Here is a 56,963-nt window from a genome sequence, read left to right on the forward strand (position 1 = left end):
GCGAATCCAGAGAAACGGTCATGATTTTGTCCTCGGGTCAAAGAATTGATACAGCATGTCGGAGAGCAGGTTGAGCATCACGAAGATCACGCCCACCAGCAGCACGCAGCCCATCACCGCATTCATATCGCCCAGCAGCAGGCTACCGGTAAGGTAGGAGCCGAAACCCGGCCATGAGAAGACGGTTTCAATCAGCACCGCGCCTTCCAGCAGCGCGCCGTAGGCCAGCGCCACTACCGTCAGCAGCTGCACGAGGATGTTACGAAACGCATGGTTCCAGATAACCTGACGCTCGGTCAGCCCTTTCACCCGCGCGGTAATAATGAACTCCTGCGACAGCTGGGCCAGCATAAAGCTGCGGGTCATACGGCTGATATAAGCCAGCGAGTGAAAACCCAGCAGCGAGGCGGGAAGAATCAGATGATTAATAGCGTTCCAGAACACCTGGCCGTTGCCTGCCAGCAGCGCATCAACGGTCATCAGGCCGGTGCGGCGCGGCACCACACCATCCAGCCCGAGATCTACCCTCCCGGCGCCACCTACCCAGCCAAGCCAGGCATAGAACACCAGCAGTCCCATCATTCCGACCCAGAAGATCGGCGTCGAGTAGCCCGCCAGGCTGATAATGCGTACCACATAATCGGAGACGCTATTGCGCCGCGCCGCCGCCAACACGCCCAGCGGAATACCAAGACCCGCGCCGACAATAATCGCCATCGTTGCCAGCTCCATGGTGGCCGGGAAGACGCGGATAATATCGTCCACCACCGGTTTCCCGGTCAGCAGCGCGTTGCCCAGATCGCCGTGCAACAGGTTGACGAAATAGATGCCAAACTGGGTGGTCAGCGATTTATCAAACCCCAGCTGCTGGTAAACCTGCTGATAGGTACTCTGGTCAGCATCCGGGCCGACAATCGCCAGCACCGGGTCGATGGGCATGACGCGGCCAATGGTAAAGGTCAGCAGCAGCAGGCCGAACAGCGTAATCACCACCTGCAGCAGCCGTTTGGATAAGCGCCGGCCGCGTGAGCCGGGCGCAAGGATTGCGGTACTCATCCTTTATCTCCTTCGCGGACTTTATAGACGTCACGCAGAAAAGTGGTGGCGGAGGGGTGCGGCTGATACTCCCGTACCTCGTTGCGCACGACGACCGAATCAACCATCTGCGAAAGCGGAATTAAAGCCGGAACCAGCTGGTCGTAGCGTGTCTGGATGGCCTGGTAGTCAGCCACCTGTTTTTGCGGATCGCGTTCCAGCAGGGCCTGGTCAATCATCGTATTAAGCTGCGGGTCGTAAAAACCGGTACGCCAGCCCTGGAAGTTGGTCAGGCGCGCCTTATCGCTGTTATCCGGGTTATAGACCAGCGCGCGCAGGCTGGAGTGCGGATGCGGCTCCATCCCGCTGCCGCCGCGACCTACCAGCAGGTCAAATTTACGCTCGCGCATCGCGCCGTAGATCTGGTTACCGGTGCCGGTGATGATTTTGGCGTTAATCCCCGCCTGCATCAGCGTCGACTGCACGGCGATAGCGATGTTAAGAAATGGCTGATCGGAGAGTACCCGCAGCGTGGTATCAAAGCCGTTGGGATATCCCGCTTCCGCCAGCAGCTTTTTCGCCCGCGCCACGTCCAGCTTATAGCCAGGGTCGGGCAGCGTGGATGGCATGCCCGCCTTAATCGGCCGCTGGTGCAGCACGCCGTAGCCCGGCATCAGCGCTTTATTGATACCTTGATAATCAATCAGATAGCGCACCGCCTCGCGCACTTTCGGATTGGCGAAGTGCGCCTCTTTCATGCTCATCGCCACGTAGTACATGGTGCCGCGCTGCACCGCATCGACGGTCAGCTGCGGGTCGCTGCGCAGGGCGTTGATATCGGAAACCGCCATGTTGTTGGCAATATCGAGGTCGCCTTTTTCGATCATCAGGCGCAGAGTTTGCGACTCCTGGAAATGGCGCAGCACCACGCGGCTCATTTTCGCCTCGCCGCGCCAGTAGTCAGGATTGCGCTTCATGCGCAGCACCTCTTTTGCCTGCCAGGTTTCCAGCGTAAACGGCCCGGAACCGGCTTCATGGGTGGTTAGCCAGCGGTTGCCCCAATCGTTATCCTGCTGGTGGCTTTGTACCGTTTTACTGTCCAGCACCCCGAGGTTGCCCAGCGCCGCCAGCGAGTAAATCACCAGCTGCGGATCGTTATCTTTGGGTAATACGATTTGCACCGTGAAGCGGTCCGGCGCGCTGACCTGGCTGTCGATATTTTTCTTACTGAAGCCATAGGATTTCCATACCGAGGCCTGGGCCAGGTTGAGGTGCAGGATGCGCCGCATCGACCACACGACGTCGGCGGCGGTCAGCAGGTTACCGGAGTGAAACTTGACGTCGTCGCGCAGATGAAAGGTCAGGGTTTTGCCGTCGGGGCTGATATCCCAGGATTTCGCCAGCGCGGGCTTAACGGTGGTGAGCTGCTCAGGGTCCAGCTCCACCAGCGAGTCGTAGAGGTTGACCACGATCCCCACCACTTCGTTACCGGTCATCGCCGCCGGGTCAAGGGTGAGCAGGTTATTCATATTCATCCCGATGATCAGCTGGTCGGGCGGGGTTTTCGCCACCGCCTCTCCGCTCCCCATCGACATGGCGAGCGCGAGAGTACACGCTGCCAGTAAGGAGGTTTTTTTCATATCTCTGTTTGCCTGTACTGTAGGGTACATGTTGCCGGATGGCGGCATTTTCGCCTTATCCGGCCTACCGGGCCGCAGACCCGATAAGCGCAGCGCCATCGGGCATTTATTTTTTTAAATCAGTCGTGGCTAACGGTATTGGCTTCGATATACGCAAAATTAATGTCTTCGCCGAGACCCGGACGTTGTGACAAATGCACAAATCCCTGATCATCCATCGGGTCGACAATGCTGTTGAGATAGGCCGCCGGTTCATCGTAGTCGAGGAACGGATGCAGCAGGCCGCGCTCATACCAACGGCAGTTACGGATCGCGCCGACCACCGCCAGGCTTGCCGCGCCGTTGCCGTGGACTTCGCAATCCATGCCGAAAGATTCCGCCAGCGCCGCCACCTTCATGGTCGGGGTAATGCCCCCCACGCCGTTAGCGCCGGCGCGCAGAATGTCGCAGGCTCCGGCTTTCACCCATTCGGCGCGCATGTGGTGCTTGCCGCCGAAGCTCTCCGGCCCGACGATGGGAATCGACAAGTTTTCCGCCAGCCACGCGTAGGAGGACATCGAATCCTCCTCCATCGGCTCTTCAAACCAGGCGAAATTGAGTTTTTCCAGCGCTTTGCCGATCCACAGCGCCTCGGCGCGGCTGTACCAGTGATAGCCATCAATCATCAGGTCAATATCCGGCCCTACCGCTTCGCGCACCGCCGCGCAGGCTTTAATATCCATTTTGGGATTGGGCGCAAAAGAGATTGGCGGCATCCAGGTGTGCAGTTTGATGGCCTTGTAGCCGCGGGCGACCAGCTTTTCGGCAAAGGCGGCATACTCTTCCGGGGTCGACAGGCCGCCCGGTAGATCGTCGCCGCACATGGTGCTACCGTAAGCCGGGACGGTGTCGCGATAGCCGCCAAGCAGCTTGTAGACCGGCATCCTGAGGCTGCGGCCAATCAGGTCCCACAGCGCCTGTTCAACAAACGACAGCGCGCGCTCCGTTAGCTGATGTGCGCTGCCGCGCTGCCAGTGGTTAAGATCCTGCCAGATACGCTCGCGGTTAAAAGGGTCCTGCCCCACCAGCACTTTGCGAAAAAAAGTATTCACCACGAACGGGCGCACGACTTCCGGAGGCGCAAACGAAAAACCCTGCGCCCCATCATCAGCGGTGATGGTCAGCATCGCCATTTTGGCCATGCTTTCAGCCCCCGGATGGGAGTGCCCGGCGCTGTCGGAAACCCGACGAGTGGGATACTGGAAAACGGTGACATTCACAGATTCAATTTTCATGCTCAATCCTTATCACGGCCAAATCCGATCGACAGAAGTAAATCGGCAAAGCGGTTTCACATTATTGAAAATACGTTTCAATATATAATCTAAGCACAATTACGTAGCAGTGCCTCGGACAAACACCGCTAAGCAAAGCCATAAATTTGGGCATTGGCACAACAAGACGTGACTGTTTTCACAAAAGATGAGCGAAATGTGAGGCGGATCGGCATGGAGAAAAAAGGGCGTGAGCGCAGAAAAGAGAGTGACCGACCGTGTACATCCCGGGATTTTCTGCGCTCACGAAAGCGTAAGTTATGCGACCGCCGCTGGCTCGGCGTTAAGCGCTTCCAGCAGTTCAGGTAAAGTTTGATAGCGGCCGACAGCGGCCTGATAGCGCCCCTGTCGGCTATCTTCGGCAACCACCGCCGTGGGAATACCGGCGGCCTGAGCCGCGCAAAAACCGTTGTAACTGTCTTCAATCACCAGGCACTGGCTGGCGTTGAGATTGAGCTTGCGCAGCGTCGTCAGGTACACCGCCGGGTGCGGTTTGCCGCGTGGTTCATCATCCGCGCTGGAAACCACGTCGAAAAAGTGCCAGAGCGAGAGCTTGTTCAGCACAGCGGCAATAACCTGGCGGGATGATGACGTGGCGAGCGCAATCTGATAGCCCGCCTCGCGAAAATAGCGTAACGCCTCATGCACGCCGTGCATCGGCTCGCCTTCGGTGGCGATCAGGCCGGTAATACGCTGCAATATCGCGGCTTCAAGCCGCTGCGGGTCAAGATCAAGCTGAAAATAGCGGCACCAGGTGCCAGCGATTTCGTCGAGGCGTTTGCCTTTGGTGAGGGTTTCACACTCATCCACGCTCGCCGTTGCGCCCCACTGCGCGAGGGCGTCAATCTGCGCCTGGCGCCACAGCGCCTCGGAATCAATAATCACGCCATCCATGTCAAAAATAACCGCCTGCATACTCATTCGTTCACCTCATTAAGGCTGGCATGCGCTTCATGCCAGCCGCATCACCTAAGAGAATTCAACCTGCTCGCGGGCGGTTGCTTCCTTGTGGGAGAACCCCGGCTGCTCCACGCGGATAAAGGCGCAGAGGAAAAAGGCCACCACGTACAATGCGGTGTAGGCGATCACCACCCCGATGGTGCTGAAGAACGGCAGCAACACCACGGCAATCGCCGGCGCGAGAAAGTTCGACATCCCCGCCGACAGGTTATAGACCGAAATCGCCGCGCCTTTGTGCTTCGGCTCCAGCGCCGGGAACACGGCGGCCAGCGGCACGAAGGCGGCGACAAAGATCCCGAGGGCGATGGCGGGGATCAGCGCCATCGCAAAGCTATGGCCAAAGTGCTGAGGGATGTAGTAAAACGCCAGGCTGGAGAGCGCCATCCCGATGCAGCCGAACCAGCGCACCACCTTCATCCAGCCCAGTTTTTCCCCCAGGATCCCCCACAGCACGTTAGAGAAAATGGTGGTGAAGAAGAAGACTGCCCATACCTGGAGCCATTCTGAAGTGGTGAAGCCCAGCTCATCGACAAACATCATCGGCATAATGACCGCAAAACCGAACAGCGAGAGGGTATTGATAATCCTGACCATGCTCGACAGCAGAATATTGCGGTTGGTATAGAGCAGCGTCGCGGCGCGTCCCAGCTCGGAAAATTTCTGGCGAGTGGTGAGATTCTGCATATGCTGCGGCGTTTGAATATGGCGCAGGGAAGCCAGGGCAATCACGCCCCCGGTGACGCAGAAGGCCAGCGCCAGCCATAAAGTCCCCAGTTCGCCAATGTGCGGAATGGTGAAGCTCGGAATATAACTGCCGAACACGCCGATGCCGATGGAATAGACCGCCCAGAACCAACCGATGGCCGAGCTGGCATTGTCGCTTTTGACGTTATGGACAATCGCCACGATAAACGAGTAGAGGAACAGCGGATAGGCGAAGCCGCGGATGCCGTAGAAAATCAGGATCAGCGCATAGTTGGCGTGACCGAGGCCGAAAACGAGGAACAGCACGTGGAACACGCACCACAGCACGAAGCCAATCATCATCGTTTTCAGCGGGGTGATAATTTCCGCCACCACGCCGGAAATCCACGCCGACAGCGCGGCGGCCAGGCCGTAGAGGGTAAAGGCAAAGGAGGCCTCCGCCGGAGAGAAGCCGAGCGCTTTGATATAGTGCGACAGAAAGGCTAATTCAAAACCGTCGCCGGTCATAAATACGGCAATGGCGATGTATCCCCAGAGCAGGTTCAGGGGTAAACCGAGCCACTGTTTATTATTGATAGACATAATGACCTCGTTTTCAGGGTACAGGGTGGCCGCTCCGCGATGTGCAACGAAGCGGCTGTTATGATGAAAATCAGTGCTGCCGATAATTCAGGTCGTTTAAATACAGGTCTTTAAACTGCGCGTAGCGTTGCATCAGGGTGTGGTGGCGAACGGGATCCGCACGCCAGGTCTGCCAGACTTCCGGTTTTTCACACACCGCGGCAATCGGTTTGCCCGCCGCCAGGCAGGCCAGCCGCGCCGCGCCCAGCGCGCCGCCGGTCTCTCCCCCTTTATGGGTCACCACCGGCATAGCGAGAATGTCGGCCAGCAGCTGGGCCCAGAAAGGACTGCGGGCGCCGCCGCCCACCAGCGAGCACTGCGCGATGGGCGTACCGCTCTCTTTCAACGCCTGCAGGCCGTCGTTGATACCGAAGCTCACCCCTTCCAGCACCGCGTAGCCAAGCTGGGCGCGCAGGCTGGCGTGGGTCATGCCCCAGAACATGCCACGCGCGTCAGGATCGTTATGCGGGGTACGTTCGCCGGAGAGATAGGGCAGGAAGAACGGGGCGTGGGCTTTCTCCTCCTCGCTGAGCTCGGCAATTTCCGCCAGCAGCGCCACCTCCGTGGTGCCGGTCAGGCGGCAGAACCACTGCAAACAGCTGGCGGCGCTCAGCATGACGCTCATCTGGTGCCACAGGTTCGGCAGCACGTGACAAAACGCATGTACCGCCGACTGCGGCGCCGGACGATAGGCGTCGGTCACCACAAACAGCACCCCGGAGGTGCCGAGCGAAATAAACGCATCCCCCGGCGAGACCGCGCCGACGCCAATGGCGCTAACCGCGTTATCCCCCCCGCCCCCGGCCACCACCACCGAGGCGTTCAGCCCCCAGCGCGCCGCCACCTGCGGATCAAGGGTGGCGGAAACCTCGCAGCCTTCGACCAGTGCCGGCATTTGGCTGCGCGACAGGCCGCACTTGTCCAGCAGAGCGTCGGACCAGTCGCGCTTCGCCACGTCCAGCCACAGCGTCCCGGCGGCGTCCGACATGTCGGAGACTTTCTTCCCGGTCATCCGATAGCGCAGATAATCCTTCGGCAGCAGCACCGTGGCGGTGCGCTGAAAGTGTTGCGGCTCATGACGGCGCACCCACAGCAGCTTCGGCGCGGTAAAGCCCGGCATCGCCAGGTTGCCCGCCACCTGATGCAGCTCCGGCGCCATCGCCTCCAGCTCGGCGCACTCTGCGGCGCAGCGGGTGTCGTTCCACAGAATGGCCGGACGGATCGTCTCCCCCTCTTCATCCAGCAACACCGCGCCGTGCATCTGTCCGGAGAGACCAATCGCCTTGATGGCCGGCCAGTGCTGCGCGCATTTTTCCCGTAGCGTGCTCATCAGGTACTCCGTCGCCTCCCACCATAGCTCCGGCGCTTGTTCTGACCAGTGCGGATGGGGCCGCTGAATGCTCAGCGGCGCGCTATGGCTGGCGATAACCTCATAGTTCTCATCAATGACCAGCGCTTTGACTTCCGATGTGCCGAGATCGATACCCAGATACATAGCCACCTCTTTATTTAATCAGCGTGTAAACGGCGGCGACTTTCTCGCGCATCAGCGCCAGGAAATCCGCGTTGTTGGCGAGGTCACCAAACAGGGCTTTATCGCGGGCGTAGACAGCCACCGGATCCTGAGCCTCATACATCTCATGCACCGCCTGCGCATCCAGGATGCCGTCCTGGTACTGATAGGGCAGCGTTCCCTTATGCCACTGCTCCATAAAGACGAAGAACAGCGCCGGCAGCATGGCGGTCGCCTCAGGGCGGACGCCGCGCTGATAGCACTCCTGCAGCGTGGGGGCGATCATCGCCGGAATTTTCGAGAAGCCGTCGGCGGCGACGCGCTGGTTGGTGTCCTGGATATAGGGGTTGGTAAAGCGTTTGAGCACCACATCCCGGTAGGTGGGCAGATCAATGCCGTTATCGCCGAGGCAGGGAATGACATCCTCCGTGACGTAGCGGTCGGCAATGGCGTAGATAACATCGGTCAGCGTGCTTTCATGAATATACTGCTGGCCAATTAAGGTTCCCGCCCAGGCAATGCAGCTGTGCGACGCGTTCAGAATGCGGATTTTCGCCTCTTCATACGGGATGACCGACTCGACCATCTCCACGCCGACCGCTTCCAGGTTCGGGCGGGCATCACGGAAGTGGTTCTCCACCACCCACTGGATAAAGGTCTCCCCCATCACCGGCGCTTTGTCATCAATTCCGGTTTGCGCTTTGATACGGGCCGGCAGATCGGCCGCTGGACGCGGGGTGATGCGGTCCACCATGGTGTTCGGACAGGTGGTATTGGCCGCCATCCAGTCAATCACCGCCTGTTTGCCGGTGAGCTGCAGGAACTCGACCATGCCGTCGTGGAAACGCTCGCCGTTGTGGCGCACGTTGTCGCAGTTGAGCAGGGTCAGCGGCCCGGCGTCGTCGGCCATGCGCTTCTCCAGGATCCGCGCGAGGGTGCCATAAATGGTTTTGCACTCGCCTTGCAGGTCGGCCTGCAGATCGGGGTTACTGGTTTCCAGCTGATGGCGGGTGTTCAGGTAGTACCCCCCTTCCGTCACAGTAAAGGCGATAACTTTGGTCTGCGGGTTCGCCCCTTCGTTAATCAGCGGCTGCAGCCCGGCCTGCCACGGCAGCAATTTCTGGATAGAAGTAATTTCTTCATATTCGCGCTCCCCTTCCGGGCTGACGGTCTCCAGGACGTAACGTCCTCCCTGCGCCGCCAGCGCCTGCACCACCTGCTCGGCGTCGTTACGAATATTTCCTGCCGCGATGTGCCAGCGCTTATCCCCGGACGCTATCAGACGATGCAGATACCACGCCTGATGCGCGCGATGAAAAGAACCCAGACCGATATGAAGCCATGTGAATTGATTGTTCATGTTCTGTTCTCCTTGAGTTGATGGCGCCACTGTAATTGATCATTTGACCAAAATAAGAGCCACGGATCACAAAAGAACAATTACCCAATTAAATTACAAATGACCAATAAAGAGCAAAAGCTTGCCAGTTATGCCAACCACGGCGAGAATGCGGGTATTCGCCGGGCCAATTGCGAGCCCTGGTCAGCAACTTAGGGCGGGAAACCATGAGTAAAGAAGACGATATCCGGTTGGATCAGAAGGTGCGTGCCGCATGGATGTACTACATCGCCGGTCAGAATCAGAGCGAGATCGCCAGCCAGCTGGGCACCTCCAGACCGGTGGTGCAACGGCTGATCGCCGCGGCGAAAGAAGAAGGGATAGTGTCGATTAATTTGCACCATCCGGTAGCAAACTGCCTCGATTATGCGCAGTTGCTGCAGGAAAAGTACCGGCTTCTCGAGTGCAATGTGGTCCCCGCCTTTAGCGAAGAAAGCACCCTCGACAGCGTGTCGTTTGGCTGCTATCAGCTGATGGCTCGCTATCTGCAGGATGATAAGGAGAAAATCATCGGCCTGGGCTCGGGCCTGACCCTGAAAAAAGCGCTGCAGCGCATCGATTTTGACAGCCTGAATACCCGCTGCGTGGCGCTGATCAGCGCCATGAACGCCGACGGGCAGTGCAATTATTACGATGACGTGCCCCTGCTGCTGACCCGCAAAATTAAGGCCAAGTACTATCAGTGGCCGGCGCCGCGCTACGCCCAGAGCGCGGAGGAGCATGAGATGTGGTGCACCAACCGCTTATTCCGCAGCGTCTCCGGCGTCGCCCAAGAGGCGGACGTGATTTTTGTCGGCATTGGTCCCCTGGGCACGCAAAGTCCGATCTTTAAAGACGGGTTTATCAATCAGGCGCAAATGGATGAGCTGACCGCGCGCGGCGGCATCGGAGAGATCCTCGGACGGTTTATCGATGCGGAAGGCCACGTGGTAGACAGCGAGATCAACCGCATGATCACCAGCTATGATATCCGTCAGAACCACTGCCCGCGTATTGCCGCGGCCTGTGGAGAATACAAACGACCGGCGATCCTGGCGGCCCTTAAAGGCGGCTGGATCAATGGTCTGGTGACCGATGAACATACCGCCCGCTGGCTGCTGACGCGGTAACGGCGCGGCCTGAAGGCGCATAAAGAACGGTAACCCCGGTGCGCGTCGCGCCACCGGGGATCCCAACGATACTCGTGCTTATCAGGCGATAGTCACTTTCCCGTCAAGGTAGACGTCCTGCACGGCATTGATCAGCTTCACGCCGTCAGCCATCGATTTCTTAAACGCTTTGCGACCAAGGATCAGCCCCATACCGCCGGCGCGTTTATTGATCACCGCTGTGCGCACCGCGTCGGCAAGGTCGGTCTCCCCGCCCGCCGCGCCGCCGGAGTTAATCAGCCCGGCGCGGCCCATATAGCAGTTGGCCAGCTGGTAACGCACCAGATCGATGGGGTTATCGCTGGTCAGTTTGCTGTACACCCGATCGTCGGTATAGCCGAAGTTAACCGCTTTGTAGCCGCCGTTATTCTCCGCCATTTTTTGCTTAACGATATCGGCGCCGATGGTGGCCGCCAGGTGGTTGGCCTGACCGGTCAGGTCCGCGGAGACATGATAGTCGACGCCATCTTTCTTGAACGCCGAATTGCGCAGATAGGCCCACAGCACGGTGACCAGGCCCAGCTCATGGGCCCGCTCAAAGGCGGCGGAAATCTCTTCTATCTGACGACGCGATTGTTCCGAGCCGAAATAGATCGTCGCTCCCACGGCCACCGCCCCCATATTGAACGCCTGCTCAACGCTGGCGTAGAGGGTCTGGTCGTATTCGGTGGGGTAGCTCAGCGTTTCGTTATGGTTGAGCTTCACCAGGAAAGGGATGCGATGCGCGTAGCGGCGCGACACCGAGGCCAGCACGCCGTAGGTCGACGCCACGCAGTTACAGCCGGCTTCGATCGCCAGCTCGACGATATTTTTCGGATCAAAGTACAGCGGGTTGGCGGCGAAGGAGGCGCCCGCCGAGTGCTCCACGCCCTGGTCAACCGGCAGAATGGAAAGGTAGCCGGTTCCCCCCAGGCGTCCGGTATTGTACAGGGTCTGCATATTGCGTAGCACCGCCGGTGGTCGGTTATTATCCACCATCACCCGATCAACATAATCTGCCCCAGGCAGATACAGCTGGTCGGCCGGAATGGTTATACAACGGTGCTGCAACAGGCTCTCGGCATCTTTGCCCAGCAACTGCGTAATATCAGTCATAGCAATCTCCCGTAAGGCCGGCCGAAGCCGGCATGCATTATCCCAACCCAATTTTTTTGGGTAGGTTAAGCCTGGTACCGACTTAGCCTATTTTCCAGCCGGGGGGCCATTTTTTCAGGAGATTCTGCTGTCCCGTTGCGCTGCCATTTACCACCAGGCGTGGAAATGGTGCACCGGCCCGATGCCGTGGCCCACTTCCAGAGAGTCGGCCTGCGCCAGGGCCGCCGACAGCCAGGCCTTCGCCTCGGCGACGGTGGCCGCCCAGTCCGCATGACGGGGGCGCAGCGCCGCCAGCGCGGCGGAGAGCGTGCAGCCGGTGCCGTGGGTATTTTTGGTCTGCACGCGAGGCGTGGTAAACCGCTGTTCCCCTTCGCGGGTGAAGAGCCAGTCCGGGCTTTCGGCGTCGTCGAGATGGCCGCCCTTCATTAATACCGCGCCGCAGCCCAGCGCCAGCAACGCCCGCCCCTGCTCCAGCATCTCGCGCTCGGTGCGCGCATGGGGGGCATCGAGTAGCGCGGCCGCTTCCGGCAGGTTCGGGGTGATCAATGACACCTGCGGCAACAATCGTTGACGCAGGGTCTCCACCGCCGAGGCCGACAGCAGCGGATCGCCGCTTTTCGCCAGCATGACGGTATCCAGCACCACGTTGGCCACCCGGTAGCGCGCCAGCCGCTCGGCCACGGCTTCCACAATATCGGTCTCCGCCAGCATGCCGATTTTGGTGGTATCGATACGCACATCGCTGAACACCGAGTCGAGCTGCGCGGCCACAAAATCCGGTTCGATGCGATAGACCGACTGCACGCCGCGGGTATTCTGCGCCACCAGGGCGGTGATCACCGAGCAGCCATAGGCCCCCAGCGCGGAGAAGGTTTTCAGATCGGCCTGGATACCGGCCCCACCGCTGGGATCGGTGCCGGCGATGGTCAGGGCGTTGATGCGTTTCATCCCTGCACCTCCTGATACAGCGCGTCGAGAAACGCCGGAATAAAGCTGCCAGGGCCTCCCTGACGGGCGGCGATCTCCCCGGCCTGCTTCATCAGCCCGCAGGCGGCGGCCACGTTTTCCAGCCGGGCCCCCGGCAGCGCCGCGCTCGCCGCCACCACCGCCGACAGCGCGCAGCCGGTGCCCACCACCCGGGTCATCAGCGGATTACCCCCCGCCACGCTGAGCACCCGCTCGCCGTCGGTGACGTAGTCCACCTCGCCAGTGACCGCCACCACGGTAGCCAGCCGACGAGCCAGCGCCTGGGCCGCCGGCAGCGCCGCGGCGGCCGTATCGGTGGTATCCACCCCGCGCCCGCCGGCGCTCATCCCGGCCAGCGCCAGAATTTCAGAGGCATTGCCGCGAATGGCCGCCGGCTGGAGGGCCAGCAGCTCATGACAAAAGGCCGTGCGCACGGTCAGGGCGCCGACCGCCACCGGATCCAGCGTCCAGGGCCTGCCGGCCTGACGGGCGTGCTCCACCGCGGCGCGCATCGCCACGGCGCGATCTTCGGTCAGGGTACCGACGTTAATTAACAGCGCATCGGCGATAGCGGCAAACTGCGCCGCTTCGCGGGGATCGATCACCATCGCCGGCGAGGCGCCGACGGCCAGCAGAACATTGGCGGTAAAGGTCTGCACCACGTCATTGGTCATGCAGTGCACAAGGGGGGAATGGGCGCGCAGCAGATGGCGCAGGTGCGCGACAGGCGCGGGATTCAGCAGCTCAGGCATGGTTTGCTCCCGCCAGACGAGGTAGAAGCAATGACCCTGCGGTCTCTGACTTCCCTACGCTGGCATTATCCAGATCAGGTGGTACGGGTATTTCTCAGCCTTCAACGAAGAAGGGCACCCCGAGTCAAAATAGTGAAATTGTTAAGCGTTGTGGAATTTACCGCAACTCACCGGTTCATACAACAAGCCTTTAGCCCTGCAACGACACCCGCGCGGCCATCATGCTCATCAAGCGACCGGGCGGGATTGCATTCCGCTGCTGGCGGGCGGAAAATGATGACATCATGCGCTATTTAGCCTACCGAGGATATACGCCATGGCCGTTTATCACCATGCGCTGGTACTGATTAACAGCAGTCAGGACGGCGTCCCGCTGCTCGAGCATGCCGCCAGAATGGCAGAAGAGAACGGCATGCGCATCACCATCGCCCACATCAGCACCGACTATCGGGCGCTGAACTATGTTTCCGACAGCCTGCGCGACGATCAGGTTTCACAGGAGGTGATCCAGGCCAAGGCCCTGCTCAACGAGCTGGCCTGCACTGTCTCCCTGCCGGTTGAAACCCTCTCGCTGGTGACCACCCGCCGGTTTGAAGACGTGGAAACCTGCGTTCGGCAGCGGCAGATCGATTTAATTATTGCCGGGCACCATAACCGGCTGCTGGGCGTCCTCTCCTCACATTCGCTGGAGTACATCAATCACATAACCGCAGACGTGCTGATCAAGCACCTGCCCTAGCGCAATTCTCCCTGCAGCAGGGAAAAACAGGCTTCGATAAGCGGCGGCAGCGCCTGCGGGCCGCGCATCAGGGCCACCGTACGGGTCAGCGCCGGCTGCTGCAACTGGGCGACCTGGAGCGCCGGGTCCTGCAGATGGGTGGTGTACAGCGCCGGCAGAATGGCCACCGCTAAGCGCGAGCGCACCAGGCCATACAGGGTTTCGATATAGTCCACCTGGTAGCGGGTGGTCAGCGTCAGGCGATGGCTCTCCACTAATGCCGCCACCAGCCGTTGAATATTGCCCTTCGAGAAGACGGCAATATCCCGCCCCACCAGCTGCTTCCACGGCAAGTGCGCCTGCGCGGCCAGCGGATCGTCGCGGTGCAGCACCGCCACAAAGGGATCTTCGCGCAGCGGATAGACCAGCAGTTCAGCAGGCACTGAGCTGTCGATCGCCCCGATACCGAAATCAATCTCGCCGCGCAGCAGCGCCTGGATAAGCGCATCGTTGGTCTGATCGTGAAATTCAATGCGCAGACGCGGAAAGGCCTGGGCCAGGGTCTGCGGCAGCAATGGGAACAGCAGCGAACTGACCGACGGCACCAGACCGATGCGCACAGTCCCGTCGCCGCCCGCCTCGACGATCTGCTGCATATCGAAAAAGGCCGCCTGCGCTACGCTGAGGATCCGCTGGGCGTGGGGTAAAATCGCCGCCCCCAGTTCAGTCAGGGTGACCGCCGAAGCGGTACGGTTGACCAGCTTGCCGCCGAGCACTGTTTCAATTTGCCGCAGCGCGCTGCTCAGCGCCGGCTGGCTAATCGCCAGCCGACTGGCGGTATCGGTAAAATGGCGCAGCTGGGCCAGAGTGACGAAATACTGAAGCTGTTTAAGAGAGAGCGCGGGCAGACGCTGCCAGGGTTCGTTCATTATCGGGTTCGCTACGGTGGTCCTGCACAATAACCCGAGCTTATCGGGTGATAAATTTATTCATCTGGGCAAACGTTTGCTGTGCCCATAGAGTATCCGCATTATCCTTGTGCCGGAGTGGTTATGTCCAGCAATGCTCAAGTCCGTCGTCGCGCCGTGCAGGCCGCGCGCGGCGAATTCCCGTTTGATCTGCTGCTGGTCGAGGCGCAGATCGTCGATATGGCCACGGGCGAAATTCGCCCCGCTGACGTCGGTATCGTCGGCGAAATGATCGCCAGCGTCCACCCGCGCGGCAGCCGCACCGACGCCCATGAAGTACGTTCCCTGGCCGGTGGCTACCTGTCCCCCGGCCTGATGGACACCCACGTACACCTCGAAAGCTCGCACCTGCCGCCGGAGCGCTACGCGGAAATCGTCCTCACCCAGGGCACCACCGCGGTGTTCTGGGATCCGCATGAGCTGGCCAACGTCCTCGGCGTCGAGGGCGTGCGCTACGCGGTTGACGCCAGCCGCCATCTGCCGCTGCAGGTGATGGTCGCCGCGCCGTCCAGCGTCCCCTCCACGCCAGGTCTCGAAATGTCCGGCGCCGATTTCGCCGGCGCGGAGATGGAGACCATGCTCGGCTGGCCGGAAGTGCGCGGTGTGGCGGAAGTGATGGATATGCACGGCGTGTTGCACGGTAGCGAGCGGATGCAGGAGATTGTCCAGGCCGGTCTCAACAGCGGCAAACTGATTGAAGGCCACGCCCGCGGCCTGAGCGGCGCTGACCTGCAGGCCTACCTCGCCGCCGGCGTCACCTCCGATCATGAACTGACCTCGGCGGACGACGCGCTGGAAAAACTGCGCGCCGGTCTGACGATCGAGATCCGCGGCTCGCACCCCTATCTGCTGCCGGATATCGTCGCGGCGTTAAAAACGCTGCCGCACCTCTCCTCGCAAATCACCGTCTGCACCGATGACGTGCCGCCGGATATGCTGCTGGAGAAAGGCGGGATCATCGCCCTGCTTAACCTGCTGATCGAGCACGGTTTACCGGCGGTCGATGCGCTGCGATTCGCCACCCTCAACGCCGCTATTCGCCTGCAGCGCCACGATCTCGGGCTGATTGCCGCCGGGCGGCGCGCGGATTTGGTGGTGTTTGATTCCCTGGAGAAACTGGTGGCCCGTGAAGTCTACGTTGGGGGGGAACGGCTGGCCCATGCTGGCCGCCTGCTGAAGCCGATCGCCCCCGCGCCGGGCGTGACGCCGCCGCGCGATACTTTGCCGATCGCCCCCCTCCGCGCCGATGACTTTGTTCTGCGCGTCCAGGGCATTCGTCACGGCGTCGCCCGCCTGCGTCATATCCGCGGCGCGCGCTTCACCCAGTGGGGCGAAGTGGAAGTGCAGGTTCGTGACGGGAAAGTCCAGTTGCCCGCCGGTTTCAGTCTGATCTGGGTTAAGCACCGCCACGGCCGCCACCAGGCGACACCGCAAATCGCCCTGCTCGAAGGCTGGGGTGAGCTGCGCGGCGCCATCGCCACCAGCTACTCCCACGACTCGCACAATCTGGTGGTGCTCGGGCGCGACGCTAATGATATGGCGCTGGCGGCCAACCAGCTTATCGCCTCCGGCGGCGGGATGGCGCTGGCGCAACAGGGCGAGATCCTTGCCCATGTGGCAATGCCGATTGCCGGCATGCTGTCGGATCTCCCGGCCGCCGAGCTGGCGCGTCAGTTCCGCGAGCTGCGCGACCTGAGCAGCCAAGTCGCCGACTGGGAGCCACCGTACCGGGTGTTCAAGGCCATTGAAGGAACCTGCCTTGCCTGTAACGCCGGGCCGCATTTAACCGATTTGGGTCTGACCGACGGCGGCAGCCGTCAGATAGTCGACCCGTTGATAGCCTGCCGGGAGACCCCGGAGCCAACCGATCACAACAATAATCCTCAGGGAGCCTGAGCATGGCCGATAACACACTTCACTCATCCGACCGCGCTAACTGGCTGGAGCGCCGCTTTGCGCTGCGCTCGCGCGGCGGTACGCTACGCATCGAATGCCTGGCCGGGATCACCGGCTTTCTCGCCGCCGCCTATTTACTGGTGGTCATCCCGGGGCTGCTGGCGATCGGCGGGATGGACAAAGGCGCCGCCACCACCGGCACCATTCTGGTCTTCGTCGTCGGCTCTCTGCTGATGGCGTTTTATGCCAACCTGCCGTTTATCGTTGGCCCGGGGATTGGCGGCTCGGTGCTGGTGGGAGTGACGCTGGCCGGTAGCGAAGGGATTGGCTGGCAGACTGGCCTCGGGATTGCCTGCTGGTCGGGGATCCTCTTCTTCCTGCTGACCCGCTTTGGCCTGCGCGAAGTGGTCACCCGCTCGGTACCGCAGTCGATCAAGCTGGGGCTCACCGCCTCCATCGGCCTGTTTGTCGCCGTCCTCGGCTTTCGCAATGCCGGGCTGGTGCTGGCCAATGCGAAAACCAACGCGCTGATGCTCGGCGACTTTCTCGCCCCCGGCGCGCTGGTGGCGCTGTGCGGCCTGTTCCTGGCGATAGCCCTGCAGGCGCGTAAGGTTCCGGGCGCGATTTTGTGGGCCATTCTGTGCGCCACGCTGGTGGGTATCCCCTTCGGCGTCACCCATCTGCCGACAAGTTTTATCGACGTTCCCCATTCGCTAACCCCGGTGCTGGGGCAGGTTGATCTGCTGGGGGCGTTAAACATCGCCTTCCTGCCGTTCCTGTTCGTCTTTTTCGCCTCTGAGTTTTTCTCCACCATGGGGACGACGCTGGCGGTGGGCGGCGAGGCGGGGCTGCTGGATGAAGAAGGCAACATGCCGCAGATTAATCGCCCGTTTATGGTCGATTCGATTGCCGCCGCGCTCGGCCCATGGGTGGGCATCCCGGCGGCGACGGCGCTGATTGAGTCTTCGGCGGCAGCGGAAGCCGGCGGCAAAACCGGCCTCACCGCCCTGTCGGCGGCGGTAATGTTCCTGCTGATGCTGCTGTTCACGCCGGTGGCGTTGATGATCCCGAAAGAAGCCACCGCCCCGGCGCTGATCCTGATTGGCCTCAACATGTTCAGCGGCCTGCGCAAAGTGGATCTTGGCAACTTCACCGACGGGCTGCCGGTGCTGATGATGGTGATGATCACCCTTATCGCCAACAGCTTCGGCACCGGGATTGCCGGCGGGCTGCTGTTTTACATTGTGATCAAGGCTATCGCCGGCAAGTGGCGGGAAATCCCGATTGGCCTGTGGGTGCTGGCTGTCCCGCTGGTGTATTACTTCGCGACCTTAGTCAGGCATTAAGCCCTTCACAATGTGATTTCACCTCTTCATATAACAAACGCACCGCGGCAGAGAGCTGTTTGCGGTGCGGGCAAATCAGATTCAACGGCACCACATCCCCCTGATAACGCGGCAGCAGGCGCCGCAGGCGCCCCGCCCGCAGATCGTCGCTGACGTCGAGCATCGATTTATAGGCAATGCCCTCCCCGGCCACCGCCAGCCGACGGATCACCTCGGCGTCGTCGCTCATCACCGTACCGGAGACCTTCTGCTGCTGAACCACGCCGTCGAGGCTCAGCGACCAGCGGTCGAACGGACGGCCGCGCAAAATGTAGATCAACGCATTGTGCTGGCTGAGCTCCTCGAGGGTCTGCGGCTCGCCGTGGCGGGCGATCCACTCAGGCGAGGCCACCAGCACCCGACGATTTTCCGGCGCCACCGGCAGCGAGATAAACGAGGCATCGTCGTTATTGCCATAGCGAAACGCGACATCCACCGGATCTTTAAACACGTCGGTCAGCTGGTCGGAAAAGAGCAACCGCAAACGCAGCGCCGGGTGGCGTTGGCGGAAATCACGGAACAGGGTCAGGAGCAGGTTACGCCCGAGGTCCGACGGCACGGCAATCTGCAACATGCCGCGAACTTCATCGTCCGGGGTCTGGATCTTCTGCAGACCGGCTTCAAGGGTATCGAGCATCTGGGTGGCGTAGGGCAGCCAGGTCTCCCCCTCCGGCGTCAGGCGCAGGCTGCGGGTCGAACGGGCAAACAGGCGAATATTGAGGATCGTCTCCAGACGCTTAATCGCCGCGCTGACCTGCGCCGGCTGCTGTCCGGCCTCGCGCGCCGCGTCGCTAAAACTGCCCAGTGCCGCGGCGCGGACAAATAAGGTCAGATCTTCCAGCCTGAACATGCCGATTCTCCCCTGCTTCAGATTGCTCCCAAAATACGCATCACCGTCGCTGCAACGCAAGCGGCGCAAGACTTGTGCCGTGTTTTGCTTACACTTTTTAAAAATCCAGTGCTTGCCATTTCAGCAACGCATCAGGAATGATACGAGGCTGCTAATTTGAGTCCAGGTAATATTGAGGAAATTATGCGTAAAACAAAAATGATGCTTCTGGGCGTACTTCTTGCCACCGCTGGCGCCAGCTGGACGGCTACTGCCGCGGGGATCGATCAGTATGCGCTGAAAGAGTTCACTGCCGATTTCACCCAGTTTCACATCGGCGACACCGTTCCGGCGATGTACCTCACCCCGGAATACAACATCAAACAGTGGCAGCAGCGTAACCTGCCTGCACCGGACGCCGGCAGCCACTGGACCTACATGGGCGGTAACTACGTGCTGATTACCGATACCGAAGGCAAAATCCTCAAAGTGTACGATGGCGAGATCTTCTATCATCGCTGATCCGCGCAACCTCCACGTCCGCCCCGGCGAGCCAGCGGACTCTCCGGCGCTGCGCCAGATCTTCCTGCGGGCGCGCAGTTTATCGTGGACCTGGCTTCCCGCCGCGGCGTGGCGGCTGGAGGATTTCGATGCCGCCACCGCGGATGAACAACTGTGGGTCGCGGAATGCGACGGCCTGCCGGTGGGCTTTGCCGCCGTATGGACCGCCGATAATTTCCTTCACCATCTGTTTGTCGACCCCGACTGGCAGGGCAAACATATCGGCAGCGCGCTGCTGGCGCAGGTCGAACGGAGCTTTACCGCCAGCGGAACGCTGAAATGCCTGATGGAAAATAAAAACGCCCTGCGCTTCTACCAGCGTCATGGCTGGACCATCGAAGCACAGGGCGCGTCGCCCGAGGGCAGATACTGGCTGATGCGCTCGCCGCGGCCTTAAACGGCGCGGAAGGCAATCTCACCCGGGATCACTTCTCCCTGCCAGTACATCTGGGCCGCCACCCGGCCCGCCAGCTGGCGGTAGATGTCGGTAAATTCGCTGTCCGGACGCGCCACCACCGTCGGCGTGCCGTTATCCAGATCTTCCCGCAGCGTAATATGCAGCGGCAGCTGGCCCAGCAGCTGGGTGTGGTATTTCTCGGCCAGTTTTTGCGCGCCGCCGGTGCCGAAGATAGGCTCGTGGTGCCCGCAGTTGCTGCAGATATGCATGCTCATGTTTTCCACGATCCCCAGCACCGGCACTTCCACTTTCTCGAACATCACGATGCCTTTCTTGGCGTCGATCAGCGCGATGTCCTGCGGCGTGGTGACCACCACCGCACCGGTCACCGGAATGTTCTGCGCCAGGGTCAGCTGGATGTCGCCGGTGCCCGGCGGCATATCCAGCACCAGGTAATCAAGATCCGGCCACAGGGTCTCCTGCAGCATCTGCATCAGCGCCTTGCTGGCCATCGGACCGCGCCAGACCATGGCGTTGTCGTCAGTCACCAGGTAGCCGATAGAGTTGGTGGCCAGGCCATACTTGATGATCGGCGCCATATGGGTGCCGTCCGGTGAGGTCGGGCGACTGTCTTCGGCGCCCAGCATGGTCGGAATCGACGGACCGTAGATATCGGCATCCAGAATGCCCACCTTCGCCCCTTCCGCCGCCAGGGCCAGCGCCAGGTTTACGGCAGTAGAAGATTTACCGACGCCGCCTTTGCCGGAGCTGATGGCGATAATGTTCTTCACGCCGTTGACTCCGGGCTGGTTTTTCACGCGCTTGAGGGTCGCGATGCTGTGGGTCAGCTTCCAGTCGATGGCCTTCGCGCCGGTGATGCGCAGCAGCTCGGCGCTGCACTGCTCTTTCAGCACTTCGAAGGCGCTGCTCCAGACGAACGGCATCTGCAGCTCAATATGAACGGTATCGTCCAGCCAGGCGACATGGTGCAGCGCCTTGAGGGCGGTGAGATTATGCTTCAGGGTTGGGTGCTGGAAATTGGCCAGCGTCCCGGCGACCATCGCACGTAGGCGCTCAGGGGATTTGGCCTGGGATTGCGAATTCATCCCGACTCCTTTGTTGTTTTGAGATGCTTTCAGTAATCACAGAGTTTATCACAGCTAACGATTATCCATATATGGGCAGCCATTTATGGCGCACCCACAGCCCTTTTGGTAATATCGGAAGCCCTTTTTACAACAGAAGATGTAATGCTCACTATGACTCAAGTCGCGAAGAAAATTCTGGTAACGTGCGCCCTGCCGTACGCCAACGGCTCCATCCACCTCGGCCACATGCTGGAGCACATCCAGGCTGATGTCTGGGTCCGTTACCAGCGAATGCGCGGCCACGAGGTCAACTTCATCTGCGCCGACGACGCCCACGGCACGCCGATCATGCTCAAAGCGCAGCAGCTCGGTATCACACCGGAGCAGATGATTGGCGAGATGAGTCAGGAGCATCAGACCGATTTTGCCGGCTTCGACATCAGCTATGATAACTATCACTCGACGCACAGCGACGAGAACCGCGAGCTGTCGGAGCTTATCTACACCCGTCTGAAAGAGAACGGTTTTATTAAAAACCGCACCATCTCTCAGCTCTACGATCCGGAAAAAGGCATGTTCCTGCCGGACCGTTTTGTGAAAGGCACCTGTCCGAAGTGCAAATCTCCGGACCAGTATGGCGATAACTGCGAAGTGTGCGGCGCGACCTACAGCCCCACCGAACTTATCGACCCGAAATCGGTGGTCTCCGGCGCTACGCCGGTGATGCGTGACTCCGAGCACTTCTTCTTCGACCTGCCGTCGTTCAGCGAAATGCTGCAGGCGTGGACCCGCAGCGGCGCGCTGCAGGAGCAGGTAGCGAACAAAATGCAGGAGTGGTTCGAATCCGGCCTGCAGCAGTGGGACATCTCCCGCGATGCGCCGTACTTCGGCTTCGAAATTCCCAACGCGCCGGGCAAATATTTCTACGTCTGGCTGGACGCGCCGATCGGCTACATGGGCTCCTTCAAGAACCTGTGCGACAAGCGCGGCGACACCACCAGCTTCGACGAATACTGGAAGAAAGACTCCACGGCCGAGCTGTATCACTTTATCGGCAAGGACATTGTCTACTTCCACAGCCTGTTCTGGCCGGCGATGCTGGAAGGCAGCAACTTCCGTAAGCCGACCAACCTGTTCGTGCACGGCTACGTAACGGTTAACGGCGCGAAGATGTCCAAGTCGCGCGGGACTTTTATCAAGGCCAGCACCTGGTTAAATCATTTCGACGCTGACAGCCTGCGCTACTACTACACCGCCAAGCTCTCTTCGCGCATCGATGACATCGACCTGAACCTGGAAGATTTCGTGCAGCGCGTGAACGCCGACATCGTCAACAAGGTGGTTAACCTCGCCTCGCGCAACGCCGGCTTTATCAGCAAGCGTTTCGACGGCGTGCTGGCCGCTGAGCTGGCCGACCCGGCGCTGTATAAAACCTTCACCGACGCGGCGGAAAGCATCGGCGAAGCATGGGACAGCCGCGAGTTCGGTAAGGCAATCCGCGAAATCATGGCCCTCGCCGACGTGGCTAACCGCTACGTCGATGAGCAGGCGCCGTGGGTGGTGGCGAAACAGGAAGGCCGCGACGCCGACCTGCAGGCCATCTGCACCATGGGTCTGAACATGTTCCGCGTGCTGATGACCTGGCTGAAGCCGGTGCTGCCGCAGCTGGCGGCGCGTGCGGAAGCGTTCCTCAACAGCGAACTCAGCTGGGATGCCATTCAGCAGCCGCTGCTGGCGCATAAGGTCAATCCGTTTAAAGCGCTGTATAACCGCATCGAGATGAAACAGGTGGAAGCGCTGGTGGAAGCCTCTAAAGAAGAGGTGAAAGCCACCGCGGCGCCGGTCACCGGTCCGCTGGCGGACGATCCGATTCAGGAGACCATCACCTTTGACGATTTCGCCAAAATCGATCTGCGCGTGGCGCTGATTGAAAACGCGGAATTCGTCGAGGGCTCCGACAAGCTGCTGCGCCTGACGCTGGATCTCGGCGGCGAAAAACGTAACGTCTTCTCCGGCATCCGCTCCGCTTACCCGGATCCGCAGCCGCTGATTGGCCGCCTGACGGTGATGGTCGCCAACCTGGCGCCGCGGAAAATGCGCTTCGGCATCTCCGAGGGCATGGTGATGGCCGCCGGCCCTGGCGGGAAGGATATCTTCCTGTTAAGCCCTGACGACGGTGCGAAGCCGGGTCAGCAGGTGAAATAACAAAAAAGCCGGAGAGTATCTCCGGCTTTTTTTTGCCCGGCGGCGCTACGTTTGCACGGGCCTACGGGTTTTGTCGGCCGGGTAAGGCGAAGCCGCCACCCGGCTAAACATCACGCCTTCGGGTGATGCACCCGGTGGGTCAACCCGCGCAGGAAGTTGCGCATAAATTGATCCCCGCACTCGCGGTAGTTTTTATGCTCCGGGGCGCGCATCATGGCGGTGATTTCCGGCACCGACACCCGGTATTTCTGCTCGCTCATGATCGCCTGGATATCGTCTGTTTTCAGCGAGAAGGCGATCCGCAGCTTTTTCAGCACCGTGTTGTTATTCACCCGACGCTCCAGCGCCAGCTCCGGCGCCGAATCATCTTTGCCGCGCTTGTCATAGATAAGGCCGTTGAGGAAACCCGACAGGATAATATCCGGGCAGCGGACAAAACCCTCTTCATCCTCTTTCGTCATCCAGGTATCGAAGCTGGCGGCGGTGGATTCCATATCGGCAAGCGCAAGAATGCGCACCATATCGTTATTATTGGCTTTCAGGGTGTAGCGCAGGCTACGAAGAATATCATTACTGAGCATGAGTGCCTTTTACTGTCGATGTTGCAATGGGGCGCAGTGTAGCAGTTTTACAGGCCAATCGCTTCTTTCAGGCTTTTTAAATAGCGCCGGCTCACCGGCACCGTTTGCCCGGCGCGCATCAGCAGCTCCGCCTGGCCGTTCTCTTCCAGGCGAATCTCCTTCAGGTGCGCCATATTCACCAGATACTGGCGATGGCAGCGCAGCAGCGGCGTGCGGCTCTCGAGGGTGCGCAGGGTCAGCTCGGTAAAGCCCTCTTTTCCCTCGCGATCGGTCACGTAGATGCCGCTCATCCGGCTGCTGACGAAGGCCACATCCTCCATCTGCAGCAGCCAGATACGGCTGTGGCCGGTACAGGGAATGTATTTCAGCGTCTGCCGGGCGTCATCCAGCAGCGACACGTCCTGCAGGCTGCGCTCCTGACGCAGGCGGGCCAGGGTTTTCTCCAGCCGCACGGCCTCAATCGGCTTGAGCAGATAGTCAAAAGCGTGCTCCTCAAAGGCTTTCACCGCGTACTCATCAAAAGCGGTGAGAAACACGATATAGGGGCGATGCTCCGGGTCGAGCATCCCGACCATCTCCAGACCGCTGATGCGCGGCATCTGGATGTCGAGAAACAGCACGTCAGGGCGCAGCTTATGTACTGCGCCAATCGCCTCCACCGCGTTGCCGCACTCGCCGACGATCTCGATATCGCGCTGAGTCTCCAGCAAAATACGCAGGTTTTCCCGCGCCAGCGGCTCATCATCGACGATCAATACTCTCAGCATGCATTCTCCTCCAGGGGCAGACGTAGGGTGACACGGGTAAAGCGCTCCGGCTCGCAGGTGACGCTGATGCCGCAGTCGTCGCCAAAACGCGCCCGCAGACGCCTGTCCACCAGATTCATCCCCAGCCCGCTGGCCTGGGGGTTGGCCCGGTACAGCCCGGCGTTATCTTCGATATCCAGCTGCAGCCAGCGATCGTCCTGGCTGGCGCGGATGGTAATTTCGCCGACGCCAAGATGTTGCGATGTACCATGCTTAATGGCGTTCTCCACGATCGGCTGCAGGGTGAAAGCGGGCAGCTGGTGATGCGCCAGCCCCTCGGGCACCGCCATCTGGATCTGCAGGTTAGCCTGGAAGCGAGCCTTCTCAATCTGCAGATAGGCGTTAACATGCTCGATCTCATCGGCAAGCGTGACAATTTCTGTCGGCCGTTTCAGGTTCTTACGAAAGAAGGTCGACAGATACTGCACCAGCTGGCCGGCCTGATCGCTGTCGCGGCGGATCACCGCCTTCAGCGTGTTAAGCGCGTTAAACAGGAAGTGCGGGTTGACCTGGGCGTGCAGGAGCTTGATTTCAGATTGCGTCAGCAGCGCCTTCTGCCGCTCGTACTGTCCGGCGAGGATCTGCGCCGACAGCAGCTGGGCAATCCCCTCCCCGAGGGTGCGGTTGATCGAACTGAACAGGCGATTTTTCGCCTCATACAGTTTAATGGTGCCTATCACCCGCTGGTTCTCACCGCGCAGGGGGATCACCAGCGTCGACCCCAGCTTACAGTGCGGATGAATCGAGCAGCGGTAAGGCACCTCGTTGCCATCGGCGTAGACCACCTCCCCGGTCTCAATCGCCCGTTGCGTATACGAGGAGGAGATAGGCTTGCCCGGCAGATGGTGATCGTCGCCGATGCCGGTAAACGCCAGCAGCTTGTCGCGATCGGTGATCGCCACCGCGCCGATATCCAGCTCCTGGATCAGCACCTGGGCCACCTTCATGCTGTTCTCTTCGTTGAATCCCTGACGCAGGATCCCCTCGGTCGACGCCGCCACCTTCAGCGCCGTGGCGGAAAAGGCGGAGGTGTATTTCTCGAACATCGCCCGTTTATCCAGCAGAATCCGCATAAACAGCGCCGCACCGACGGTATTGGTGACCATCATCGGCGCAGCAATGCTCTGCACCAGATGCAGGGCGTCCTGGAACGGGCGGGCAATCAGCAGAATGATCATCATCTGCACCAGCTCGGCCACGAAGGTGATCGCCCCGGCGGTCAGCGGGCTAAAGACCTTGTCCGGCCGGCCGCGTTTGACCAGCACGCTGTGCACCAGCCCGCCCAGCAGCCCCTCAACGATGGTGGAGACCATGCAGCTTAAGGCGGTCATTCCCCCCAGCGAGTAGCGGTGCAGGCCGCCGGTCAGCCCCACCAGCCCGCCGACCACCGGGCCGCCGAGCAGGCCGCCCATCACGGCGCCGATGGCGCGGGTGTTGGCGATGGAGTCTTCGATATGCAGACCGAAATAGGTCCCCATAATGCAAAAAATGGAGAAGGTGACGTAGCACAGCAGCTTGTGCGGCAGGCGAACGGTGACTTGCATCAGGGGGATAAACAGCCGGGTTTTGCTCATCAACCACGCGATGACCAAAAATACGCACATCTGCTGAAGCAGCAGCAACACCAGATCAAACTCGTACATACCCGCAAACCACACATGCCTAAAAGCGCGTACCATACCCTGCCTGGCGAAAACTTTCTTTGAAGCCCTGCATAAAAATGAAAAATGACGGACAGGATCACACTTTTTTCCGGCGCGTTGCGCAGCAAACGCGGCAAAAATCCCGGCGCGGCACGCTAAACCGCAATTAATGTTTCATTAACACCTTCGCTTCACCGTATAATCCCCCTGTTAACATCAGGAGCCTATTATGAAGCCAGCGAAAATCGCGGTCGTCACCCTCTTCTTACTTATGGCCATCGGCGGGATCAGCGGCGTAATGCTGGCCGGCTATTCCTTTATTGTGCGTGGCGGTGTCGGCTGATCCAGCGGGTCAGACGCTCAAACGCGCGGTCGACGATAATCGCCGCCAGCGCCACCAGCAGCGCCCCCTGAACAATATAGGCGGTATTAAAGCCGCTCAGGCCGATGATGATCGGCGTCCCGAGCGTACTGGCCCCCACCGTCGAAGCAATGGTCGCGGTACCAATATTGACGATGACCGAGGTGCGGATCCCCGCCAGTATTACCGGGCCCGCCAGCGGTAGCTCCACCTTATACAGACGCTGCCAGCCGGTCATTCCCATCCCTTCGGCCACCCCTGACACCCCCGACGGTATCGACCCCAGCCCGGCCAGCGTCCCCTGCAGCACCGGCAGTATGCCATACAGCGCGAGGGCGATGAGCGCGGGCAGCCAGCCAAATCCCAGCACCGGCACCGCCATCGCCAGCACCGCCACCGGCGGAAAGGTCTGCCCGATAGCGGCGATGGTCTCCACCAGCGGGCGAAACGCGCTGCCGGCGGGCCGGGTGACTGCGATCCCGGCCGCCAGGCCCACAGCGGTTGCCGCGAGACTGGACGCCACCACCAGCCAGCCGTGATCGAGGGTTAGCGCCCAGAAGCTCTCCTGCTGATAGACCGGCCGCGGCAGCTCCGGGAACAGCCGACTGAACAGCGGCGCGCTGTAGGGCAGCCCTACCAGCAGGCCGATAAACAGCACGATAAGCCACCACAGCGGCTCACGAAGCGCCTTCATGGCTCGCCTCCTGGCGCAGCAGATCGGCAAAATGCAGCGTGCCGCAGGGCCTGCCTTCGGCATCGACCACCGGCAGCGCCTCGCTGCGCCGGGCGACAAACTGCGACAGCGCTTCCCGCAGGGTCATGGTGACGGTCAGCCCCTCGCCCGCCAGCCGTTCGCCGGGACGCAAATAGTCCCCCACCTCGCGCAGCGACAGCAGGCGCACGCCCAGCTCGCTGCGGCCAAAAAAGGTCTGCACAAAGCTATTTTTCGGCCGCAGGAGCATCTCCAGCGGCGCCCCCTGCTGGACCACCTCGCCCCCGTCCATCAGCACCAGGTGGTCCGCCAGACGCAGCGCTTCGTCAATATCATGGGTCACCAGCACAATCGTCCGCCCCAGCAGCCGGTGGATGCGCAGCATCTCCTGCTGCAGCGCCTCGCGGGTCACCGGGTCGAGGGCGCCGAAGGGCTCATCCATCAACAGCACCTCCGGATCCGCCGCCAGCGCCCGCGCCACCCCCACCCGCTGCTGCTGGCCGCCGGAAAGCTGATGCGGGTAACGGTCGCGCAGCGTCGCCTCCAGCCCTAACAACGCCATCAGCTCGTCGACCCGGTCGGCGATCCTCGCCCGCGGCCATTTTTGCAGCTGCGGCACAGTGGCGATATTCTGCGCCACCGTCCAGTGCGGAAACAGGCCGATGGACTGGATGGCATAGCCCATCCGCCGCCGCAGGGTCAGGACCGGCTGCTGGCGGATGTCCTCGCCGGCAAAACGAATAGTGCCCCGGTCCGGCTCCAGCAGGCGGTTGATCATCTTCAGCGTCGTCGACTTGCCCGAGCCGGAGGTCCCCACCAGCACCGAGAAGGCGCCTTCGCGCAGCTCCAGGGTCAGGTCCTTCACCGCCGGGTGGCCGGCAAACACTTTGCTGACCCCTTCAAACTCAATCATTGGCCTCTCCTTTTAGCCAGGCGCCCCACAGGGCGAACAGGGCATCCACCACCACCGCCAGGGCAATGGTCGGCACCACGCCCAGCAGCACCAGATCCAGCGCACTGCTCAGCAGCCCCTGAAACACCAGCGCGCCAAAGCCGCCGGCGCCGATCAGCGCGGCCACTACCGCCATGCCGACGGTTTGCACGCTGACCACCCGCAGGCTGCGCAGCAGCACCGGCATCGCCAGCGGAAGCTGCACCTGACGAAAGCGCTGCCCGGCGCTCATGCCCATCGCCGTCGCGCTCTCCAGGGCGTCCTGCGGCACCTGCTGCAGGCCGGTCACCACCCCGCGCACCAGCGGCAGCAGCGCATACAAAGTCAGAGCGATCAGGGCCGGCGCCATGCCGGTCCCGGAGACGCCCAGCTCGCCCAGCGCCGGGAAATAGCGCGCCAGACCGGCAAGTGGTGCAATCAGCAGGCCGAACAGCGCCACCGACGGGATAGTCTGGATCACATTGAGCACGGTGAAGGCCGGCGCCTGCCAGCGCGGACGTCGCCACAGCCATACCCCCAGCGGCAGGCCAATGAGCAGGCCCGGCAGCAGGGTGCCGAACAGCAAAAGCAGATGCTGGCGCAGGGCGTCGTCAAATACCTCCTGACGGTTGGCATACTCCTTCAGCAGAGAGAGCTGATCGAGCGCCCCGGTAGCAAGCAGGATGATGGGCAACAGCCAGACTTGCGCATTAAGCAGCCAGCGCCACAGCGGCCGGACGGTAAGATGACGGATGGCCTCGCTGGCCAGCAGCAGACAAAGCGCCAGCGACAGCCACAGGCCGCTGCCGGGCGAGGTGCGCGCCAGCGGCGAGCCGGGCCGGGAGAGCTCAAGCGCCGCCTGTCCGCTGCCCCAGATAAGCAGCGGGAAGAGCAGTTCGGCCAGCAGCAGGTGAAGAAGCGGCGCGGCCCTGCCTGGCAGCCAGCAAAGCAGCATCCCGGCAAGGACTGCCGCCATCTGAACGCCGGCGAGCCAGGGCATCACCTGCCACAGCCCGCGCCCTTCGCCGGAGAGTAAGCGATTCGGCGCGTAAGTAATAAACGGCAGCGCCAGCGTAACCAGCAGCAGACCTGTCAGCAGCAGGCCGACGCGGTGAGTACAGCGAATGGTCACCGGTGGCTTACTTCAACAGGCCTTTCTGCTGCAGATAATCTGCCGCCACGCGCTTCGCATCCTGGCCTTCCACCGCAATACGGGCGTTCAGCTGCTGCAAGGTTTTTTCATCGAGGCTGGCAAAGACCGGCTTCAGCCAGTCGGCGATCTGCGGATAGGCTTTGAGCACTGCCTCACGCACCACCGGCGTCGGGGCATAAATCGGCTGCACGCCCTGCGGATCGCTCAGCGTCTGTAACCCCAGCGCCGCGACCGGGCCGTCAGTGCCGTAGGCCATCGCCGCGTTTACGCCCGAGGTCTGCTGCGCCGCCGCTTTGATGGTCACCGCCGTATCGCCCCCGGCCAGCGACAGCAGTTGGTTCTGGTTGAGGTTGAAACCATACGCTTTTTCAAACGCCGGCAGCGCGTCCGGGCGCTCAATAAACTCCGCCGAGGCCGCCAGCTTAAATTCGCCGCCCTGCTGCAGATAGCGGCTGAGGTCGGCCAGCGAGGTCAGGTGATTTTTCTCCGCCAGGTCCTGGCGCACGGCGATAGTCCAGGTGTTGTTGGCCGGCGCCGGGGTGAGCCACACCAGCTGATGTTTCTCCTGATCGAGGCGCTTCACCTTCTCATAGCCCTGTTGGGCATGCTTCCACGCCGGGTCGTTTTCATCTTTAAAGAAGAAGGCGCCATTGCCGGTATATTCCGGATAGATATCCAGCTCGCCGGCGACAATCGCCCCGCGCACCACCGGCGTGGTGCCGAGCTGGATTTTATTAATCGTTTTTACGCCGTGGCTTTCCAGCACCTGCTGGATCATATTGCCCAGCAGCGCGCCTTCGGTATCAATTTTCGAGCCGACCTTCACCGGCTCCGCCGCCTGCAGCGGTAAACTTATCAGGGCGGCCAGCGCCAGCGCACCGGACCATTTCATTGCCATCTTCATCCCGCTTCCCTCAGTTCTTTTGCGCTTCGCTTACAGAAGCTTAAGAGAAAAGCGTAGTCCATTTGCTGGCGATACGAAAAAGAAAAGGCCGATTAATCGGCCTTTAACGTGTCACGTTGAGCTTAAGGGCTATTCCTTACAACAGTTCAAACTCGCTCTGCTTCACGCGGGCGGAGTCCACGCCGATAAAGACATTGAATTTGCCCGGCTCAGCAACGTATTTCATCTGCTGGTTCCAGAACTTCAGCGCGTCGACGTCAATCGGGAAGCTGACGGTTTGCGTTTCGCCCGGCTTGAGGTTGACCTTTTTAAAGCCGCGCAGCATTTTCACCGGCCGGCTCATGGAGGCAGTGACGTCCTGCAGATACAGCTGAATGACCGTTGCCCCTTCGCGTTTGCCGGTGTTGGTCACCTGCACGCTGGCGGTCACGCTGCCGTCGCGCGGCAGGGTGGCTGACGACATGGTGACATCGGAGACGCTAAAGGTGGTGTAGCTGAGGCCGTAACCAAACGGATACAGCGGGCCGTTGGCTTCATCGAAGTAACGCGAGGTGTACTTGTTCGGTTTCTCCGGATTATACGGCCGGCCGGTATTCAGGTGGCTGTAGTAGGTTGGGATCTGCCCCACCGAGCGCGGGAAAGACATCGGCAGTTTGCCCGACGGGTTATAGTCGCCAAACAGCACGTCGGCGATGGCGTGACCGCCTTCAGTGCCGGCAAACCAGGTCTCCAGCAGCGCATCGGCTTGCTGATCCTCTTTCACCAGCGCCAGCGGACGGCCGTTCATCAGCACCAGCACCAGCGGTTTGCCGGTGGCTTTGAGGGCGGCAATCAGATTGCGCTGGCTCTGCGGCAGGGTGATGTCGGTCCGGCTGGAGGCCTCATGCGCCATGCCCTGCGCTTCGCCCACCACGGCAACCACCACGTCGGATTGCTTCGCCGCCGCGACGGCTTCGTCGATCATTTCCTGCGGCGAGCGCGGGTCAACCTGCACCGCGTTCTCATACAGGTTAAGGAAATCGACGATGCCTTTATCGTCAGTGACGTTCGCCCCTTTGGCGTAAATCACTTTACCGTTATCACCCAGCGCTTCTTTGATGCCGGTCAGGACGGTCACCGACTGGTCGGCCACCCCGGCCGCGGACCAGCTGCCCATCATGTCGCGTTTGCTGTCCGCCAGCGCACCGACCACCGCGATAGTGCCGGATTTTTTCAGCGGCAGCGTATCGAGACGGTTTTTCAGCAGTACCAGACTTTCGCGGGCCACTTCCCGCGCCTCTTTGCGATGCAGGCGGCTTTCCGCGTTGGTGTCCTGCGGGTCAGAATCTTTTGGTCCCAGGTGGCTGTAAGGATCGTTGAACAGCCCCATGTCATATTTGACGTTGAGCACATGACGGGTGGCGTCATCCAGCTCGGCCATGGTCACCTTGCCAGACTTCACCAGCCCCGGCAGGTACTTGCTGTAATACTCGTCACTCATGCTCATGTTGATGCCGGACTTAAGCGCCACGCGCACCGCGTCTTCCGGGTCGGAGGCCACGCCGTGCTTAATCAACTCTTTGATGGCGCCGTGGTCGGAGACCGTGATGCCTTTAAAGCCCCACTGGTCGCGCAGGACGTCTTTCAGCAGCCAGGAATCAGCAGTCGCCGGGGTGCCGTTCAGCGAGTTCAGGGCCACCATCACCGCGCCGCTGCCGGCATCAAGCCCGGCTTTGTACGGCGGCATATAGTCGTTGAACAGGCGCTGCGGGCTCATGTCGACCGTGTTGTACTCTTTCCCGCCCTCCACCGCGCCGTAGGCGGCGAAGTGCTTGACGCTGGTCATCACCGAATAGCGGTCCGCCGGGCTCTTGCCCTGCATCGACTCCACCATCGCCTGGCCCATCATCGTGGTCAGATACGTGTCTTCCCCGAACCCTTCGGAAGCGCGTCCCCAGCGCGGGTCGCGGGAGACGTCGACCATCGGCGCCCAGGTCATGTTCAGGCCGTCATCGGCGGCTTCATAAGCTGACACGCGGCCCACGGTCTTCACGGCGTCAAGGTTAAACGATGAGGCCAGGCCGAGGCTTATCGGGAACACGGTGCGCTGACCGTGCAGCACATCGTAGGCAAAGAACAATGGGATCTTCAGGCGGCTAAGCTGCATCACCTGATCCTGCATCACGCGGATATCCGGCCGGGTGACGGTGTTAAAAATCGCCCCCACCTGACCGTTTTTGATCATTTCGCGGATCGCCTCTTTCGGGTTATCCGGGCCAACGCTTATCAGACGCAGCTGGCCGATTTTCTCGTCTACCGTCATTTTTTTCAGCAGATCGGTGACAAAGGCATCCCGCGCCTGCGGGGTCAGAGGGTGGTTACCAAACAGTTCATCCGCCAGCGCGGGTTGCAGCGCCAGACTCACGGCGACGCCTACAGTGCAGAGCCATTTCATTGTTATCTCGCTTTTTCTCAGACGGGGACTCGGTAAAACATAATAAAAACCGCAGTTTGCCATATATATAAACAACGCGCCCGCAGAATGCTAAGGTTCTTCTCTGATTTTTGCGAAACATTCATGCATCAAATTGTCATACAAAGCGCTATGCTTATCCTCGATATTTCGCGCACCACCACAAGGAGTGGAACATGTCATCTGCACCCACTAATACCCATAAAACGTTTCTGGCGGATCTGGCGCGCCTGGTTGGCCCTTCGCATCTGCTGACCGACCCGGCAAAAACCCAACGCTACCGCAAAGGCTTCCGCTCCGGTCAGGGCGAGGCGCTGGCGGTTGTCTTTCCCGGCACCCTGCTGGAACTCTGGCGCGTGCTTAACGCCTGCGTAGACGCCGATAAAATTATTCTGATGCAGGCGGCCAACACCGGCCTGACCGAAGGTTCGACCCCCAACGGCAATGATTACGATCGCGAGATCGTGATTATCAGCACTCTGCGCCTGGATAAACTGCATCTGCTGGACAAAGGCGAGCAGGTGCTGGCCTGGCCCGGCACTACCCTCTATTCGCTGGAAAAAGCGCTCAAACCGCTCGGTCGCGAGCCGCACTCAGTGATCGGCTCGTCATGCATCGGCGCATCGGTGATCGGCGGGATCTGCAACAACTCCGGCGGTTCGCTGGTGCAGCGCGGGCCCGCCTATACCGAAATGTCGCTGTTCGCGCAGATTGACGCCGACGGCAAGCTGAAGCTGGTCAACCATCTGGGCATTGATCTCGGCAGCACGCCGGAGCAGATCCTCAGCCGCCTCGACGACGAGCGCATCAGCGATAGCGATGTGCTGCACGACGGCCGCCACGCCCACGATCACGACTATGTGACCCGCGTGCGCGATGTCGATGCCGACACCCCGGCGCGCTACAACGCCGACCCGGACCGCCTGTTCGAATCCTCCGGCTGCGCCGGCAAGCTGGCGGTTTTCGCCGCGCGTCTGGATACCTTCCCGGCGGAAAAACGCCAGCAGGTGTTTTACATTGGCACCAACCAGCCGCAGGTATTGACCGAGATCCGCCGCCATATCCTCGCCGAGTTCCAGCATCTGCCGGTGGCCGGGGAATATATGCACCGCGATATTTACGATATCGCCGAGAAGTATGGCAAAGACACCTTCCTGATGATCGACAAGCTCGGCACCGACAAAATGCCGTTCTTCTTCACCATGAAGGGGCGCACCGACGCGATGCTGGAGAAAGTCTCGCTGTTTAAGCCGCACTTTACCGACCGCTTTATGCAGAAGCTCGGCCACGTCTTCCCGGCGCACTTACCGGAGCGGATGAAAACCTGGCGTGATAAATATGAACATCATCTGCTGCTGAAGATGGCCGGGGATGGCATCGAAGAAGCGCAGCGCTGGCTGACGGAATACTTCCAGCAGGCCGAGGGGGATTTCTTCGCCTGTACGCCGGAGGAAGGCAGCAAGGCGTTTCTGCACCGCTTTGCCGCCGCCGGCGCGGCCATCCGCTATCAGGCGGTGCATGCTGACGAAGTGGAAGATATTCTGGCGCTGGATATCGCCTTGCGCCGCAACGATACCGAGTGGTTCGAACATCTGCCGCCGGAGATCGACAGCCAGCTGGTGCATAAGCTCTACTATGGCCACTTTATGTGCCATGTGTTCCATCAGGATTACATCGTCAAGAAAGGGGTCGAAGCCCACGCTCTGAAAGAGCAGATGCTGGCGTTGCTGAAAGCGCGCGGCGCCCAGTACCCGGCGGAGCATAACGTGGGTCATCTGTATGAGGCCCCGGAGAGCCTGCAGCAGTTCTATCGCCAGAACGATCCGACCAACAGCATGAACCCGGGGATTGGTAAAACCAGTAAGCAGAAATACTGGGGTGAAGCGGCACCAACGCCGGTCTCCCCGGCAGATCCGCAATAATCAGCGGCAGGACTATTCAGCCTGGCGCTTCTGTATTACGCTGCACGCCGGAGAATGTCTCTCCGGCAGATTCAGGAGCGCCGCCATGCCCGCAGAGGCCCCGTTACTCGACAGTGATTTAGAAATTCGTGAAGCGCTGCCCGACGATGCGCACGCCATCGCCGCGCTGTATGTCTGGCACGTGCTCAATGGCCGCGCTTCCTTTGAAGAGATCCCCCCTACCGTTGACGAAATGCGTAAACGGATCAAAACCGTCCGCGATAACGGGCTGCCCTGGCTGGTGGCGCTGTGGCGCGGCGCCATCGTCGGCTACTGCTACGCCACCTTCTATCGGCCTCGTCCGGCCTATCGTTACACGCTTGAGGAATCGATCTACGTGGAATCCGGGATGGGCGGGCGCGGCATCGGCAGCGCGCTGCTGTCGCGGCTGATCGCCGAATGCGAGAAAGGCCCGTGGCGGCAGATGCTGGCGATCATCGGTGATGGCCATAACAATGCCGGTTCGCTGGCGATCCATAAAAAGTTTGGTTTTACCGTGGCGGGTCAACTGCGCAGCGTGGGCTACAAAATGGGCGACTGGCGAGATACGTTGATTATGCAGCGCGCGCTGGGTGACGGCGACTGGACGCTGCCGGAGTGATATCCGGCGTCAAATCCCCGGCTCGCGGCGTAAACGCCTTAGCCGGGCTACCGTTCAGCGCGGTTCCGGAGAGGCGTCAGCCGCCATCCGGCACAAACACCGGCACTCGGCCTGATTGCCCGGCGGCGCTGCGCTTGCCGGGCCTGCGAAGGGGGCGAACCCGGCGCCAAATCACGTAGGCCGGATAAGGCGCGAGCCGCCATCCGGCACAAACGCGGCACGGTGTCGGGTATATTGCTCGGCGGCGCTGCGCTTGCCGGGCCTACGAAAGCGGCGAACCCGGTGCCAAATCACGTAGCCCGGATAAGGCGCAATGCGCCGCCATCCGGGGGACATGTAGATTAATCGTTCTGCGCGGTCTGCGCGCCGCCTTTCAGCATCGCCTCCGCCATCTGCGCTTCGCGCTGCTTTTTATAGCTCAGCGCCGAGGCGGGTACCGGCATCACTTTCCCGGTCTCGATCCAGGTCCGCAAGCGGCTGGCGTCGGCGAAGTGGGTGTATTTACCGAAGGCATCCATCACCACCAGCGCCACCGGGCGTTGGTTAATCACCGTACGCATAATCAGGCAGTGGCCGGCAGCGTTGGTGAAGCCGGTTTTAGTCAGCTGGATATTCCAGTTATCGCGATACACCAGATGGTTGGTGTTGCGGAACGGCAGGCTGTAGGCCGGATGGGCGAAAGTGGCGGTCTCTTCTTTGGTGGTGCTCAGCTGGCCAATCAGCGGATACTGCTCGCTGGCGATCAGCAGTTTGGTCAGATCGCGGGCGGTGGAGACGTTATGCACCGACAGGCCCGTCGGCTCCACGTAGCGGGTATGAGTCATGCCCAGCGCCTGGGCTTTGGCGTTCATCGCGCGAATGAAGGCATCGTAGCCGCCTGGATAGTGATGCGCCAGGCTGGCGGCCGCGCGGTTCTCGGAAGACATCAGCGCCAGCAGCAGCATCGTGCGGCGGCTGATTTGGCTGTTGAGGCGCACGCGGGAGTAGATCCCCTTCATTTCCGGCGTATGGCTGATATCCACCGTCAGCATCTCATCCATCGGCAGATGGGCATCGAGCACCACCATGGCGGTCATCACTTTGGTGATTGACGCCATCGGGCGCACCAGATCCGGCTGGCTGGCATAGATGATTTTTTTGGTGGCCAGATCGACGATCATGGCGCTGCCGGAGGCGATATCCGGCTGCGAGGCGGCAACCGCCGCGGAGGTTTTTGCTAACGCCTGGGGCGCAAAAGGCACAGCCAGCAGCAAGGTCAGGCTGAGCAAAGAGACTCGAAATTTCGGCATCATGGGCATTCTGAAAAGTATTTTTGCACGTTATGGAACGTACGCCGCGAGGTTAAGTGGGCAACATCGCTGGCAAACGCCATCATACCGCGCCGTAAGGCCCTGTGCCTAATAAGAATCGTGAAGAAATGCTGCATTGCCGACACAAAATACATATTTGCCGGCAATGCATATTATCCAGTGACGTGCGATCAGAAGAGTCGGTAACCATACCCCCACAGTACCACGGTGATCGCCAGCAGCACTTCCAGTACCAGCACTCCGATGGCCAGCGTCGAACTGGCGAAGCTTAACCCCTCTTCCCGGTTAATGCTCAGGAAGGTCGGGATGCCCAGATAGAGCAGATAGCCGGTGTAAAACAGCGCGATGGTACCGATCAGCGCGCACAGCCAGACCAGCGGATAGAGCGCCACAATCCCGCTCAGAAACAGCGGCGTGGCCACATAGCCGGCAAACACCATGCAGCGTTTCAGCGAAGGCTGCTGCGGATACTGCCTGGCCATCCACCAGATAACCCGTCCCATGATCGCCACCCCGGCCAGCATCACGGCGTAAAACAGTACCGCCAGCGCCAGACCGGTCAACATCGACAGTTTAATAACGGTGCCGTCGCCGAAGTTCCAGCCCAGCTGCGTAGTGCCGATAAAGGCGCACACCACCGGAACCGCCGCCATCAGCAGCACATGGTGCGTATAGTGATGAGAAATGGTTTCGTTCTCGCTCTTTATCACGCTCATTTCCCGGTTGGGATGAGCGAAGAGCCCCCAGACATGGTTCATAGCGTCCCCCTTGTCACGGCTTCGTACTGCACTGATCCAAGTATAATTCACCCTGTAGATTATTTTGTGTACAGCACAAAAAATCTGCGTCACCGCGTTTTGGTCAGCAGGGTGTATGATTAAAGGTGATGAGATAAGGAGATAAGCTGTTTATGGATATCAATCACCTGATTTCCCAGTATGGCTACGCGGCGCTGATCGTCGGCAGCATGGCGGAAGGTGAGACCATTACCCTGCTGGGCGGCGTCGCAGCGCATCAGGGGTTACTGAAGTTTCCCCTGGTGGTGATCGCCGTCGCCCTCGGCGGGATGATTGGCGATCAGCTGCTCTATCTGGTCGGCCGCCGCTTCGGGGGACGCATTCTGCGCCGTTTCGCCAGCCAGAAGGCGCGAATACGTAAAGCGCAGCGCATGATCCAGCACCGGCCGTGGCTGTTTGTCATCGGCACCCGCTTTATGTATGGCTTCCGGGTAATCGGCCCCCTGCTGATCGGCGCCAGCCGCCTGCCGCCGCGCATTTTCCTGCCGTTGAATATTGTCGGAGCGCTGGTGTGGGCCCTGCTGTTTACCACCATTGGCTATCTCGGCGGCGAGGTGGTTGGCCCGTGGCTGCACCATCTGGACGCCCATCTGAAGCACTGGATCTGGCTGATCCTCGCGGTAGGACTGGTGGTTGCCGCCCACTGGTGGCTCAGGCGGCGAGAAAGGAAGAAGAAAGACTAAACGGCGCCCCCGCAGGCGCGCCGTTGCGCCGGTTATTTCACGCTCTGGTGATAGCCGCCGCCGAGAGCAGAAGTCAGCTGAATGCTGGCGTCAATCCACTGGCCGTGCAGGCGCAATGCGGTAATGCGCTCCTGCAGCGCCGGGAGCTTCGCCATACTGACTCTGGAGCCGGGTAAGATCCCCGCCGCCATTCGGGCCTGCGCCAGGTTCACCACCCGCTGGGCGTCTTTTTCAACCTGCTGCTGCTGCTGGCTTTTGGCCATCAGCGTCTCGACCTGGCTGGCGGTTTTCGCCACCTGGTTGACGGCATCCACCACCGCTTTGTTGTACTGCGCTATCGACAGGCTGTTCTGCGCGCTGGCGATATCCAGATTGGCATTGAGGCGGCCGCTGTCAAAGATCGGCAGCGTCAGTCCGGCGGTGACGCCCATCTGCTGCGCCGAGTGACGGAAAAGATCGCTTAAGTGCAGGGCATCCTGCTGCAGGAACGCCATCAGATTGATGTCGGGATAAAACGCCGCTTTCGCCGCGTCCACTTCGCTCAGCGATGCCTCAATGTACCAGTGAGCAACCTGCAGATCCGGGCGGCGCGCCAGCAGCTCATAGCCGAGGGTATCAGGCAGCTGCGCGCTGACCGTCGGCAGGCTGACCGGTTTGAGGTTCAGCGACTGGCTCTGGCTGTTGGTCAGGGCCATCAGGCGCGCTTCAATCTCTTTCATCGTGCCCGCCACGTCCGCCAGCTGCTGGTCGGTTTTGCTGACGTTAATATCGTTCTCCGCCCCTTCGGCGGAGTTGGTGATCCCGCGCTGCAACAGGGCCTTGTCGACCGTCACGATATTATTTTGCTCACCCTTCACCTGCTGCAGCACTGCTTTAATCGCCGCTTCCGTCTGCCACTGCCAGTACAGGCGCGCCACGCTGCCAGAAAGCAATTCGCGGGTCTGGGCCTGCTCCGCCACCTGGGCTTTCAGCTCGCCGATGCGCGCTTTCACCAGCGCGCGGTTTTTACCCCACAGGTCCAGATCCCAGCCAGCGGTCAGGCCGAAGGTGCCGTTGGTGTACCACGGGCCGGTATTGCCGTCGGTGTCGGTGGCGAACGGCCCCATCAGGCCTTCGGCCGACATGCGCTGGCGTTCAACATCGGCGGAGAAATCCATCTCCGGGCCAAGATTCGCCTGCGACATTCGCGCCTGCGCTTCGGCAAGCCTGATGCGCTGTTCGGCAATTTGCATATCCGGCGCATTGGCGAGTGCGCGCTGAATCAGATTATCCAGTTGGGCATCGTGGTAGTCTTTCCACCAGTCGGTCTGCGGCCAGCCATTTTTCACGGCGGCAGGGAGATCCATGGAAACATGGGAGGCTGGAATTTGCTGCTGCGGCGGATTAGCAACCTCATGAGATGGCGCGCAGCCAGCCAGCGCGATGGCCAGGGGCAATGCCGCCAGCACGCTTTTATTTAATATCAATTTCATTAGACAGGTCAGATAACTTAATCAGGTTGGTTATCATAAGTTAATTGAATTAAACGCGTTTAGTAAAGCGTGTGACTAAATTATTAGTTAGCTAAAAATAAACAACCTTATCAATTCAAGGGATGAATATGAGTCAGAATATTTATGACGACCCGCAGTTTTTTGCCGGCTATGCGACCCTCGATCGCTCGGTGAAGGGGCTGGATGGCGCACCGGAGTGGCCTTCCCTGCAGGCAATGTTGCCGCCGATAACCGGTTTGCGGGTGGTGGATCTCGGCTGCGGCTACGGCTGGTTTTGCCGCTGGGCACAGCAGCAGGGAGCCAGCCAGATAACCGGTTTTGATATCTCCCAGCGCATGCTGGCGCAGGCGCGGGAGATGACCCGCGGGGATGAGATTGTCTACCGCTGCGCCGATCTGCAAACCCTGACGCTGCCCGCCAACAGCTGCGATCTGGTCTACAGCTCGCTGGCGCTGCATTATTTACCGGACATTGCGCCGCTCTTCGCCACCCTGCAGCAGGCGCTGGTTCCCGGCGGCACCCTGGTCTTTTCCGCCGAACATCCCATCTATACCGCCCCCTTGCAGCAGGGCTGGCGGGTGGATGACCAGGGACAGAAAAGCTGGCCGGTCAGTCACTATCAGCAGGAGGGTGAGCGCGTCAGCAACTGGTTTGCCGAGGGCGTCATCAAGCAACATCGCAAGCTCTCAAGCTGGATAAACGCGCTTATCGCCGCGGGTTTTGTGCTGGAGCAGCTGGATGAGTGGGGTCCGAGCGCCGAACAGATTGTCCAACAGCCCGCCCTGGATGAAGAGAAAGAACGTCCGATGATCTTTTTACTGCGCGCGCGTAAACCGGGCTAATCCCCCGCCCGGCGATGACCGGGCGGGCATCCTTTACGCTTTCAGGCTGGCGCCGCGGCTGGCAATCACCTCTTTATACCAGTCAAAACTCTTCTTCTTACTGCGCGCCAGGGTGCCGGTGCCGTCATCATGACGGTCGACATAGATAAAGCCATAGCGCTTCGACAGCTCCGCCTTCGAGGCGCTCACCAGGTCAATCGGCCCCCAGCTGGTAAAGCCCATCAGCTCAACGCCATCGTCAATGGCTTCCCGCGCCTGCACCAGATGGTCGTTCAGGTAACTGATGCGGTAGTCATCGTTAATGCTGCCATCGGCTTCCACCTTATCCTTGGCGCCCAGACCATTTTCCACGATAAACAGCGGCTTCTGATAGCGATCCCACAGCACGTTCAGCAGCGTACGCAGGCCCAGCGGGTCTATCTGCCAGCCCCACTCCGAGCTCGCCAGGTGCGGGTTCGGCACCATGCTGAGAATATTGCCGCGCGCCTGCTGGTTCAGCGCCTCGTCGGCGGTGACGCAGCCGGTCATGTAGTAGCTAAAGGAGATAAAGTCGACGGTGGTTTTCAGCGCTTCACGATCGGCATCGGTAATGGTGAGTGTGATACCGTTGTCGCGGAAAAAGCGCAGCATATAGCCCGGGTACGCGCCGCGCGCCTGCACGTCGCCAAAGAACTGCCAGCTGCGGTTCTCCTGCAGCGTCTCAAACACATCTTCCGGTTTGCAGCTCAGGGGATACATCAGCCCGCCGAGCAGCATATTGCCGATTTTGCCCTCGGGCACCAGCTCGTGACAGGCTTTAACCGCCAGAGCGCTGGCCACCAGCTGGTGGTGAATCGCCTGATACACCTCGCCTTTGCTGCTGCCGGCCGGCAGGCCGACGCCGGTCATCGGAGCATGCAGCGACATATTGATTTCGTTAAAGGTCAGCCACAATTTGACCTTATTTTTATAGCGGCTGAACACCGTGCGGGCGTAGCGCTCAAAGAAACCAATCACCTCCCGGCTGCCCCAGCCGCCGTAGTTTTTTACCAGCGCCCACGGCATTTCATAATGCGACAGCGTCACCAGCGGGGTGATGTTGTGCTTCGCCATCTCGTCGAACAGCTTGTCGTAGAACGCGAGACCGGCTTCGTTGGGCTCGGCGTCATCGCCGTTGGGATAGATGCGGGTCCAGGCGATGGACACCCGCAGGCAGTTAAAGCCCATCTCGGCGAACAGAGCGATATCTTCCGGGTAGCGATGGTAAAAATCGATCGCCACATCCTTAATACCGCTGTCGCCGGGTACGCGCTCGACCACCTCGCCGAACACGCCGTGCGGCTGCACATCGGAGGTGGATAAGCCTTTGCCCTCTTCCAGATAAGCCCCTTCCACCTGATTCGCCGCGGTCGCGCCGCCCCATAAAAAATCCGCCGGGAATGTTTTCATCTCTCTCTCCTGTGATTAATGGCTGACTGACAACAGCGGCTGGCCGGCTTCGACGGCGCTGGACGCCACCGTATCAATTTCCCGGTAGTCGTCGCTGTTGCTGATAATGATCGGGGTCGCCAGGTCGTAACCGGCATCCAGAATCGCCTGACGATCGAACTCGATCAGCAGATCGCCGGCCTGCACCCTGTCGCCCTCTTTGACATGTGCGGTAAACGGCACGCCGTCGAGTTTGACCGTGTCGATGCCGACGTGGATCAACAGCTCAATGCCGCTGTCGCTCTGCAGGCCGATGGCATGTTTAGTCTGAAACAGGGAAGCCACTTCGCCCGGGAACGGGGCAATCACTTGGCCCACCGCCGGGATAATGGCAACCCCTTTACCGAGCAGGCCGCTGGCGAAGGTGCTGTCCGGCACCTGCTCGAGGGCGATAACGCTGCCGCTCATCGGCGCCAGAATATCGTTTGCCGAGGCCGGGGCTACCGTCACGGCGCCCGGTGCAGCGCTGGCGCGCGGCATGCCGGCGAAGAAGGTCAGCACGCAGGCAAGCACGAAAGCCACGCCGGTGCCGATAAGCCCGCCCCAGACACTGGCGTCAATCCCGCCAGGCGGGATCATCTGCGCCGGGAAAAAGATATTCGGCACACCGAACGAGTAAGCATGGCTATTACTGAAGGCAGTGATCGCCCCGCCGATGGCGCCGGCGATACAGCCGAAGATAAACGGACGACGCAGCGGCAGGGTCAGACCGTAGATAGCCGGCTCGGTGATGCCAAACAGCCCGGCAGAGAAGGCGGAACCGGCCAGCATCCGCTGACGCGCATCGCGGGTGGCCAGCAAAATCCCCAGAACCGCCCCCACCTGGGCAATCACCGCCGGAAGAATAATCGGCAGCATGGAGTCGTGACCAAGTACCGTCATGTTGTTGATCATCAACGGCACCAGCCCCCAGTGCAGGCCGAAAATAACGCACACCTGCCACATGGCGCCCAGTACCGCGCCCGCCAGCCATGGGGCAAACGCATAAATGAACTGGTAGCCGTTGGCCAGCAGATGGCTCAGCCAGGTGGCGACCGGGCCAATCACCAGGAAGGTGAGCGGGACCACCACCGCCAGGCAGATCGCCGGGGTGAAGAAGTTTTTCATCGATGACGGCAACAGCGCGTTGCTCTTGCGCTCCAGCCAGCAGCAGACCCACGAGGCGAGAATAATCGGGATCACTGACGAGCTGTAGTTGATAAAGGTCACCGGGATGCCGAGAAAGTGCTCCACCGCCGCGCCCGGCGCCTGGCTGGCCTCAAAGGCCTGAATCATCAGCGGGTGGGTTAACGCCCCGCCAATCACCATCGAGATAAACGGGTTGCCGCCAAACTTCTTCCCGGCGGTATAGCCAAGAAACAGCGGGAAGAAAAAGAACAGCGCGTCGCTGGCGGCAAACCAGATTTTATAAGTCCCCTGCTCCGGCGTAAGCCAGCCGCAGGTCACCGCCAGCGCCAATAGGCCTTTCAGCAGACCGGTCGCCGCCATCACGCCGATAAACGGTGTAAAAATGCCGGAAATGATGTCGATAAGCTGGCTTAACACCGATCCTTTGGCCGCTTTTTCCCCGGCAACCGGTTCGCTGTCATCGCTTAACCCTGCCTCCTGGCGCACCGCCAGCCAGACGTCGTGAACGTGGTTGCCAATCACCACCTGAAACTGGCCGCCGCTCTCCACCACCATAATGACGCCCGGATTGGCCTTCAGCCCTTCGGCATCGGCTTTGCCGTTATCTTTCAGTTTAAAACGCAGACGTGTCGCACAGTGAACCAGACTCACAATGTTCTCTTTGCCGCCGACGCGGTTGAGAATATCCTGCGCGAGTGCTTTATATTCCATGCTCTTTTCCTTACTGCCGCTGTCCGCAGACAACCGGCGACTGAGTAGTAAAAAATAAAAAAACCCGAGAACCACGCCGGTGGGCGTCGCGCTCAGGTTTTGCCTGCATCATGCAGTAACAATCCAGTTTTGTTGGGGGAATTAACGCCCCTCTTTTCTTACCCGTTCGATATGAATGGCAAGAAACATAATCTCTTCGGTGGTCAGCGACCGCTGATACTGCTTTTGCAGATGCGTCGCCACCGTTTCCGCACACTTCCACGCTTTAGCGTAGTTATCTTTCACCGCGCTGTGCAGCGAGACGTCGTCATCTTCCACCACCGTGCGCGTCAGCATCCGCTGGGCGAAGAACTTGAGATGAGTGACAAAGCGCTGATAGCTCAATGACTCTTCGTCATAGTTAAGCTGCAGCTGATACTTCACCAGCTGCAGGATCTCCTGCATCACCCGGGTCACGTGCATGACCTCCGGCATTTCGCTGTTGAGCTGCGCCGTCACCAGATGCAGGGCGATAAATCCGGCTTCATCCTCCGCCAGCTCCACGCCAAGCCTTTTGGCAATAATGGCCCTTGCCTCCTGACCCAGCGCGAACTCCTTCGGATACAGCCGCTTAATCTCCCACAGCAGCACGTTACGCAGTGCGATGCCCTTTTTCTGCCGCTCGATAGCAAAATGACAGTGATCCGTTAATGTGATGTACAAACTTTCCTGTAGCTTGCCCAGCCGCCCGCGTGCCAGGTCGATAATGCGATCGCAGGTGGTCATCACTTCTAGCGGTATCTGACTGAGTAACTCACCTAAACGGCCTACCAGTTCATCGCTCTGTAAGGCGAAGACTTTTTCAATTTTACTGTCGTCCAGCACGTCGCCCGGGCGTTTCTGAAAGGCCAGCCCTCGCCCCATCACCACCTGTTCGCGCCGGTGCTCGTCAAGAACCACCACCACATTGTTATTGAGTACTTTGGCGATTTGCATATAGACCCCAGAAACAAAAAAACCTGACCCCCGACGAAACGCCAGGTGATCAGGTTTTGCCTGCCGCAGCAGTTGCAATCCAACACCCGCACTGTAACAACTTCTGCTGCGCGCTCAACCTGACAAGTGAAAAAACGTGATTAAGATCGCGACTATCAGAAAGTCACCACCGTTTTCCACTCCACCACCCATGCGTCCTGGGTCTGCGCGACGCCGCCCGGACGGTGCCAGTACTGCAGGCCCGGCTGCAGCTCCAGCCAGGAGACCGGGCGGAAGCGATAATAGAGCTCGCCGTTCAGCGAATGACCGGCCACCGGCTGGTAAGCCGGGTCGTTATAGTCGGTGGCGCCGCTGAGTTGATTCATATAGCGCTGGTTACGTGCGTAGTGGCTGCTCATGTCGATCCACGTCAGACCAAAGCCAATCCAGTCCTCCGGGCGGGCGTCAAACAGCCCGCGGTAGCGCATGGAGGCGGCGACGGCGGAGTGGATATAGTTACTGCGCTGGTCGCTGAGGCTGCCGCTCAGCGAGACGCTCATCCCCCGCAGCGGGTCGTCGGCGTGGCGGGTGATCTGCTGGTTCAGGCCGGCGTACATAAACCAGGTGCTGTCGTGCTCGGCGTAGCCTTGCGGATCGGTCGCCCCGACGCCGCCGGATTTGCCGCTGTAGAGGTCGGTTTGCGGCGCGTTGGTCCAGACCACACCCAGGTTATAGGCTCCCGGCAGGCCATTCATCAGCGGACGGGTTTCGATCTCCATCGGCAGTAAAATGCCTTTGCTGCCCTTCGTCGACCCGCTCCAGGCGTGACTGCGCGCGGTAGCCTGCGGGTTTTGCTCCATCACCCCGCCTTTCAGGGTGACCGTCGGCGTCAGCTTGTACTCCAGGGTGGTGCCCCAGGTGTGGATGTTCCAGTTATTCCAGGTCAGCGAGTTGGCCGATTTCCCACCGCACTGGGTCAGTAGCTGAAAATCGCAGGGAATGATCTGGTCGAAAGTTTGCACCTTGTTCATCATGCCGATGCGCCAGGTCAGGCGACGGTCGTCAAAGCTGCGGGCAAAGGTCAGCCAGCCGAGGCGGGTGATCGACCCGCCGCCCCAACTCTCCTGCGACAGATCGTTGAAACTCACCCGCGGATCCTGCAGCCGTTTCGTGGTGAGGTTATCATCGTGGTTACGGTTGACGATGTTGCCTTCGAGACGCGCATCCGGTATGCCGGTCCAGCGCTCCAGATCCTGGGTAAAGGTCAGCGCCACCTGGTCAATATAGGCCAGGTGTTTATCATGGTCGTAACCGCCGCCGGCGTTGTAGGCCATCTCGTTAAGATAGCCGAGATTATAATGAAAGCCGTTCTCTTCGAGGATCGGACGAATGCCCAGCATATCGCCCAGCAGCCCCTGCTGTCCGGCTTCGAACCCCAGCACGCTGCCGTTCCAGGCCGGAGTTTCCGCGGCGCTGACGGCAGGCACCATTGCCGCCAGCGCCGCGCCGATCAAAAGCTGATTTATTTTTTTGTTATGCATTGTGATATCCACCGTGACTGAATAAAAACAAAGGGGATCCCCAGGTTATTTATTTACCTGTTTTCTTTTTTAAAAAATGAATGGCAAAGGGCGTCCGCCGGTAATAAAACCGCGACGATGCCAGAGAAAACGTTAATTACAACCTATTGTTTTACATAACCATTTTTTCACCATTGAATTTTAGCCAAAAAAAAAACCTAAGCACTTTCCGCCACGAATGACGAAAATGCTTAGGTTTTGCCTGGGTTCAGTAGCAATCCTGAATTGATTGACCGCACATTATCACTTTATTCAACTCATGCCTACCAGCAATAGGCAGGCAAGTAATAATATGTGAAGCAAATAACAGTATGGTGTTTAATAGCGGGCGATGGCCGCCGCTATTTCAGCAGACGTTTGCAGGGCGCGAATTTCATTAAACAGAGTCAGCGCCTCACTATATTCCTTGCGTAAATAGCCTAACCATTGCTTAATTCTCGCCACATGATACAGACCGGTGTCGCCCTGCTTTTCCAGGCGGGTATATTTTTGCAACAGCTGAACCACCTGCGGCCACGGCATGCGCGGTTCGTTATATTTGATCACCCGGCTGAGGTTCGGCACGTTGAGCGCCCCGCGGCCAATCATCACCGAATCGCAGCCGGTGACGGCCATACAATCCTGGGCGCTTTGCCAGTCCCAGATCTCGCCGTTGGCCACCACCGGAATGGTCAGACGCTGGCGGATCTCACCGATCGCCTGCCAGTTAATGCGTTCGGCTTTGTAGCCATCTTCTTTGGTGCGGCCGTGAACCACCAGCTCGCTGGCCCCGGCCTGCTGCACCGCATCGGCGATTTCGAAGCGCCGTTCGCCGCTGTCCCAGCCGAGTCGCACCTTGACGGTCACCGGCAGATGATCGGGAACCGCTTCGCGCATGGCTTTCGCACCGCGATAGATCAGCTCCGGATCTTTCAGCAGCGTCGCCCCGCCGCCGCTGCCGTTCACCAGCTTAGACGGACAGCCGCAGTTTAAATCCACCCCCCACGACCCCAGCTCCACCGCGCGGGCGGCGTTTTCCGCCAGCCACTCGGGATATTGTCCCAGCAGCTGGACGCGCACGCGGGTGCCGGACGGCGTGCGGCTCTGATGATGCAGTTCCGGGCACAGCCTGTAGAACGATTTTACCGGCAGCAGTTGATCCACCACGCGCAGAAATTCGGTGATGCACAGATCGTAATCGTTAACCTCGGTCAGCAGCTCGCGCACCAGCGAATCGAGCACGCCTTCCATCGGCGCCAGTAGAACACGCATATCGTTATCCGGAAAAAAAAGAGGCGCTATGGTAGCGCCTCCAGGCATTGGTGGAAAGCGCTCAATGCGTCCGGCCTGCCGTACGCCATTCCCCGTTCGGCGAATGCGGCAAAGCGAGGAGATAATCTCTATGCTTTACAGGAGTATGCGGCGTCTCATGCCGCCTTTATTTGCCGCGCCTCGTTCAAAAAGGTAGCGTGGGATCCGATATACCCTAAGCTGCGAGCTGTCGGGTCCTGCCGGGAGAGGCTATTGTTCCCGTACGCTATCAGCGCTATGCGTAGAATTCATGATGTGATCGGTAGCACATTTTAGGGATTAATTGTATGATGAATGCACTTCATCAAGGGTTATTACCATGAGTAAATCGCTGACTATTATCTGGCAGTACCTGCGGGCCTTCGTCCTGATTTACGCCTGCTTATACGCCGGAATTTTTATCGCCGGACTGCTGCCCATCACTATCCCCGGCAGCATCATCGGCATGCTGATCCTCTTCGTGCTGCTGGCGCTGCAAATTATGCCGCCGCAGTGGGTCAATCCTGGCTGCAATATCCTGATCCGCTATATGGCGCTATTGTTCGTGCCCATCGGCGTCGGCGTGATGCAATACTGGGATCTGCTGCGCGCCCAGCTGGGGCCAGTCGTCATCTCCTGCGCCATCAGCACGCTGGTGGTGTTTGTGGTGGTGAGCTGGAGCTCTCACCTGGTGCATGGCGAACGTAAAGTGATTGGGCAAAAGGAAAAGAAAAATGATGCATGAAATCTGGTGGTCGCTGCCGCTAACCCTGATCGTCTTTTTTCTCGCCCGCAGGCTGGCCGCCCGCTTTAAGTTCCCGCTGCTCAACCCGCTGCTGGTGGCGATGGTAGTTATAATTCCGTTTTTGCTGCTGACCGGGATCTCCTATGAGCGTTATTTTGCCGGCAGCAAAGTCCTGAACGATCTGCTGCAGCCGGCGGTGGTCGCGCTGGCCTTTCCACTGTATGAGCAACTGCACCAGATCCGCGCGCGCTGGAAATCAATCATCACCATCTGCTTTATCGGCAGCTGCGTGGCGATGATCACCGGTACTACCGTCGCCCTGCTGATGGGCGCCACGCCGCAAATCGCCGCCTCTATTCTGCCTAAGTCGGTCACTACGCCAATTGCCATGGCGGTCAGCGGCAGCATCGGCGGTATTCCGGCCATCAGCGCCGTGTGCGTGATTTTTGTCGGCATCCTCGGCGCGGTATTCGGCCATACGCTGCTTAACCTGATGCGCATTCGCACCAAAGCGTCACGCGGCCTGTCAATGGGCACCGCCTCGCACGCCCTCGGCACTGCCCGCTGTGCGGAACTGGACTACCAGGAAGGGGCGTTTAGCTCGCTGGCGCTGGTGCTGTGCGGGATCATCACCTCGTTGATGGCACCGTTCTTATTTCCGCTGATCCTCGCGGTGGTGGGATAAACTGTGATTCAAATCACATTTTTTAATGCAACAAATCAAAGTTGCATAAACAATGAGATATTCATCACATATGAGACTGCTGGACGCCCGTACACTGGCTTCCCATTACATTGTTATGAGGCAACGCTATGCACTCACGTTTTCAAGCTGCTTTGACGACTCTGGCAGCAGACCTGCAGGCGGCCATCGCCCCGATGCTCGCCGACCCGCACTTCCCGGCGCTGCTCGAAGCCGATCAGGTGGCGACGCTGCAGCAGGCGACAGGTCTGGACGAAGACGCGCTGGCCTTTGCGCTACTGCCGCTTGCTGCCGCCTGCGCGCGCGCCGACCTTTCTCATTTTAACGTCGGGGCGATCGCCCGCGGCGTCAGCGGCCGCTGGTACTTTGGCGGCAATATGGAATTTCTCGGGGCGACCATGCAGCAGACCGTTCACGCCGAGCAGAGCGCCATCAGCCACGCCTGGCTGCGCGGCGAGACCTCCCTGCGCGCTATTACGGTGAACTACACGCCGTGCGGCCATTGCCGTCAGTTTATGAACGAACTGAACAGCGGACTGGCGCTGCGCATTCATCTGCCGGGCCGCGAAGCGCATGCCCTGGAGCACTATCTGCCGGACGCCTTTGGTCCGAAAGATCTGGAGATCAAAACCCTGTTGATGGATGCACAGGACCATGGCTACCCGGTGAGCGGCGATGCCCTGACCCAGGCAGCCATTCAGGCCGCCAACCGCTGCCATGCGCCCTACAGCCACTCGCCCTCCGGCGTGGCGCTGGAGCTGAAAGACGGCACCATTTTCAGCGGCAGCTATGCGGAAAACGCGGCGTTCAATCCGACGCTGCCGCCGCTGCAGGGGGCGCTGAATCTCCTGAGCCTCAACGGCTATGATTATCCCGCTATCCAGCGGGCAATCCTCGCGGAGAAAGCCGACGCGGCGCTGATCCAGTGGGATGCCACCGTCGCCACCCTGAAGGCGCTGGGCTGCCAGAATATCGAGCGCGTCCTGTTAGGTTGATTAGCCTGAGCAGATTGCCGGATGACGGTTTCGCCTTATCCGGCCAACCTGTTATACCGTGATGTTGTCGGGTGGCGCTACGCTTACCCGACCTACGGTTCGCGCCATGGCGAGCTGAAGATCTCTATGCCGGGTGTCGGCTCACGCCTTACCCGACCTGTGTTCGGCGATCTGTCTATATTGCTGAAAATCCCCGCAATCAAACGCGGGTTTCTTGCGCTTACCCGGCGGGTAAAGTAGCCTGAAGACTCCGTTGTCTATTATTGAGCCAAGTTCATGTTAAAGCGTGTGTTCTACAGCCTGTTAGTCCTGCTCGGCCTGCTGCTGTTGACCGTGCTGGGCCTTGACCGCTGGATGAGCTGGAAAACCGCGCCCTATATCTATGATGAGCTGCAGGACCTGCCCTACCGTCAGGTCGGCGTGGTGCTGGGCACCGCCAAATATTACCGCACCGGCGTCATCAATCAGTATTACCGCTACCGCATCCAGGGCGCGCTGAACGCCTACAACAGCGGCAAGGTCAACTATCTGCTGCTGAGCGGCGATAATGCTCTGCAAAGCTACAATGAACCGATGACCATGCGTCGGGACCTGATTAAAGGCGGCGTCGATCCCGCCGATATCGTGCTGGACTATGCCGGCTTCCGTACGCTCGACTCAATCGTCCGTACCCGCAAAGTGTTCGACACCAACGACTTCATTATCATCACCCAGCGCTTCCACTGCGAACGGGCGCTGTTTATCGCCCTGCATATGGGGATCCAGGCCCAGTGCTACGCGGTGCCGTCGCCGAAGGATATGTGGAGCGTGCGGCTGCGCGAGTTCGGCGCCCGCTTTGGCGCGCTGGCGGACCTCTATATCTTCAAACGGGAACCGCGCTTTCTCGGCCCTCTCATCCCGATTCCGGCTCAACAGCATGACGTACCGGATGACGCCCAGTCCTACCCGGCAGTCACTCCGGAGCAGCTGCTGGAGCTGCAGAAAAACACAAAACCCGCCAATGAGTGATATAAGATGCATTAATCATGCGATGCCAAAACAATGCGTATTATAAGTAACGTTAATTGCATAAATGCTCTTTAATGCGTAATATTTCACTCATCATCCTTTTTGGAGGGCGAGATGGAAACATTAACGGTACAAGCCTTTCTCAATGCGGAGTGGCAAGACATTGCGTTGATAAAATTCCCCGGTAGTGAGCAAGGGGACTGGTTTACAACACAAATCGACTATCTTACCGATTACGCCATCGACTTTCTGGAACGCGATGACTATCACGCCGTGTCGCTCAACCATCCCGTTTCGCTTTATTTTGAGGATCACGGAAATCCTGGATGGTTAAGATTTATAGACGATATCATTCCAGGCGGCGCCAGCCGACGTTACTGGGTTAACTTTTTAGATATCAGTGAACTTCCTCAGGGCCAGCAGAATTTCATCTTGCTCAAATTCGGCACGATGTCGCCAGTGGGAAATTTACGCATTAAAGACTCGGTGCCGGACTGGGATAGTCTGGCAAGCAGTAAAACTTTCTCTGTCACTGATGTCATGAATCGTGCCAGTGATTTTCTCGACTATGCCCAGGAACGAGGAGCCGCAGCAGGAGGGGCTACATTATCCCTCTCTCTGGTTGCCGCGATTTGATATCAGAAGAGACGGTGATGGCCGGATAATGAGATTGGGAATGGAGTCAGTCTATTCTCTGTTACAAAAAGCGCCAGCGACGATACTTGATCATGAAACCACGCTGCGGATCCTGATCGAAAAGATCACATCCAGTAATATGGTAAGAGTACAGAATTATCGCTTTGATGTTCAAGGATTTATCATCGATTGGGTACGTCGAGACTTATTAAACATTATTTTTGGCAATAGTGATAACCATGGACGTAATACTGCATTTATGAAAGCAGATAATGAAATTATCCTTGCGCCAATCTACGATTTTGCACCAATGAAAGCCGACCCGGAAGGTATACCGCGCACGATGAAGTGGTCATTAGCCTGCGAATCAGGAGGCGAATATAACTTTGGCGCCATCGCACAAGCTTTGGCTGAATGGATCACCCCTGACACATTGCTTAATGCTTTAAGTGAAACCGCATCTCAACTCGTTGATTTACCATCCCGTCTTAAAGTACGCGGCGTTCCTGTTCAGATTCTGGAAATGCCATCAATTGGTTTTAAATTTATACCTGACAAACTCGCTCGCTGGGGGCTGTTATGAAGACCCTGAATAAAAAAGAAACAGAAATCCAAAATACCTTAGCCAGGCTGCGGGCGGATAACCCACCATCCCTACCCGCCACCGGGGTAACGGCTACAGAAAAAAAAGCTCGTTCAGAGATAAGCAGACAACGCGTCTCGGCTGGTTTAAAAAAAGTCAAAACGGTCGATCGTCAGGCGGTCATTCACGCCATTATCCATGACATCATGCTAGGCGCCATCAGCCAGGGAGAGGCCCTGAAAAAACTGAGAGTAGAAGTTCTGGGTTTACGCCAGGATGAATATGCCCGGCTAGTGGATGTCTCTCGTAAGACCTTATCTGATGTGGAAAATGATAAAGGCAATTATTCTGCCGAGATCATTAATAAAATCTATAAGCCGTTTGGCCTTGAAACAGGACTCGTCCCTATTTCTAAAACACTTATTTCTTCTCTATTTAAATAGTAAAAACCCGCGCCAGGCGCGGGTTTTTGATGCGTTCAATCTTATTTCTTACGGGCGTATTTCAGGGAGTCCAGCGCCACGGCGAAGATAATAATCGCCCCCTTAATAATGTACTGCCAGTAAGGGTTGACGCCGATATAGGTCAGGCCGTAGTTGATGACGGTGAAGATAATCACCCCGGTCACCACGCCGAATACGGTCCCTACCCCGCCGCTGAACGAAACGCCGCCCACCACGCAGGCGGCGATGGCGTCCAGTTCGTACATAAAGCCGAGGTTATTGGTCGCCGAGCCGATACGCCCGGCTTCCAGCAGGCCGCCGAAGGCGTAAAACACGCCGGAGAGGGCATAGATCATCAGCAGGTTCAACGCCACGTTAACCCCGGAGACTTTCGCCGCTTCCGGGTTACCGCCGATAGCGAAGATGTTTTTACCAAAGCGCGTCTTGTTCCACAGGATCCAGACAAAGAAGACGGCAATCAGCGCGTAGAAGGTAATGTAGGACAGGCGGAACGAGCCCAGCGCCACAAACCCCTGGGCAAAATGGGAGAAGTGGCTGTCAAAACCGGAGATCGGCGACGCGCCCACGAAGTCGTAGTACAGCGAGTTAATGCCGTACACGATGATCATGGTGCCGAGGGTGGTAATAAACGGCGTCACGTTCAGGTAGGCGATGACGATCCCGTTAATCAGGCCGATGACCGCCCCGATGGCGCACACCAGCAGGATCACCAACGGGATCGGCATGGTCGCCATATCCGGGAACACCTTGTTGGCATTATCCACCGCCTGCAGCATGGTGGCGGCAATCACCGCCGCCAGTCCCACCTGACGGCCGGCGGAGAGGTCGGTCCCCTGCGTGACGATAAGTCCGGCCACGCCCAGGGCAATAATAATACGCACCGAAGACTGAGTCAGGATATTACTCAGGTTGAGCAGACTTAAAAATGTCGGATCCTGGAAAATAATAATGGCCAACAGGACCAGAAGGACGACATATATCCCACCCTCTTTCAGGTAAGTGAGAAAACTCTTTTTATTTAACGCACTCATGTGAAGCCCCTGATCTTAAAGGTGCAATGACGCAAGACGCAGTATTTCGTTTTGCGTGGTGGTTTTAGTCTCTACAATGCCCGCGACAAGGCCATTGCTCATCACCAGAATGCGGTCGGTAATCCCCAGCAGTTCCGGCATTTCGGAAGAAATAATAATGATCCCTTTGTCTTTTTTAGCCAGCTCGGCAATCAGCTGGTAGATCTCGAATTTGGCGCCGACGTCGATACCGCGCGTTGGCTCATCCAGCATCAGGATCTCCGGCTGGGTCAGCAGCCAGCGGCCTATAATGACCTTTTGCTGGTTACCACCGGAAAGCGAACCGATCTGCGTATGCTGGCCGGGGGTTTTAACGCGCATCGAGTCAATAACCCACTGGGTGTCGCTCTTCATTCGCGAGTTATCCAGCAAGCCGATGCTGTTTTTATATTTCTTAATATTGGAGATCAGCGAGTTAAAACCGATATCCAGATAGGCATAAATCCCGGTGGAGCGCCGCTCCTCGGTCACCAGTGCAAAACCGTGGTTAATCGCCTCGTTGGCGCTGTGGTTGTTGATCTTCTTACCGTGCAGGGTGATGGTGCCGCTGGCCTTCTCACGGATCCCGAACAGGGTCTCCACGATGTCGGTGCGTTTAGCGCCTACCAGGCCGGCGATACCGAGAATTTCGCCCTTATGCAGATCAAAGGAGACATCGCGAATGGAGGGTTGACGCAGCGAGGTGAGATTGCGCACCTGGAGGATCACTTCTCCCGGGGTATTTTCGCGATCCGGAAAACGCTGGTTGAGCGAGCGCCCGACCATCATGGCGATAATCTTGTCCATATCCAGCCCTTCCAGCGGCTGGGTGGCGATCCACTGGCCGTCGCGCAGGATGGTTATTTCATCGCACAGCTGGAAAATTTCTTCCATTTTATGCGAGATATAGACGATACCGCAGCCGCGATCTTTCAGCTTGCGGATGATCTTAAACAGATGGTTGACCTCTTTTTCCGTCAGCGATGACGTCGGCTCGTCCATGATGACGATTTTGGCGTCATAGGAAAACGCCTTAGCGATCTCAATCATCTGCATCTGGGATACCGATAAGGTACCGACGCGGGCGCGCGGGTCGATATCAATATCCAGCTCATCAAAAATGGCCTTGGTATCCCGGTACATTTTGTCCTGATCGACAAACATGCCTTTGGTGGGATAGCGTCCGAGCCACATGTTATCCATGACTGAACGCTGTAAAACCAGGTTTAATTCCTGATGCACCATCGATATACCGTTTTCCAGGGCTTCTTTCGCCGAATGGAAATCGATCTCTTTTCCCTGAAAAAGAATGCTACCGGAATCTTTTTGATAGATCCCAAAAAGGCATTTTAATAATGTCGATTTGCCGGCGCCGTTCTCACCCATTAACGCATGAATGGAGTGCGGACGAACCTTCAGGTTGACATTATCAAGAGCCTTGACGCCAGGAAACGATTTGTTGATGTTGGTCATTTCCAACAAATATTCGCCTGACCGTTCGCTATTATTGCTGACCATAGTTATACCTGGCTGCGTTCATGCACGCCCCGTCCGGCGCAATAACGCCAGCAGGAGTCTGGTTCTGTATCAGGAATAATCGGGCGTGGTTAAACCACGCCCGCAACTCACATCACGATTACTTGCCGGTAAACTGGCTCAGGTTGTCTTTATCGACGCCCACGTACGGTACGCGAACAATCTTGTTGTCAATTTTCCAGTTGGTGCCCGCCGCGGCTTCTTTACCTTCCGCGAGGTTTTTCGCCAGATCGAAGGTCGCTTTTGCCTGGTTGTTGGCATCGTTCAGCACGGTACCGGCCATCGCACCGGATTTCACCAGCGCCAGCGCTTCTGGCAGGGCATCGACGCCAAACACCGGAATGCTGCTCTTGTTGTGCGCTTTCAGCGCTTCAACCGCACCCATCGCCATGGCATCGTTGTTCGCGATCACTACTTCAATCTTGTTCGCATTCGGGCCGGAGAGCCAGGCGTCCATTTTGTCTTTCGCCTGCGCGGTATCCCACATGGCGGTATCCAGCTGCAGCTGCTGGGTCTTCAGACCTTTATCATTCAGCTCTTTGATAACGTAGGTGGTACGCGCTTCCGCATCCGGATGGCCCGGCTCGCCTTTCAGCAGGACGAACTGGATCTGGCCGTCTTTATTCAGATCCCAGTTCGGGTTGGCTTTCCAGTGCTTGGCGATCAGATCGCCCTGAATAATCCCCGACTCTTTCGAATCGGTACCGACGTAATAAGCCTTGTCATAACTATCCAGCGCTTTGCGGGAAGGCTCTTTGTTGAAGAACACCACCGGAATATTCTGCCCGCGCGCTTTTTCAATCACTGTTCCCGCTGCCGCCGGGTCAACCAGGTTAATCGCCAGCGCCTTCACGCCTTTCGCCAACAGCACGTCAATCTGATCGTTTTGCTTCGACTGGTCGTTCTGCGAGTCATTCATCAGCAGCTGGACGTCAGGCGCGGATTTGCCATCTTTTTCAATCGCCTTACGCACCACCGACATAAAGTTGTCGTCATATTTATAAATCGTCACGCCGATACGGGTATCTGCTGCGTGTGCGGCGGCGCCAAATAACAGACCAGCCATTACAGCAGACAGGGTAAACACCTTCTTATTCATGGAATCTCCGGTTTTATTATGCAGGGTCATTATTGTGAAAAAGTGCGGGCGGGGTTTGTTGCATTAGTGTTACCGCACAACGCATTTCACGACGAAAATTCGGTCTTCCGTGTCGGGTAACGCTCCAGAAAAATACGACTCTAAAACTCGTTTAACGCCTTGTTCCTACTTAAAAAAGTGAGGATAACCCATCACCTCGTGGTTCAGACTGGTAAACGCTGCCATCATAATCAGGCGAATGTTAATATACTGTGAATTTACTCACAAATTGAAAGCGGTTACATCCCATCACCGCTTCAGTTAGTGATCGGCCCCACAGTTTGCCGCTGGGCAACGGAATGACGGCGCACCAGCGTCGGCATAAAGCAGTGCGTTGCCTCGCGATCCAGCTTGCCGGCCGCCCCCAGCAGCGCCAGCTCGGTGGCCAGCTTTGCCATCGACATTACCGGATAGCGCACGGTAGTGAGTTGAGGATCGGTGTAACGGGAAATAGGAATATCATCAAAGCCAATCAGCGACAGATGCTGCGGCACGACAATGCCGTTGTCCTTCAGGGTCGTCAGCGCGCCGGCCGCCATGCTGTCGTTATAGGCGAATACCGCGGTGAGACCG

At 59.1% G+C, this 56,963-nt stretch carries 51 protein-coding genes, 2 pseudogenes and 1 riboswitch (2 of these 54 cut by a window edge); of the genes and pseudogenes, 19 read left to right on the forward strand and 34 right to left on the reverse strand.

What is annotated here, in order from left to right; all coding sequences use genetic code 11:
- From SPE70_RS17985 to dalD, 8 genes are all read right to left on the reverse strand, one after another.
- Positions 1-22, reverse strand: the 5' portion of a protein-coding gene (locus tag SPE70_RS17985; protein WP_002912641.1) for an ABC transporter permease. The gene continues 884 nt to the left of window position 1, outside the view; 22 of the gene's 906 nt are visible here — the first part of the coding sequence; it begins with the start codon at positions 20-22; the stop codon falls past the left edge of the window.
- Positions 19-1,056: an ABC transporter permease gene (locus SPE70_RS17990; protein WP_004149062.1), complete on the reverse strand. Its 1,038-nt coding sequence runs from the start codon at positions 1,054-1,056 to the stop codon at positions 19-21. Before SPE70_RS17990 ends, SPE70_RS17985 begins: the two co-directional genes overlap by 4 nt.
- On the reverse strand, positions 1,053-2,675 hold the full coding sequence (locus tag SPE70_RS17995; protein ID WP_064170384.1) for an ABC transporter substrate-binding protein: 1,623 nt from the start codon (positions 2,673-2,675) through the stop codon (positions 1,053-1,055). Before SPE70_RS17995 ends, SPE70_RS17990 begins: the two co-directional genes overlap by 4 nt.
- Positions 2,676-2,794: 119 nt before the next feature.
- Complete coding sequence (locus tag SPE70_RS18000) at positions 2,795-3,949, reverse strand: mandelate racemase family protein (protein WP_008804070.1); 1,155 nt, start codon at positions 3,947-3,949, stop codon at positions 2,795-2,797.
- 297 nt (positions 3,950-4,246) lie between these two features.
- Positions 4,247-4,909: an HAD family hydrolase gene (locus SPE70_RS18005; RefSeq protein ID WP_023340529.1), complete on the reverse strand. Its 663-nt coding sequence runs from the start codon at positions 4,907-4,909 to the stop codon at positions 4,247-4,249.
- 48 nt (positions 4,910-4,957) lie between these two features.
- The gene (dalT, locus tag SPE70_RS18010) at positions 4,958-6,235 is read right to left on the reverse strand and encodes a D-arabinitol transporter (protein WP_008804068.1); all 1,278 of its coding nucleotides are present in this window, start codon (positions 6,233-6,235) and stop codon (positions 4,958-4,960) included.
- A gap of 70 nt (positions 6,236-6,305) precedes the next feature.
- On the reverse strand, positions 6,306-7,769 hold the full coding sequence (xylB, locus tag SPE70_RS18015) for a xylulokinase (RefSeq protein WP_032740112.1): 1,464 nt from the start codon (positions 7,767-7,769) through the stop codon (positions 6,306-6,308).
- Between the two features lie 10 nt (positions 7,770-7,779).
- Positions 7,780-9,147 (reverse strand): D-arabinitol 4-dehydrogenase, encoded by a 1,368-nt coding sequence (gene dalD / locus SPE70_RS18020; RefSeq protein ID WP_032736020.1) that lies wholly within the window; start codon positions 9,145-9,147, stop codon positions 7,780-7,782.
- 206 nt (positions 9,148-9,353) lie between these two features.
- Here dalD and SPE70_RS18025 point away from each other — a divergent pair, with 206 nt between their 5' ends.
- Positions 9,354-10,295, forward strand: a complete 942-nt coding sequence (locus SPE70_RS18025) for a sugar-binding transcriptional regulator (protein ID WP_012541054.1) — start codon at positions 9,354-9,356, stop codon at positions 10,293-10,295.
- Between the two features lie 81 nt (positions 10,296-10,376).
- Here the strand turns inward: SPE70_RS18025 and fbaB are convergent, their stop codons facing one another.
- The 3 genes from fbaB to thiM all read right to left on the reverse strand — a co-directional run bounded on the left by fbaB (position 10,377) and on the right by thiM (position 13,147).
- The gene (gene fbaB / locus SPE70_RS18030) at positions 10,377-11,429 is read right to left on the reverse strand and encodes a class I fructose-bisphosphate aldolase (protein WP_004201578.1); all 1,053 of its coding nucleotides are present in this window, start codon (positions 11,427-11,429) and stop codon (positions 10,377-10,379) included.
- Between the two features lie 147 nt (positions 11,430-11,576).
- Entirely contained in the window at positions 11,577-12,377 is an 801-nt protein-coding gene (gene thiD, locus SPE70_RS18035; protein ID WP_008804064.1) for a bifunctional hydroxymethylpyrimidine kinase/phosphomethylpyrimidine kinase, read from the reverse strand.
- Positions 12,374-13,147 (reverse strand): hydroxyethylthiazole kinase, encoded by a 774-nt coding sequence (thiM, locus tag SPE70_RS18040; protein WP_032736021.1) that lies wholly within the window; start codon positions 13,145-13,147, stop codon positions 12,374-12,376. Before thiM ends, thiD begins: the two co-directional genes overlap by 4 nt.
- Before the next feature lie 34 nt (positions 13,148-13,181).
- Positions 13,182-13,279: riboswitch (TPP riboswitch) on the reverse strand.
- A gap of 184 nt (positions 13,280-13,463) precedes the next feature.
- Between thiM and SPE70_RS18045 the strand changes: the two genes are divergently transcribed.
- Positions 13,464-13,886 carry a universal stress protein gene (locus SPE70_RS18045; protein WP_023297982.1) on the forward strand — a complete coding sequence of 141 codons (423 nt, stop codon included), beginning with the start codon at positions 13,464-13,466 and terminating at the stop codon, positions 13,884-13,886.
- On the opposite strand, the gene SPE70_RS18050 is transcribed toward SPE70_RS18045, so the two are convergent.
- On the reverse strand, positions 13,883-14,797 hold the full coding sequence (locus SPE70_RS18050) for a LysR family transcriptional regulator (protein WP_074195595.1): 915 nt from the start codon (positions 14,795-14,797) through the stop codon (positions 13,883-13,885). The two genes, SPE70_RS18045 and SPE70_RS18050, sit on opposite strands and share 4 nt — an antisense overlap.
- Before the next feature lie 120 nt (positions 14,798-14,917).
- Between SPE70_RS18050 and SPE70_RS18055 the strand changes: the two genes are divergently transcribed.
- Both SPE70_RS18055 and SPE70_RS18060 read left to right on the forward strand, forming a co-directional pair.
- Positions 14,918-16,729: an adenine deaminase gene (locus tag SPE70_RS18055; protein WP_064170383.1), complete on the forward strand. Its 1,812-nt coding sequence runs from the start codon at positions 14,918-14,920 to the stop codon at positions 16,727-16,729.
- Between the two features lie 2 nt (positions 16,730-16,731).
- A complete protein-coding gene (locus tag SPE70_RS18060) occupies positions 16,732-18,075 on the forward strand; it encodes an NCS2 family permease (RefSeq protein WP_324726397.1) in 1,344 nt (447 codons plus the stop codon).
- Here the strand turns inward: SPE70_RS18060 and SPE70_RS18065 are convergent.
- On the reverse strand, positions 18,065-18,964 hold the full coding sequence (locus SPE70_RS18065) for a LysR family transcriptional regulator (protein WP_008804056.1): 900 nt from the start codon (positions 18,962-18,964) through the stop codon (positions 18,065-18,067). The two genes, SPE70_RS18060 and SPE70_RS18065, sit on opposite strands and share 11 nt — an antisense overlap.
- A 183-nt stretch (positions 18,965-19,147) precedes the next feature.
- Between SPE70_RS18065 and SPE70_RS18070 the strand changes: the two genes are divergently transcribed.
- Together SPE70_RS18070 and SPE70_RS18075 are read left to right on the forward strand one after the other, a co-directional pair.
- Positions 19,148-19,465, forward strand: a complete 318-nt coding sequence (locus SPE70_RS18070) for an RcnB family protein (protein WP_002912749.1) — start codon at positions 19,148-19,150, stop codon at positions 19,463-19,465.
- Positions 19,440-19,901, forward strand: a complete 462-nt coding sequence (locus SPE70_RS18075) for a GNAT family N-acetyltransferase (RefSeq protein WP_064170382.1) — start codon at positions 19,440-19,442, stop codon at positions 19,899-19,901. The genes SPE70_RS18070 and SPE70_RS18075 overlap by 26 nt, the downstream gene beginning before the upstream one ends.
- Here the strand turns inward: SPE70_RS18075 and apbC are convergent.
- A complete protein-coding gene (gene apbC, locus SPE70_RS18080; RefSeq protein WP_008804054.1) occupies positions 19,898-21,007 on the reverse strand; it encodes an iron-sulfur cluster carrier protein ApbC in 1,110 nt (369 codons plus the stop codon). The two genes, SPE70_RS18075 and apbC, sit on opposite strands and share 4 nt — an antisense overlap.
- A 153-nt stretch (positions 21,008-21,160) precedes the next feature.
- On the opposite strand from apbC, the gene metG reads away from it, so the two are divergent.
- Positions 21,161-23,194, forward strand: a complete 2,034-nt coding sequence (metG, locus tag SPE70_RS18085) for a methionine--tRNA ligase (protein WP_032755705.1) — start codon at positions 21,161-21,163, stop codon at positions 23,192-23,194.
- A 110-nt stretch (positions 23,195-23,304) separates the two neighbouring features.
- Here metG and SPE70_RS18090 read toward each other — a convergent pair whose 3' ends face one another.
- The 3 genes from SPE70_RS18090 to SPE70_RS18100 are packed head-to-tail and all read right to left on the reverse strand — an operon-like array spanning position 23,305 to position 26,224.
- Positions 23,305-23,775, reverse strand: a complete 471-nt coding sequence (locus tag SPE70_RS18090; RefSeq protein ID WP_008804053.1) for a YehS family protein — start codon at positions 23,773-23,775, stop codon at positions 23,305-23,307.
- Positions 23,776-23,822: 47 nt separating this feature from the next.
- Positions 23,823-24,542, reverse strand: coding sequence for a two-component system response regulator BtsR (gene btsR / locus SPE70_RS18095; protein WP_008804052.1), 720 nt, complete (start codon positions 24,540-24,542; stop codon positions 23,823-23,825).
- Positions 24,536-26,224, reverse strand: a complete 1,689-nt coding sequence (locus SPE70_RS18100) for a sensor histidine kinase (protein WP_064170468.1) — start codon at positions 26,222-26,224, stop codon at positions 24,536-24,538. The genes btsR and SPE70_RS18100 overlap by 7 nt, the downstream gene beginning before the upstream one ends.
- 229 nt (positions 26,225-26,453) lie before the next feature.
- On the opposite strand from SPE70_RS18100, the gene SPE70_RS18105 reads away from it, so the two are divergent.
- Positions 26,454-26,567, forward strand: coding sequence for a protein YohO (locus SPE70_RS18105; protein WP_002912762.1), 114 nt, complete (start codon positions 26,454-26,456; stop codon positions 26,565-26,567).
- On the opposite strand, the gene SPE70_RS18110 is transcribed toward SPE70_RS18105, so the two are convergent.
- The 5 genes from SPE70_RS18110 to bglX all read right to left on the reverse strand — a co-directional run bounded on the left by SPE70_RS18110 (position 26,542) and on the right by bglX (position 32,719).
- A complete protein-coding gene (locus SPE70_RS18110) occupies positions 26,542-27,279 on the reverse strand; it encodes an ABC transporter permease (RefSeq protein ID WP_032730818.1) in 738 nt (245 codons plus the stop codon). The genes SPE70_RS18105 and SPE70_RS18110 overlap by 26 nt on opposite strands.
- Positions 27,263-28,210, reverse strand: coding sequence for an ABC transporter ATP-binding protein (locus tag SPE70_RS18115; protein ID WP_064170381.1), 948 nt, complete (start codon positions 28,208-28,210; stop codon positions 27,263-27,265). Before SPE70_RS18115 ends, SPE70_RS18110 begins: the two co-directional genes overlap by 17 nt.
- On the reverse strand, positions 28,203-29,360 hold the full coding sequence (locus SPE70_RS18120) for an ABC transporter permease (protein ID WP_064170380.1): 1,158 nt from the start codon (positions 29,358-29,360) through the stop codon (positions 28,203-28,205). The genes SPE70_RS18115 and SPE70_RS18120 overlap by 8 nt, the downstream gene beginning before the upstream one ends.
- 7 nt (positions 29,361-29,367) lie before the next feature.
- Positions 29,368-30,285 (reverse strand): glycine betaine ABC transporter substrate-binding protein OsmF, encoded by a 918-nt coding sequence (gene osmF, locus SPE70_RS18125; protein ID WP_023340539.1) that lies wholly within the window; start codon positions 30,283-30,285, stop codon positions 29,368-29,370.
- Between the two features lie 136 nt (positions 30,286-30,421).
- A complete protein-coding gene (bglX, locus tag SPE70_RS18130; RefSeq protein ID WP_004201601.1) occupies positions 30,422-32,719 on the reverse strand; it encodes a beta-glucosidase BglX in 2,298 nt (765 codons plus the stop codon).
- Positions 32,720-32,913: 194 nt separating this feature from the next.
- On the opposite strand from bglX, the gene dld reads away from it, so the two are divergent.
- Positions 32,914-34,659 carry a D-lactate dehydrogenase gene (gene dld / locus SPE70_RS18135; protein WP_044649914.1) on the forward strand — a complete coding sequence of 582 codons (1,746 nt, stop codon included), beginning with the start codon at positions 32,914-32,916 and terminating at the stop codon, positions 34,657-34,659.
- 85 nt (positions 34,660-34,744) lie between these two features.
- On the forward strand, positions 34,745-35,299 hold the full coding sequence (locus tag SPE70_RS18140) for a GNAT family N-acetyltransferase (protein ID WP_008804045.1): 555 nt from the start codon (positions 34,745-34,747) through the stop codon (positions 35,297-35,299).
- A gap of 341 nt (positions 35,300-35,640) precedes the next feature.
- Here the strand turns inward: SPE70_RS18140 and pbpG are convergent, their stop codons facing one another.
- Both pbpG and SPE70_RS18150 read right to left on the reverse strand, forming a co-directional pair.
- The gene (pbpG, locus tag SPE70_RS18145; protein WP_008804044.1) at positions 35,641-36,591 is read right to left on the reverse strand and encodes a D-alanyl-D-alanine endopeptidase; all 951 of its coding nucleotides are present in this window, start codon (positions 36,589-36,591) and stop codon (positions 35,641-35,643) included.
- 188 nt (positions 36,592-36,779) lie between these two features.
- On the reverse strand, positions 36,780-37,367 hold the full coding sequence (locus SPE70_RS18150) for a Yip1 family protein (protein ID WP_008804043.1): 588 nt from the start codon (positions 37,365-37,367) through the stop codon (positions 36,780-36,782).
- Positions 37,368-37,519: 152 nt separating this feature from the next.
- Here SPE70_RS18150 and SPE70_RS18155 point away from each other — a divergent pair, with 152 nt between their 5' ends.
- Positions 37,520-38,089, forward strand: a complete 570-nt coding sequence (locus SPE70_RS18155; protein WP_008804042.1) for a DedA family protein — start codon at positions 37,520-37,522, stop codon at positions 38,087-38,089.
- 32 nt (positions 38,090-38,121) lie between these two features.
- Here the strand turns inward: SPE70_RS18155 and mdtQ are convergent, their stop codons facing one another.
- Positions 38,122-39,561: a multidrug resistance outer membrane protein MdtQ gene (gene mdtQ / locus SPE70_RS18160; protein ID WP_008804041.1), complete on the reverse strand. Its 1,440-nt coding sequence runs from the start codon at positions 39,559-39,561 to the stop codon at positions 38,122-38,124.
- Between the two features lie 128 nt (positions 39,562-39,689).
- Here mdtQ and SPE70_RS18165 point away from each other — a divergent pair, with 128 nt between their 5' ends.
- Entirely contained in the window at positions 39,690-40,424 is a 735-nt protein-coding gene (locus SPE70_RS18165; protein ID WP_008804040.1) for a class I SAM-dependent methyltransferase, read from the forward strand.
- A gap of 33 nt (positions 40,425-40,457) precedes the next feature.
- Here SPE70_RS18165 and SPE70_RS18170 read toward each other — a convergent pair whose 3' ends face one another.
- The 5 genes and pseudogenes from SPE70_RS18170 to dusC form a co-directional block, all read right to left on the reverse strand.
- On the reverse strand, positions 40,458-41,852 hold the full coding sequence (locus SPE70_RS18170) for a glycoside hydrolase family 1 protein (RefSeq protein ID WP_008804039.1): 1,395 nt from the start codon (positions 41,850-41,852) through the stop codon (positions 40,458-40,460).
- A 15-nt stretch (positions 41,853-41,867) separates the two neighbouring features.
- A pseudogene (gene bglF, locus SPE70_RS18175) lies at positions 41,868-43,842 on the reverse strand (PTS beta-glucoside transporter subunit IIABC).
- Positions 43,843-43,871: 29 nt separating this feature from the next.
- The gene (gene bglG, locus SPE70_RS18180) at positions 43,872-44,705 is read right to left on the reverse strand and encodes a transcriptional antiterminator BglG (protein WP_002912842.1); all 834 of its coding nucleotides are present in this window, start codon (positions 44,703-44,705) and stop codon (positions 43,872-43,874) included.
- Positions 44,706-44,860: 155 nt separating this feature from the next.
- A complete protein-coding gene (locus tag SPE70_RS18185) occupies positions 44,861-46,225 on the reverse strand; it encodes a carbohydrate porin (RefSeq protein WP_008804037.1) in 1,365 nt (454 codons plus the stop codon).
- Positions 46,226-46,582: 357 nt separating this feature from the next.
- Positions 46,583-47,515 carry a tRNA dihydrouridine(16) synthase DusC gene (dusC, locus tag SPE70_RS18190; RefSeq protein WP_012541036.1) on the reverse strand — a complete coding sequence of 311 codons (933 nt, stop codon included), beginning with the start codon at positions 47,513-47,515 and terminating at the stop codon, positions 46,583-46,585.
- 358 nt (positions 47,516-47,873) lie between these two features.
- Here dusC and SPE70_RS18195 point away from each other — a divergent pair, with 358 nt between their 5' ends.
- The 7 genes and pseudogenes from SPE70_RS18195 to SPE70_RS18230 all read left to right on the forward strand — a co-directional run bounded on the left by SPE70_RS18195 (position 47,874) and on the right by SPE70_RS18230 (position 52,646).
- A complete protein-coding gene (locus SPE70_RS18195; RefSeq protein ID WP_004201620.1) occupies positions 47,874-48,278 on the forward strand; it encodes a CidA/LrgA family protein in 405 nt (134 codons plus the stop codon).
- Entirely contained in the window at positions 48,268-48,963 is a 696-nt protein-coding gene (locus SPE70_RS18200) for a CidB/LrgB family autolysis modulator (RefSeq protein WP_008804035.1), read from the forward strand. The genes SPE70_RS18195 and SPE70_RS18200 overlap by 11 nt, the downstream gene beginning before the upstream one ends.
- Positions 48,964-49,091: 128 nt before the next feature.
- Positions 49,092-49,976, forward strand: coding sequence for a cytidine deaminase (gene cdd / locus SPE70_RS18205; RefSeq protein WP_012967554.1), 885 nt, complete (start codon positions 49,092-49,094; stop codon positions 49,974-49,976).
- A 21-nt stretch (positions 49,977-49,997) separates the two neighbouring features.
- Positions 49,998-50,216: a hypothetical protein gene (locus SPE70_RS18210; protein WP_048331011.1), complete on the forward strand. Its 219-nt coding sequence runs from the start codon at positions 49,998-50,000 to the stop codon at positions 50,214-50,216.
- 36 nt (positions 50,217-50,252) lie between these two features.
- Complete coding sequence (gene sanA, locus SPE70_RS18215) at positions 50,253-50,984, forward strand: outer membrane permeability protein SanA (RefSeq protein WP_008804033.1); 732 nt, start codon at positions 50,253-50,255, stop codon at positions 50,982-50,984.
- A gap of 114 nt (positions 50,985-51,098) precedes the next feature.
- Positions 51,099-52,203, forward strand: a pseudogene (locus SPE70_RS26470) (HipA domain-containing protein).
- Positions 52,200-52,646, forward strand: coding sequence for a helix-turn-helix transcriptional regulator (locus SPE70_RS18230; protein WP_012541033.1), 447 nt, complete (start codon positions 52,200-52,202; stop codon positions 52,644-52,646). The pseudogene SPE70_RS26470 and the gene SPE70_RS18230 overlap by 4 nt, the downstream one beginning before the upstream one ends.
- 41 nt (positions 52,647-52,687) lie before the next feature.
- Here SPE70_RS18230 and mglC read toward each other — a convergent pair whose 3' ends face one another.
- The 4 genes from mglC to galS all read right to left on the reverse strand — a co-directional run.
- A complete protein-coding gene (gene mglC / locus SPE70_RS18235) occupies positions 52,688-53,698 on the reverse strand; it encodes a galactose/methyl galactoside ABC transporter permease MglC (RefSeq protein ID WP_002912871.1) in 1,011 nt (336 codons plus the stop codon).
- Between the two features lie 15 nt (positions 53,699-53,713).
- Complete coding sequence (gene mglA, locus SPE70_RS18240) at positions 53,714-55,234, reverse strand: galactose/methyl galactoside ABC transporter ATP-binding protein MglA (RefSeq protein WP_008804029.1); 1,521 nt, start codon at positions 55,232-55,234, stop codon at positions 53,714-53,716.
- Positions 55,235-55,352: 118 nt separating this feature from the next.
- Positions 55,353-56,351, reverse strand: a complete 999-nt coding sequence (gene mglB / locus SPE70_RS18245; RefSeq protein WP_008804028.1) for a galactose/glucose ABC transporter substrate-binding protein MglB — start codon at positions 56,349-56,351, stop codon at positions 55,353-55,355.
- A 296-nt stretch (positions 56,352-56,647) separates the two neighbouring features.
- Positions 56,648-56,963: the 3' end of an HTH-type transcriptional regulator GalS gene (gene galS, locus SPE70_RS18250; RefSeq protein WP_012967553.1), read on the reverse strand. It continues 707 nt past the right edge of the window; 316 of the gene's 1,023 nt are visible here — the last part of the coding sequence; the start codon falls outside the window, past its right edge — the gene reads right to left on this strand; its stop codon occupies positions 56,648-56,650.

The organism is Klebsiella sp. ZJOU C1 (assembly GCF_035620215.1).
Classification (GTDB): domain Bacteria; phylum Pseudomonadota; class Gammaproteobacteria; order Enterobacterales; family Enterobacteriaceae; genus Klebsiella; species Klebsiella variicola.

Excerpts from the sequence above, each read along its gene's own strand:
- SPE70_RS17990 (WP_004149062.1), bottom strand. The coding sequence starts at position 1,056 with ATGAGTACCGCAATCCTTGCGCCCGGCTCACGCGGCCGGCGCTTATCC.
- SPE70_RS17995 (WP_064170384.1), bottom strand. The coding sequence starts at position 2,675 with ATGAAAAAAACCTCCTTACTGGCAGCGTGTACTCTCGCGCTCGCCATG.
- SPE70_RS18000 (WP_008804070.1), bottom strand. The coding sequence starts at position 3,949 with ATGAAAATTGAATCTGTGAATGTCACCGTTTTCCAGTATCCCACTCGT.
- SPE70_RS18005 (WP_023340529.1), bottom strand. The coding sequence starts at position 4,909 with ATGAGTATGCAGGCGGTTATTTTTGACATGGATGGCGTGATTATTGAT.
- dalT (WP_008804068.1), bottom strand. The coding sequence starts at position 6,235 with ATGTCTATCAATAATAAACAGTGGCTCGGTTTACCCCTGAACCTGCTC.
- xylB (WP_032740112.1), bottom strand. The coding sequence starts at position 7,769 with ATGTATCTGGGTATCGATCTCGGCACATCGGAAGTCAAAGCGCTGGTC.
- dalD (WP_032736020.1), bottom strand. The coding sequence starts at position 9,147 with ATGAACAATCAATTCACATGGCTTCATATCGGTCTGGGTTCTTTTCAT.
- SPE70_RS18025 (WP_012541054.1), top strand. The coding sequence starts at position 9,354 with ATGAGTAAAGAAGACGATATCCGGTTGGATCAGAAGGTGCGTGCCGCA.
- fbaB (WP_004201578.1), bottom strand. The coding sequence starts at position 11,429 with ATGACTGATATTACGCAGTTGCTGGGCAAAGATGCCGAGAGCCTGTTG.
- thiD (WP_008804064.1), bottom strand. The coding sequence starts at position 12,377 with ATGAAACGCATCAACGCCCTGACCATCGCCGGCACCGATCCCAGCGGT.
- thiM (WP_032736021.1), bottom strand. The coding sequence starts at position 13,147 with ATGCCTGAGCTGCTGAATCCCGCGCCTGTCGCGCACCTGCGCCATCTG.
- SPE70_RS18045 (WP_023297982.1), top strand. The coding sequence starts at position 13,464 with ATGGCCGTTTATCACCATGCGCTGGTACTGATTAACAGCAGTCAGGAC.
- SPE70_RS18055 (WP_064170383.1), top strand. The coding sequence starts at position 14,918 with ATGTCCAGCAATGCTCAAGTCCGTCGTCGCGCCGTGCAGGCCGCGCGC.
- SPE70_RS18060 (WP_324726397.1), top strand. The coding sequence starts at position 16,732 with ATGGCCGATAACACACTTCACTCATCCGACCGCGCTAACTGGCTGGAG.
- SPE70_RS18065 (WP_008804056.1), bottom strand. The coding sequence starts at position 18,964 with ATGTTCAGGCTGGAAGATCTGACCTTATTTGTCCGCGCCGCGGCACTG.
- SPE70_RS18070 (WP_002912749.1), top strand. The coding sequence starts at position 19,148 with ATGCGTAAAACAAAAATGATGCTTCTGGGCGTACTTCTTGCCACCGCT.
- SPE70_RS18075 (WP_064170382.1), top strand. The coding sequence starts at position 19,440 with ATGGCGAGATCTTCTATCATCGCTGATCCGCGCAACCTCCACGTCCGC.
- apbC (WP_008804054.1), bottom strand. The coding sequence starts at position 21,007 with ATGAATTCGCAATCCCAGGCCAAATCCCCTGAGCGCCTACGTGCGATG.
- metG (WP_032755705.1), top strand. The coding sequence starts at position 21,161 with ATGACTCAAGTCGCGAAGAAAATTCTGGTAACGTGCGCCCTGCCGTAC.
- SPE70_RS18090 (WP_008804053.1), bottom strand. The coding sequence starts at position 23,775 with ATGCTCAGTAATGATATTCTTCGTAGCCTGCGCTACACCCTGAAAGCC.
- btsR (WP_008804052.1), bottom strand. The coding sequence starts at position 24,542 with ATGCTGAGAGTATTGATCGTCGATGATGAGCCGCTGGCGCGGGAAAAC.
- SPE70_RS18100 (WP_064170468.1), bottom strand. The coding sequence starts at position 26,224 with ATGTACGAGTTTGATCTGGTGTTGCTGCTGCTTCAGCAGATGTGCGTA.
- SPE70_RS18105 (WP_002912762.1), top strand. The coding sequence starts at position 26,454 with ATGAAGCCAGCGAAAATCGCGGTCGTCACCCTCTTCTTACTTATGGCC.
- SPE70_RS18110 (WP_032730818.1), bottom strand. The coding sequence starts at position 27,279 with ATGAAGGCGCTTCGTGAGCCGCTGTGGTGGCTTATCGTGCTGTTTATC.
- SPE70_RS18115 (WP_064170381.1), bottom strand. The coding sequence starts at position 28,210 with ATGATTGAGTTTGAAGGGGTCAGCAAAGTGTTTGCCGGCCACCCGGCG.
- osmF (WP_023340539.1), bottom strand. The coding sequence starts at position 30,285 with ATGAAGATGGCAATGAAATGGTCCGGTGCGCTGGCGCTGGCCGCCCTG.
- bglX (WP_004201601.1), bottom strand. The coding sequence starts at position 32,719 with ATGAAATGGCTCTGCACTGTAGGCGTCGCCGTGAGTCTGGCGCTGCAA.
- dld (WP_044649914.1), top strand. The coding sequence starts at position 32,914 with ATGTCATCTGCACCCACTAATACCCATAAAACGTTTCTGGCGGATCTG.
- SPE70_RS18140 (WP_008804045.1), top strand. The coding sequence starts at position 34,745 with ATGCCCGCAGAGGCCCCGTTACTCGACAGTGATTTAGAAATTCGTGAA.
- pbpG (WP_008804044.1), bottom strand. The coding sequence starts at position 36,591 with ATGATGCCGAAATTTCGAGTCTCTTTGCTCAGCCTGACCTTGCTGCTG.
- SPE70_RS18150 (WP_008804043.1), bottom strand. The coding sequence starts at position 37,367 with ATGAACCATGTCTGGGGGCTCTTCGCTCATCCCAACCGGGAAATGAGC.
- SPE70_RS18155 (WP_008804042.1), top strand. The coding sequence starts at position 37,520 with ATGGATATCAATCACCTGATTTCCCAGTATGGCTACGCGGCGCTGATC.
- mdtQ (WP_008804041.1), bottom strand. The coding sequence starts at position 39,561 with ATGAAATTGATATTAAATAAAAGCGTGCTGGCGGCATTGCCCCTGGCC.
- SPE70_RS18165 (WP_008804040.1), top strand. The coding sequence starts at position 39,690 with ATGAGTCAGAATATTTATGACGACCCGCAGTTTTTTGCCGGCTATGCG.
- SPE70_RS18170 (WP_008804039.1), bottom strand. The coding sequence starts at position 41,852 with ATGAAAACATTCCCGGCGGATTTTTTATGGGGCGGCGCGACCGCGGCG.
- bglG (WP_002912842.1), bottom strand. The coding sequence starts at position 44,705 with ATGCAAATCGCCAAAGTACTCAATAACAATGTGGTGGTGGTTCTTGAC.
- SPE70_RS18185 (WP_008804037.1), bottom strand. The coding sequence starts at position 46,225 with ATGCATAACAAAAAAATAAATCAGCTTTTGATCGGCGCGGCGCTGGCG.
- dusC (WP_012541036.1), bottom strand. The coding sequence starts at position 47,515 with ATGCGTGTTCTACTGGCGCCGATGGAAGGCGTGCTCGATTCGCTGGTG.
- SPE70_RS18195 (WP_004201620.1), top strand. The coding sequence starts at position 47,874 with ATGAGTAAATCGCTGACTATTATCTGGCAGTACCTGCGGGCCTTCGTC.
- SPE70_RS18200 (WP_008804035.1), top strand. The coding sequence starts at position 48,268 with ATGATGCATGAAATCTGGTGGTCGCTGCCGCTAACCCTGATCGTCTTT.
- cdd (WP_012967554.1), top strand. The coding sequence starts at position 49,092 with ATGCACTCACGTTTTCAAGCTGCTTTGACGACTCTGGCAGCAGACCTG.
- SPE70_RS18210 (WP_048331011.1), top strand. The coding sequence starts at position 49,998 with ATGACGGTTTCGCCTTATCCGGCCAACCTGTTATACCGTGATGTTGTC.
- sanA (WP_008804033.1), top strand. The coding sequence starts at position 50,253 with ATGTTAAAGCGTGTGTTCTACAGCCTGTTAGTCCTGCTCGGCCTGCTG.
- SPE70_RS18230 (WP_012541033.1), top strand. The coding sequence starts at position 52,200 with ATGAAGACCCTGAATAAAAAAGAAACAGAAATCCAAAATACCTTAGCC.
- mglC (WP_002912871.1), bottom strand. The coding sequence starts at position 53,698 with ATGAGTGCGTTAAATAAAAAGAGTTTTCTCACTTACCTGAAAGAGGGT.
- mglA (WP_008804029.1), bottom strand. The coding sequence starts at position 55,234 with ATGGTCAGCAATAATAGCGAACGGTCAGGCGAATATTTGTTGGAAATG.
- mglB (WP_008804028.1), bottom strand. The coding sequence starts at position 56,351 with ATGAATAAGAAGGTGTTTACCCTGTCTGCTGTAATGGCTGGTCTGTTA.